Origin of the sequence: Paracoccus sp. PAR01 (genome assembly GCF_014851995.1) — a bacterium.
GTDB lineage: Bacteria > Pseudomonadota > Alphaproteobacteria > Rhodobacterales > Rhodobacteraceae > Paracoccus > Paracoccus litorisediminis.
Window position 1 is genome coordinate 56,907 of record NZ_JACVAW010000015.1, and the last position, 45,157, is coordinate 102,063.

General features: G+C 64.5%; 42 protein-coding genes (1 of these 42 running past the window's edge). 15 read left to right on the forward strand and 27 right to left on the reverse strand.

What is annotated here, in order from left to right; genetic code table 11:
- A protein-coding gene (locus IB235_RS18500; protein WP_192337951.1) for a thiamine pyrophosphate-dependent enzyme crosses the window boundary here: on the forward strand, positions 1 to 286 show its 3' portion. The gene continues 1,379 nt to the left of window position 1, outside the view; 286 of the gene's 1,665 nt are visible here — the last part of the coding sequence; its start codon lies beyond the left edge, outside the window; its stop codon occupies positions 284 to 286.
- Between the two features lie 39 nt (positions 287 to 325).
- Here IB235_RS18500 and IB235_RS18505 read toward each other — a convergent pair whose 3' ends face one another.
- Positions 326 to 2,383, reverse strand: coding sequence for a TonB-dependent receptor domain-containing protein (locus IB235_RS18505; RefSeq protein WP_192337952.1), 2,058 nt, complete (start codon positions 2,381 to 2,383; stop codon positions 326 to 328).
- Positions 2,384 to 2,531: 148 nt separating this feature from the next.
- Here IB235_RS18505 and IB235_RS18510 point away from each other — a divergent pair, with 148 nt between their 5' ends.
- From IB235_RS18510 to IB235_RS18525, 4 genes are read left to right on the forward strand one after another with little or no spacing between them, the layout of a single operon-like run.
- Entirely contained in the window at positions 2,532 to 3,572 is a 1,041-nt protein-coding gene (locus IB235_RS18510; RefSeq protein ID WP_192337953.1) for a hemin-degrading factor, read from the forward strand.
- Positions 3,569 to 4,441 (forward strand): hemin ABC transporter substrate-binding protein, encoded by an 873-nt coding sequence (locus tag IB235_RS18515; RefSeq protein ID WP_192337954.1) that lies wholly within the window; start codon positions 3,569 to 3,571, stop codon positions 4,439 to 4,441. The genes IB235_RS18510 and IB235_RS18515 overlap by 4 nt, the downstream gene beginning before the upstream one ends.
- A complete protein-coding gene (locus IB235_RS18520) occupies positions 4,441 to 5,511 on the forward strand; it encodes an iron ABC transporter permease (RefSeq protein ID WP_192337955.1) in 1,071 nt (356 codons plus the stop codon). The genes IB235_RS18515 and IB235_RS18520 overlap by 1 nt, the downstream gene beginning before the upstream one ends.
- Entirely contained in the window at positions 5,508 to 6,284 is a 777-nt protein-coding gene (locus tag IB235_RS18525) for a heme ABC transporter ATP-binding protein (RefSeq protein WP_192337956.1), read from the forward strand. The genes IB235_RS18520 and IB235_RS18525 overlap by 4 nt, the downstream gene beginning before the upstream one ends.
- A 93-nt stretch (positions 6,285 to 6,377) precedes the next feature.
- On the opposite strand, the gene katG is transcribed toward IB235_RS18525, so the two are convergent.
- Positions 6,378 to 8,597, reverse strand: a complete 2,220-nt coding sequence (gene katG / locus IB235_RS18530; protein ID WP_192337957.1) for a catalase/peroxidase HPI — start codon at positions 8,595 to 8,597, stop codon at positions 6,378 to 6,380.
- A gap of 221 nt (positions 8,598 to 8,818) precedes the next feature.
- On the opposite strand from katG, the gene IB235_RS18535 reads away from it, so the two are divergent.
- The 4 genes from IB235_RS18535 (at position 8,819) to IB235_RS18550 (ending at position 13,289) form a co-directional block, all read left to right on the forward strand.
- Positions 8,819 to 9,820, forward strand: a complete 1,002-nt coding sequence (locus tag IB235_RS18535) for a TAXI family TRAP transporter solute-binding subunit (RefSeq protein WP_370576939.1) — start codon at positions 8,819 to 8,821, stop codon at positions 9,818 to 9,820.
- Positions 9,821 to 10,160: 340 nt separating this feature from the next.
- Positions 10,161 to 11,663 (forward strand): inorganic phosphate transporter, encoded by a 1,503-nt coding sequence (locus IB235_RS18540; protein WP_192337958.1) that lies wholly within the window; start codon positions 10,161 to 10,163, stop codon positions 11,661 to 11,663.
- A 36-nt stretch (positions 11,664 to 11,699) separates the two neighbouring features.
- The gene (locus tag IB235_RS18545) at positions 11,700 to 11,855 is read left to right on the forward strand and encodes a hypothetical protein (protein ID WP_192337959.1); all 156 of its coding nucleotides are present in this window, start codon (positions 11,700 to 11,702) and stop codon (positions 11,853 to 11,855) included.
- 15 nt (positions 11,856 to 11,870) lie between these two features.
- Positions 11,871 to 13,289: a hypothetical protein gene (locus IB235_RS18550; protein ID WP_225612469.1), complete on the forward strand. Its 1,419-nt coding sequence runs from the start codon at positions 11,871 to 11,873 to the stop codon at positions 13,287 to 13,289.
- Here IB235_RS18550 and IB235_RS18555 read toward each other — a convergent pair.
- Together IB235_RS18555 and IB235_RS18560 are read right to left on the reverse strand one after the other, a co-directional pair.
- Complete coding sequence (locus IB235_RS18555) at positions 13,286 to 13,459, reverse strand: hypothetical protein (RefSeq protein WP_155040036.1); 174 nt, start codon at positions 13,457 to 13,459, stop codon at positions 13,286 to 13,288. The genes IB235_RS18550 and IB235_RS18555 overlap by 4 nt on opposite strands.
- A 112-nt stretch (positions 13,460 to 13,571) precedes the next feature.
- Positions 13,572 to 13,928, reverse strand: coding sequence for a hypothetical protein (locus IB235_RS18560; RefSeq protein ID WP_155040035.1), 357 nt, complete (start codon positions 13,926 to 13,928; stop codon positions 13,572 to 13,574).
- Positions 13,929 to 14,069: 141 nt separating this feature from the next.
- Between IB235_RS18560 and IB235_RS18565 the strand changes: the two genes are divergently transcribed.
- Positions 14,070 to 15,065 (forward strand): siderophore-interacting protein, encoded by a 996-nt coding sequence (locus IB235_RS18565; RefSeq protein ID WP_192337960.1) that lies wholly within the window; start codon positions 14,070 to 14,072, stop codon positions 15,063 to 15,065.
- Here IB235_RS18565 and IB235_RS18570 read toward each other — a convergent pair.
- The 11 genes from IB235_RS18570 to ssuD form a co-directional block, all read right to left on the reverse strand.
- On the reverse strand, positions 15,044 to 16,744 hold the full coding sequence (locus IB235_RS18570; RefSeq protein ID WP_192337961.1) for an ABC transporter ATP-binding protein: 1,701 nt from the start codon (positions 16,742 to 16,744) through the stop codon (positions 15,044 to 15,046). The genes IB235_RS18565 and IB235_RS18570 overlap by 22 nt on opposite strands.
- A gap of 37 nt (positions 16,745 to 16,781) precedes the next feature.
- Complete coding sequence (locus tag IB235_RS18575; RefSeq protein WP_192337962.1) at positions 16,782 to 17,558, reverse strand: ABC transporter ATP-binding protein; 777 nt, start codon at positions 17,556 to 17,558, stop codon at positions 16,782 to 16,784.
- Positions 17,555 to 19,522, reverse strand: a complete 1,968-nt coding sequence (fhuB, locus tag IB235_RS18580; RefSeq protein WP_192337990.1) for a Fe(3+)-hydroxamate ABC transporter permease FhuB — start codon at positions 19,520 to 19,522, stop codon at positions 17,555 to 17,557. Before fhuB ends, IB235_RS18575 begins: the two co-directional genes overlap by 4 nt.
- A gap of 2 nt (positions 19,523 to 19,524) precedes the next feature.
- Entirely contained in the window at positions 19,525 to 20,421 is an 897-nt protein-coding gene (locus tag IB235_RS18585; protein ID WP_370576940.1) for an iron-siderophore ABC transporter substrate-binding protein, read from the reverse strand.
- Positions 20,415 to 22,496, reverse strand: coding sequence for a TonB-dependent siderophore receptor (locus IB235_RS18590; RefSeq protein ID WP_192337963.1), 2,082 nt, complete (start codon positions 22,494 to 22,496; stop codon positions 20,415 to 20,417). The genes IB235_RS18585 and IB235_RS18590 overlap by 7 nt, the downstream gene beginning before the upstream one ends.
- A gap of 219 nt (positions 22,497 to 22,715) precedes the next feature.
- The gene (locus IB235_RS18595; protein ID WP_192337964.1) at positions 22,716 to 23,492 is read right to left on the reverse strand and encodes an ABC transporter ATP-binding protein; all 777 of its coding nucleotides are present in this window, start codon (positions 23,490 to 23,492) and stop codon (positions 22,716 to 22,718) included.
- A complete protein-coding gene (locus tag IB235_RS18600) occupies positions 23,479 to 24,306 on the reverse strand; it encodes an ABC transporter permease subunit (RefSeq protein ID WP_192337965.1) in 828 nt (275 codons plus the stop codon). The genes IB235_RS18595 and IB235_RS18600 overlap by 14 nt, the downstream gene beginning before the upstream one ends.
- Before the next feature lie 12 nt (positions 24,307 to 24,318).
- Entirely contained in the window at positions 24,319 to 25,284 is a 966-nt protein-coding gene (locus IB235_RS18605) for an aliphatic sulfonate ABC transporter substrate-binding protein (RefSeq protein ID WP_192337966.1), read from the reverse strand.
- A 12-nt stretch (positions 25,285 to 25,296) separates the two neighbouring features.
- Positions 25,297 to 25,881, reverse strand: a complete 585-nt coding sequence (locus IB235_RS18610; RefSeq protein WP_192337967.1) for an NAD(P)H-dependent oxidoreductase — start codon at positions 25,879 to 25,881, stop codon at positions 25,297 to 25,299.
- A gap of 34 nt (positions 25,882 to 25,915) precedes the next feature.
- The gene (locus IB235_RS18615; protein ID WP_192337968.1) at positions 25,916 to 27,376 is read right to left on the reverse strand and encodes an FAD/NAD(P)-binding protein; all 1,461 of its coding nucleotides are present in this window, start codon (positions 27,374 to 27,376) and stop codon (positions 25,916 to 25,918) included.
- Between the two features lie 4 nt (positions 27,377 to 27,380).
- Entirely contained in the window at positions 27,381 to 28,544 is a 1,164-nt protein-coding gene (gene ssuD, locus IB235_RS18620) for an FMNH2-dependent alkanesulfonate monooxygenase (protein ID WP_370576941.1), read from the reverse strand.
- Positions 28,545 to 28,946: 402 nt separating this feature from the next.
- Between ssuD and IB235_RS18625 the strand changes: the two genes are divergently transcribed.
- Positions 28,947 to 29,771, forward strand: coding sequence for a DUF6635 family protein (locus IB235_RS18625; RefSeq protein WP_192337970.1), 825 nt, complete (start codon positions 28,947 to 28,949; stop codon positions 29,769 to 29,771).
- On the opposite strand, the gene IB235_RS18630 is transcribed toward IB235_RS18625, so the two are convergent.
- From IB235_RS18630 to pcaD, 5 genes are all read right to left on the reverse strand, one after another.
- Entirely contained in the window at positions 29,768 to 31,081 is a 1,314-nt protein-coding gene (locus IB235_RS18630) for a lyase family protein (protein WP_192337971.1), read from the reverse strand. The genes IB235_RS18625 and IB235_RS18630 overlap by 4 nt on opposite strands.
- Before the next feature lie 109 nt (positions 31,082 to 31,190).
- Positions 31,191 to 31,796, reverse strand: a complete 606-nt coding sequence (gene pcaG, locus IB235_RS18635; RefSeq protein WP_192337972.1) for a protocatechuate 3,4-dioxygenase subunit alpha — start codon at positions 31,794 to 31,796, stop codon at positions 31,191 to 31,193.
- The gene (gene pcaH / locus IB235_RS18640) at positions 31,796 to 32,533 is read right to left on the reverse strand and encodes a protocatechuate 3,4-dioxygenase subunit beta (protein ID WP_192337973.1); all 738 of its coding nucleotides are present in this window, start codon (positions 32,531 to 32,533) and stop codon (positions 31,796 to 31,798) included. Before pcaH ends, pcaG begins: the two co-directional genes overlap by 1 nt.
- Positions 32,530 to 32,910, reverse strand: a complete 381-nt coding sequence (gene pcaC / locus IB235_RS18645) for a 4-carboxymuconolactone decarboxylase (RefSeq protein ID WP_192337974.1) — start codon at positions 32,908 to 32,910, stop codon at positions 32,530 to 32,532. The genes pcaH and pcaC overlap by 4 nt, the downstream gene beginning before the upstream one ends.
- Entirely contained in the window at positions 32,907 to 33,686 is a 780-nt protein-coding gene (gene pcaD / locus IB235_RS18650; RefSeq protein ID WP_192337975.1) for a 3-oxoadipate enol-lactonase, read from the reverse strand. Before pcaD ends, pcaC begins: the two co-directional genes overlap by 4 nt.
- 65 nt (positions 33,687 to 33,751) lie before the next feature.
- Here pcaD and IB235_RS18655 point away from each other — a divergent pair, with 65 nt between their 5' ends.
- From IB235_RS18655 to pobA, 3 genes are all read left to right on the forward strand, one after another.
- Positions 33,752 to 34,675, forward strand: a complete 924-nt coding sequence (locus IB235_RS18655) for a LysR substrate-binding domain-containing protein (RefSeq protein WP_192337976.1) — start codon at positions 33,752 to 33,754, stop codon at positions 34,673 to 34,675.
- 7 nt (positions 34,676 to 34,682) lie between these two features.
- Positions 34,683 to 35,576, forward strand: coding sequence for a helix-turn-helix domain-containing protein (locus IB235_RS18660; RefSeq protein ID WP_192337977.1), 894 nt, complete (start codon positions 34,683 to 34,685; stop codon positions 35,574 to 35,576).
- A 109-nt stretch (positions 35,577 to 35,685) separates the two neighbouring features.
- Entirely contained in the window at positions 35,686 to 36,852 is a 1,167-nt protein-coding gene (pobA, locus tag IB235_RS18665) for a 4-hydroxybenzoate 3-monooxygenase (RefSeq protein ID WP_192337978.1), read from the forward strand.
- Positions 36,853 to 36,858: 6 nt separating this feature from the next.
- On the opposite strand, the gene IB235_RS18670 is transcribed toward pobA, so the two are convergent.
- Genes IB235_RS18670 through IB235_RS18695 form a run of 6 tightly spaced genes read right to left on the reverse strand, consistent with a single transcriptional unit; the run spans position 36,859 to position 43,732 of the window.
- The gene (locus tag IB235_RS18670; RefSeq protein ID WP_192337979.1) at positions 36,859 to 38,004 is read right to left on the reverse strand and encodes an iron-containing alcohol dehydrogenase; all 1,146 of its coding nucleotides are present in this window, start codon (positions 38,002 to 38,004) and stop codon (positions 36,859 to 36,861) included.
- Positions 38,001 to 39,389: an aldehyde dehydrogenase family protein gene (locus IB235_RS18675; protein ID WP_192337980.1), complete on the reverse strand. Its 1,389-nt coding sequence runs from the start codon at positions 39,387 to 39,389 to the stop codon at positions 38,001 to 38,003. Before IB235_RS18675 ends, IB235_RS18670 begins: the two co-directional genes overlap by 4 nt.
- A gap of 12 nt (positions 39,390 to 39,401) precedes the next feature.
- Complete coding sequence (locus IB235_RS18680; protein ID WP_192337981.1) at positions 39,402 to 40,763, reverse strand: glutamine synthetase family protein; 1,362 nt, start codon at positions 40,761 to 40,763, stop codon at positions 39,402 to 39,404.
- Positions 40,764 to 40,816: 53 nt separating this feature from the next.
- On the reverse strand, positions 40,817 to 41,854 hold the full coding sequence (locus IB235_RS18685) for a TRAP transporter substrate-binding protein (RefSeq protein ID WP_192337982.1): 1,038 nt from the start codon (positions 41,852 to 41,854) through the stop codon (positions 40,817 to 40,819).
- Between the two features lie 19 nt (positions 41,855 to 41,873).
- A complete protein-coding gene (locus IB235_RS18690; protein ID WP_155040010.1) occupies positions 41,874 to 43,199 on the reverse strand; it encodes a TRAP transporter large permease subunit in 1,326 nt (441 codons plus the stop codon).
- Positions 43,196 to 43,732 (reverse strand): TRAP transporter small permease subunit, encoded by a 537-nt coding sequence (locus tag IB235_RS18695; RefSeq protein WP_192337983.1) that lies wholly within the window; start codon positions 43,730 to 43,732, stop codon positions 43,196 to 43,198. The genes IB235_RS18690 and IB235_RS18695 overlap by 4 nt, the downstream gene beginning before the upstream one ends.
- Positions 43,733 to 43,949: 217 nt before the next feature.
- On the opposite strand from IB235_RS18695, the gene IB235_RS18700 reads away from it, so the two are divergent.
- The gene (locus IB235_RS18700) at positions 43,950 to 44,861 is read left to right on the forward strand and encodes a MurR/RpiR family transcriptional regulator (RefSeq protein ID WP_192337984.1); all 912 of its coding nucleotides are present in this window, start codon (positions 43,950 to 43,952) and stop codon (positions 44,859 to 44,861) included.
- Here the strand turns inward: IB235_RS18700 and minE are convergent.
- The gene (gene minE / locus IB235_RS18705; protein ID WP_192337992.1) at positions 44,858 to 45,127 is read right to left on the reverse strand and encodes a cell division topological specificity factor MinE; all 270 of its coding nucleotides are present in this window, start codon (positions 45,125 to 45,127) and stop codon (positions 44,858 to 44,860) included. The two genes, IB235_RS18700 and minE, sit on opposite strands and share 4 nt — an antisense overlap.
- Positions 45,128 to 45,157: the final 30 nt, after the last annotated feature.

Genomic DNA, 45,157 nt, shown 5'->3' on the forward strand with positions numbered 1-45,157 from the left:
ACGCCCGATCGTGCTGGTCTTCAACAACGGCACCTATGGCACGATCCGCATGCATCAGGAACGCGAGCATCCGGGGCGTGTTTCCGGCACTGATATCGTCACCACCGATTTCGGGGCGCTGGCGCGGGGCTTGGGGGCGGAATTCGCCCGTGTCACCCAGACCGCTGAATTCCTGCCCGCGATCAAGGCCGCCTTCGCCTCGGCCCGGCCCACGGTGATCGAACTGATGACCGATCCAGAACAGATCTCGACCCGGACCACCATCGCGAAACTGCGCGGCCAATAAGCGAAAGGCCCGGAGATTTCCGGGCCTTTCCTGATTTTCTTAGAATTTGCGCGACAGCGACAGCTTGAAGTTGCGTCCCGGTGCCGGGCCGCCCAGCCAGCTGGCCGGGGTGTAATCGGTGTTGGTGACGTTATCGACGCCCATCTGCACCTCGATCCCCTCGGCGACGCCAGCTTGCGGCGACCACGAGGCAAAGATGTCATGCACGCCGTAACCCGCGCGATGGGTCCCATCGGGCTTGTCGCGGCCAGCGGCCAGCGTGCTGCGCGCGCCGATGCGCCATGCCTCGTTCGCGTTCCAGGTGGCCTGCAGCATCAGGCGGTTGTTCTGCAGCGTGTCCAGATCGACATCATCCTGATCGACGCCCTCGGTCACGGTGATCGCCGCGCCCAGTTCCCAGTCGTTCAGCAGGTAGCTGGCCTCAAGCTCGCCACCCTTCAGATAGGCGCGCTCGATATTGGTGTAATAGGCCATCGGACCCGCACCGGCGCGGATGATCATGTCGTCGATATGGTTGCGATACAGCGTCACCTTCATCACCGCCTGATCGCCCTCGGCAAGGATCGAGCTGCCGGTATAGGAGGTGCCGATCTCGATATTCTTGCCCTTCTCGTCCTTCAGGTTCGGGTTGGGCGCGGTGATCATCGAGCCGTCGTAAAGCTCATCCACGGTCGGGATGCGGTTCACGAAGGCGACCGAGCCAAAGACCGACCATTGATCGTTCAGGCGATAGATCGCGGCGATCTGCGGTTCGACCGCCTCAAAGCTGCGCTCATCGGCGTCGAAGCTGACGCTGTCCTTGGGTTCGGTGCGCTGTTTTTCGTAGCGCAGGCCGGAATTGACCGTCAGCCGGTCCCAGGTGACTTCGGACAGGGCATAGACCGACCATCCGCGGGTGTAACCCTCGGGGTGGGACGAGGACGGCACGCTGGACGAACGGTCCTGCTTCCAGATTTCCGCCCCGGTGGTCAGGAAATGCTCATAGCTGTCGCCTGAGAGGTCGGCCACGTTGTTCAGCTTGAACTTCCACAACCGGTAGTCGCGCTTGCCCAGCAGCGAATCCATGATCGGCTCGGCCGGGTCGTCGCCCTGCTGCACGTCCTTCATCGTGTTCGTGTAGGACAGGGCTGCGGTCAGGTCGATGTAGCGGTTATCGGCCGGGTTCCAGCCCCATTCCGCCTTGGCGGTCTGGTCGCGCGTGGTGATGTCGCCCACCCCCCACGAGAAGCCGGGATAGAACAGATCCTTCTGCGCCCCGTGCATCTGGTCGAAGTCCTGATTGTCGCCCTTGGCTTCCAGATGCTGATACGAGAACGCGACATACTGGTCGCCAAAGGTCTTCTTGGCCTTCAGCAGGACGTTCGGCGTGCTCGAATCCGAACGGATGGTGGTGTTGCCATCGGAATCCTTGGTGTCGCCCAGCTTGCGCCATGCGAATGCCGCGACGGCCTCGAAATCCTCGGCCGGACGCCAGCCAAGCGCGACGCTGCCCAGAATGCTGTCCGGGTTCGAGGCAAAGCCGATCTTGGCCTTGCCGCCAAAGGTCTTGCCCTCTTCGATCAGGTCTGATGCCTCGATCGTCTCCATCGCGATCACACCGCCAAGCGCGCCCGCACCGTAAAGCGTGGATGAGCCGGGGCCGCGCAGAACCTCGACCTGACGCAGGAAGTCGGGTTCGACGAACAGCGAGCCCTGACGATAGGATTCGTAGTACTTCTCCTCGCCGTCGATCAGCTGGACGATGCCCGCCTCGCCCCCGGCCAGACCGTTCGCGCCAAAGCCGCGGATGTTGAAGCCCTGACCAAAGAAGCTGCCCGAACCGGTGCCCGCGACGCCCGGAACCGTGTCCAGCACCTCGCCGATATGGATCGGCGCGATATCGTCAAGCTGCTGCTGCCCGACGACCGAAACCGACTGCGGCACTTCGGAGGCCACTTTCGGCTGCCCGGCGCGCAGGACCAGCGGGTCCAGCAGGAATTTTTCCTCGGTCGCGGCGGTGGCAGCAGCGTCCTGTGCCCAGACCGGAGCGGTGATCGCCAGAGCCGTCAGGCAGGTCGTGCTGGCAAGCAGCGCGATGCGGAGCGGGAGTCGTGACATTATGTCCCCTTGCGTTTCTTAAGTTTTTTGCTGGCGAACGGCTGGCATCTTGCGCTGCGTTAAGTTTTCCGAGTAAAACTGTCAATGATACATTCGCCCCGATAATTCGGGCACAACCATAAGATTAACAACGATAAAGGCTGCCACCATGACCACCCATAGCCCCGCCGACCTGCGCCGCCTTCAGGCCGAGGATACCGGCCGCCCGGTCGATCTGGCCGCCAAACTTGGTCTGCCCGAGGCCGCTCTGGTTCTGGCCCATGTCGGACATGGCGTGCAGCGCATCGACCCGACGCTGGGCCGCCTGATCCCCGCGATCCAGTCGCTGGGCGAGGTCATGGCGCTGACCCGCAACCGCTCCTGCGTGATCGAGAAAGTCGGGACCTATAACGAGTTCCACGACGGCGAGCATGCCGCGATGACGCTGGATGCGGAAATCGACATGCGCTTCTTTCCGCGCCACTGGGTCCATGCCTTTGCGGTCGAGAAGGAAACCGAGGCGGGCGTGAAGCGCTCGGTTCAGGTTTTCGACGCGGCGGGCGATGCGGTCCACAAGGTCCACCTGCGCGAGACCTCGGACCTGACCGCATGGGAGGCACTGAAGCGCGATCTGGTCGTGGCCGACCAGTCCGACAGCGCCGAATTCGGGGCACGCGCACCGGTCGAGCCCGCCAAGGCCGCGCCCGAGCGTATCGACGCCCTGCGCCGTGAATGGTCCGAAATGACCGACACCCACCAGTTCAACACCCTGATCCATCGTCTCAAGATGAACCGTCTGGGCGCGTACCGCGTCGCGGGTGCGCCCTATGTCCGCCCGCTGGCGGTGGATGCGGTTCCCGCCCTGCTCGAACGCGTCCATGCGGGCAATGTCGGGATCATGTTCTTTGTCGGCAACATGGGCTGCATCGAGATCCATTCCGGCCGCATCGAGTCGCTGAAACCGATGGGTCCGTGGCTGAACGTGCTGGACCCGCGCTTCAACCTGCATCTGCGCGGCGACCACATCGCCGAGGTCTGGGCGGTCGAAAAGCCGACCAAGCGCGGTCCGGCGATCTCTGTCGAGGCGTTTGACGCCGAAGGCGCGCTGATCTTCCAATGCTTCGGCCTGCGCCCGGAAAAGGGCGGCGATGCGGCTGAATGGGCGGCGCTGGTTCAGGGGCTGCCGGTGCTGGCCGAGGCCGCCGAATGAAACGGCTGACTCTCGCGCTGCTGCTGGCGGCGCCTGCCCATGCCGAAACCTATCCCGAGGCCAGCCGCGTGCTGGCCATCGGTGGCGCGGTGACGGAACTGGTTTATGCGCTTGGCGAACAGGACCGGCTGGTCGGGCGCGACACCACCTCGAACTGGCCGCCCGAGGCCAATGCCCTGACCGATGTCGGCTATATGCGCGCGCTTTCCCCCGAAGGCGTGCTGTCGGTGTCGCCCGATCTGATCCTTGCCGAAGAAGGCGCGGGTCCGCCCGAGGCGGTCTCGGTGCTGAAATCCGCCAACCTGCCCTATGTGACTGTGGCCGAGGGCTATGATGCTGCGGGCGTGCTGGCCAAGGTGGATGCCGTGGCCGAGGCGCTTGGCGTGCCCGAAAAGGGCCACGCGCTGCATGAAAAGCTGGCGGCGCAATTGGCTGATGCGGAAAGCAAGGCCAAGGCCGTGGGTCAGCCGAAAAAGGTGCTGTTCGTCCTGTCGCTGCAAGGCGGGCGGGTCATGGCGGGGGGCACGGGCACATCCGCAGATGGCATCATCCGGCTGGCCGGGGCGCAGAACGCGCTGGCGGATATTCAAGGCTACAAGCCCCTGACCGATGAGGCGGTGATCAAGGCCGCCCCCGATGTGATCCTGATGATGCAACGCGGCGACGCCAAGGCCGATGCGACCGCGAATGGCGGCGACGGCCTTGAGGCGGCCAAGCAGTCTGCCCAAACGATGCCCGCCATCGCGCAGACCCCGGCGGGCCGGGACGGCCGCATCGTCATCATGGACGGGCTGAAACTGCTGGGCTTCGGCCCCCGGACCGGCGAAGCGGCGATCGAGCTGCACGGTCTGGTTTACGGAGGCTCGTGATGGTGGCGATCAGCCCCGACATGCCACGGATCGACGGCGATCGCAGCCATCGCGCTCGCCTGACCTGCCGGGTGCTTGTCGTCCTGCTGCTGGCCAGCGCCGTGCTGTCGCTGGGCTGGGGCGCGTCGGGAACCTCGCTGACCCGCGCTATCTCGGACCTGCTGGCCGGGCGAGAGCTGGCGGTTCAGGATCGGGTGGTGCTTCTGGACATCCGCCTGCCCCGGGTGCTGATGGGGATCTGTGTCGGCGCGGCTCTGGCCGTCTCCGGCGCGCTGATGCAGGGACTGTTTCGCAATCCGCTGGCCGATCCGGGGCTGGTCGGTGTCAGTTCTGGCGCGTCACTGGGCGCCATTCTGGCGATCGTCTGGGGCGCGGCGCTGCCTGCCTCGGTCGCGGGGGTGTTCGGCTGGTATCTGGTGCCGGTCGTAGCTTTTGTCGGCAGTTGGGTCACCACGCTGACCCTGTATCGAATTGCCACGCGGCGGGGTCGGACCTCGGTCGCGACCATGCTGCTGGCGGGCATCGCGCTTGGTGCGATCCTCAGCGCGGTGGCGGGCCTTGTCATCCTGCGCGCCAATGACAGCCAGCTGCGGGATCTGACCTTCTGGGGTCTGGGCTCGCTGGCTGGATCGAACTGGCCGAAGCTTCTGGCCGCCGCTCCGATCATGGTGCTGGCGGTATTGTCCGCACCAGCACTGGCGCGCGGCCTGAACGCCCTTGCCTTGGGCGAGGCTGCCGCGGGCCATGTCGGCATCCGCGTCCAACGGGTCAAGAACCGCGCCATCCTGACCGTCGCTGCGGCCACTGGGGCTGCGGTCGCGGTCTCGGGCGGGATCGGTTTTGTCGGCATCGTCGTGCCGCATCTGCTGCGGCTGGCCAGCGGGCCGGATCATCGTTGGCTGCTGGTCAATTCCGGCCTTCTGGGCGCGGTCATGCTGCTTTGGGCCGATATGGCCAGCCGCACGCTGATTGCCCCGGCAGAACTTCCCATCGGCATCGTCACCGCGATGATCGGCGGGCCGTTCTTCCTGTGGATCCTGTTGCGCAATCGCGGAGTGCTGGACCTGTGAGCCTGATCGCCCAAGACATCGCGGTCAGCATTGGCCGCAAGCGCATCCTGAACGGCGTCTCGCTACAGGCCGAGGCTGGTCAGTTCACCGCCATCGTCGGGCCGAACGGCTCGGGCAAGACCACCCTGATGCGGGCCTTGACCGGAGAGCTTCCGCATCGTGGTGCGATCCGGCTGGGCGGGCGCGATCTGGACGCTTTCGCGCCCGAGGATCTGGCCCGCCGCCGGGGCGTGCTGCCGCAGGCCGCCGCGCTCTCATTCCCATTCACCGTGGCCGAGGTTGTGCGCATCGGCCTTGAGGCGCGGGGCGAACGTGCCGATGCGCTGGTCCCGGCAGCATTGGCTGCCGTTGACCTGCCCGGCTTTTCGGGGCGGCTTTACCAGCAGCTTTCCGGGGGCGAACAGCAGCGCGTCCAATTGGCCCGCGTCCTGGCGCAGGTCTGGCAGCCTGTCGATGACCAAGGTCCGCGGTGGCTGTTTCTGGATGAACCAGTCAGCAGCCTCGACATCGCGCATCAGCTGACGGTCATGCGGCTGGCCGCCGATTATGCGCGGCGTGGTGGCGGCGTGATCGCCGTCATGCATGACCTGAACCTGACCGCGCTTTTCGCGCAGAAGGTGATCCTGATGGGCAAGGGCGAGGTGCTGGCCCAAGGTACCCCTGCCGAAGTCCTGACGGATGCCACCCTGTCCCACGCCTATGGCTGCGACCTGCGGGTGAACACGGTTCCAGCCGAAGGCATCTGGATCTTGCCACAAGTCGCCGCTGGCTGACCAAACAGAAACGCGCGCCAATCCGGCGCGCGTTTTATTTTCAGTATGTTGCAGCGAGGATTTGAAGTGTTTTCAAACCTCGCGGCCTTTGCATCACTTCAGATCGAAGCGGTCGGCGTTCATCACCTTGCTCCAGGCCTTGGCGAAGTCGGCCACGAACTTGGCCTTGGCATCGTTCTGGGCATAGACCTCGGCGATGGCGCGCAGTTGCGAGTTCGAGCCAAAGACCAGATCGACGCGGGTCGCGGTCCATTTCGGCGCGCCGGTCTTGCGATCGGTGCCGTCGAACACGTCCTGCGCATCCGATTGAGCCTTCCAGACCGTGTCCATGCTGAGCAGGTTGACGAAGAAGTCGTTCGTCAGCTGGCCCGGACGGTTGGTCAGGACGCCATGCGCGGTGCCGCCGTAATTGGCGTTCAACGCACGCAAGCCGCCGACCAGCACGGTCATTTCCGGCGCGGTCAGTTGCAGCAACTGGGCGCGGTCGATCAGCAGTTCCTCGGCCGCGTTCTTGAATTGCTTGCGCTGGTAGTTGCGGAAGCCATCGGCCATCGGCTCCATCCAGTCGAAGCTTTCGACATCGGTCTGGTCCTGCGTCGCGTCACCACGCCCGGCGGCGAAGGGCAGCGACAGGTCGTGACCGGCAGCCTTGGCCGCAGCTTCCACCGCCGCGTCGCCTGCCAGAACGATCAGATCCGCGATCGAGACCTTCTTCGCGCCCTTGGCGTCGAATTCGGCCTTGATCCCTTCCAGCACCGACAGGACGCGGGCCAGTTGCTCGGGCTGGTTGGCTTCCCAATCCTTCTGCGGGGCCAGACGGATGCGCGCACCATTGGCGCCGCCGCGATAGTCCGAGCCACGGAAGGTCGAGGCCGAGGCCCATGCGGTTTCGATCAGTTCAGCCGAGGTCAGGCCCGAGGCGAGAGCCCGCGCCTTCAGATCGGTCACGTCCGCTGCATCGATCAGCGGGTAGTCGGGGGCCGGAATCGGGTCCTGCCAGATCAGGTCTTCGGCGGGAACTTCCGGACCCAAATACAGGTTCTTCGGCCCCATGTCGCGGTGGGTCAGTTTGAACCATGCGCGGGCAAAGGCATCCGCGAACTGGTCGGGATTTTCATAGAAGCGACGCGAAATCGCCTCATAGATCGGGTCGAAGCGCAGCGACAGGTCGGTGGTCAGCATCGACGGCGCGATGCGTTTCGACGGATCATGCGCGTCCGGAACCGAGCCTGCACCGGCATCGCCCTTGGGCTTCCACTGATGCGCTCCGGCGGGCGATTTGGTCAGTTCCCATTCAAATTCGAACAGGTTCTTGAAGAAATTCTGGCTCCATTCGGTCGGCGTCTGGGTCCAGACGACTTCCAGCCCCGACGAGATCGTGTCGCCGCCAATGCCGGTGCCATGGGTGCTGGCCCAGCCAAATCCCTGCAGCTCAATCGCCGAGCCTTCCGGGTCCGAGCCGACATGGGCCGCATCGCCAGCACCGTGGGTCTTGCCAAAAGTATGGCCGCCGGCGATCAGCGCGACGGTTTCCTCGTCATTCATGGCCATGCGGCCAAAGGTGACGCGGATGTCCTTTGCTGCGGCAACCGGGTCGGGATTGCCATCCGGGCCTTCCGGGTTGACGTAGATCAGGCCCATCTGCACGGCGGCCAGCGGGCTTTCCAGCTCACGCTCGCCTGAATAGCGGCTGCCTTGCGAGCCGGTCAGCGCCAGCCATTCGATTTCCGAACCCCAGTAGATGTCTTCCAGCGGTTCCCAGACATCGGGACGACCGCCGCCAAAGCCGAAGGTCTTGAAGCCCATCGATTCCAGCGCGACGTTGCCGGTCAGGATCAGCAGGTCGGCCCAGCTCAGACTGTTGCCGTATTTCTGCTTGATCGGCCAGATCAGGCGGCGGGCCTTGTCCAGGTTGACGTTATCCGGCCACGAGTTCAGCGGCGCAAAACGCTGGGCGCCAGCGCGGGCGCCGCCACGACCGTCGGCGGTGCGATAGGTCCCGGCGCTGTGCCACGCCATGCGGATGAACAGGGGGCCATAATGACCCCAATCGGCCGGCCACCAGTCCTGGCTGTCGGTCATCACCTGCCGCAGGTCGGCTTTGACCGCTTCCAGGTCGAGCTTCTTGAACTCTTCGGCATAGTTGAACGACTGGCCCAGCGGGTTCAGCTGGGCATTGTCCTGATGCAGGATCTTCAGGTTCAGCTGGTTCGGCCACCATTCGCGGTTCGACCGCGCGCTGACCCGCGTGTTGCGGTTTGCCCCATGCATGACCGGGCAGCCGCCGCCGGATTTTACCGTCTTGTCGTCCATGTTCATCTTCCTTCCGCTGACTTGCGACCGGGCCGCCTTGATGGGTCGGCTTTCGGTGACTCGCGCTTCTGTGGAAAGTATTAGGCCAATGTATCGATCAGATAAATTTCTAATGGGTAATGGCCTTGATAATGCGCGGTTATGCCACGCCCGCCAAGGGGCAGCTTCGACCCGGCCGCGCGCTCATGCTAGGCTGGTGCGAAAGTAACCGGAGACATGTCGTGAACAGACGCATCATTCTTGGGATCGCGGTCGCGGTCGGGCTTCTGACCCATGGCGCGGCGGCACAGGAACCGAGCTTTTTCCGCATCGGCACGGGCAGTACCGCGGGCACATATTACCCGATGGGCGGTTTGATCGCGAATGCGATCTCGAACCCGCCCGGATCGCGCCCCTGCGAAAATGGCGGCCCCTGCGGTCTGCCGGGACTGGTCGCGACCGCGCTGGCCTCGAATGGCTCGGTCGACAATATCGAGGCGATCGCTGCGGGTCGGATCGACGCCGGTTTCACCCAGTCCGACGTGGCTTATTGGGCGCAGACGGGCACCGGCCTGTGGGAAGGCCGACCTGCCGTCGAAAAGCTGCGCCTGATCGCCAATCTATATCCAGAAAGCATCCATCTGGTGGCCCGCGCCGATGCCGGGATCGAAACCGTCGCCGATCTCAGGGGCAAGAAGGTGTCTTTGGATGAGCCGGGTTCCGGCACGCTGGTCGATGCCCGCATCATTCTTGAAGCCTATGGCCTGTCCGAGGCCGATATCAGCGCCGAGTTCCTGAAGCCCGATCAGGCCGCCGATCGCATGCGGGACGGGGCGATGGACGCGTTCTTCTTTGTCGGTGGCTATCCCGCGGGCGCGATTGCGGAACTGGCCAGCCAACATGACGTCAAGCTGATCCCGATCGACGGCGAGGCTGCCGACAAGCTGCGCGAGAAATATCGCTTCTTTTCTGCCGACAGCTTTCCTGCCGGGACCTATAACGGGCAGACCGCTGCCGTTCCTACGATCTCGGTAGGTGCTCAGCTGGTGACCAGCGCCGATCAGCCCGCGCAGCTGATCCATGACATCACCAAGACGATCTACAGCGAGACCACCCAGAAGCTGTTCGCTGCGGGTCACGCCAAGGGCAACCAGATCACGCTGGAAAATGCCACCAAGGGCGCGGGCATCCCGCTGCATCCGGGCGCCGAGAAATTCTACAAGGAAGTCGGAAAGCTTCAGTAAGACACGACGCATCGGCTCAAGGTTGACCATTCTGGATCTGCCGATTCAGGCCCGGTTGCTGGCTATCAGCACAACGCTTCTAGGTGCCGTGGATCGATGATCAGCTGCTGATCGCGCAGGAGCTGTTTCGACCACAGTCGGCGCGGTGATGCTTGAGGGCATGGCTTTGCGCCGCGAGGTTGCGCTCTAAACAATGGTGGGACGACGGCCAGTGGGCGCATGCCCCGCCCATGCGACAAATCGGCTTCCGCTGCGTGAGATTGCCAATCTGGTTGTGCCACGGGGGAACGCACTGTATGTGCCCCCCGAATTTCGGCCAAATATGACAGGCATGTAACGAGTGACCAACGCGGATGAACAACTCCGGCAGGGCGACGGCCCCCGGAACCAGTGGAAGACCTTGGACAAAGATCTGGGTCGGATCAGCGTGCTGGAGCAGGCGACGGCCACGATCTCGCGCCCGCTTGTCGCGCCCGGTCTGGCATTGCTTTTCGTGATCGGCGTGGCGCTGGTGGCGCTGGCACTGATCGGAGCCAGCCCCTCGGGGTTGGTGATCGTCGGCGCGGCGGTGGTTGCGGCCTATATGGCGCTGAACATCGGTGCGAATGACGTGGCCAATAACATGGGCCCGGCGGTCGGCGCGAAGGCGCTGACCATGGGTTCGGCCCTTGTCATCGCCGCCATCTGCGAAACCGCCGGTGCGTTGATTGCGGGCGGGGACGTGGTCAGCACGATTTCCTCGGGCATCGTCTCACCCGAGGTGGTGGCGGACAGCGCGACCTTTGTCTGGCTGATGCTGTCGGCGCTGATCGCGGCGGCCTTGTGGATCAACCTGGCCACGGTGCTTGGCGCGCCGGTCTCGACCACCCATTCCGTTGTCGGCGGTGTGGTTGGCGCGGGCGTGGTCGCGGCAGGCTTTGATGCGGTCAACTGGAGCCAGATGACCAGCATCGCGGCAAGCTGGGTGATCTCTCCGGTGATGGGGGGTGTCATTGCGGCGGCCCTGCTGGCCTTCATCAAGGCCAAGATCGCCTATGTCGACGACAAGCTGGCGGCGGCGCGCAAATGGGTGCCGATCCTGACCGGGCTGATGGCTGGCGTCTTTGCCACCTATCTGGCGCTCAAGGGTCTGCGCCGGATCATCGAGGTCGACTCGCCCACCGCAGTCGCCATCGGCATCGCCATCGGCGTCGCCTGCTGGCTGGCCTCGCGCCCGCTGATCGAACGGCAATCGCGCGGGCTGGAAAACCGAAAGAAGTCGCTGCGCGTGCTGTTCTCGCTGCCGCTGATCGTCTCGGCCGCGCTGCTGTCCTTTGCCCATGGCGCGAATGACGTAGCCAATGCGGTCGGCCCGCTGGCCGCCGTCGTCCATACGGTGCAGGCCGGTTCGGTCGAGGCCAGCGTCAGCATCCCCAGCTGGGTCATGATCATCGGCGCGATCGGCATTTCGCTGGGGCTGATGCTGTTTGGGCCCAAGCTGATCATGCTGGTCGGCGACCAGATCACCAAGCTGAACCCGATGCGCGCCTATTGCGTGGCGCTGTCGGCCGCCGTCACGGTGATCGTCGCCAGCTGGCTGGGCCTGCCGGTCAGCTCGACCCATATTGCGGTCGGCGGGATCTTTGGCGTGGGCTTTTTCCGCGAATGGCATGCCGAGCGTCGCGCCCGCATGCTGGGCCTACAAAAGGGCAAGGTCGTCCCGCCCGAGGAGCGCCGCCGCCGCAAGCTGGTGCGCCGCTCGCATGCGGTGACGGTGGCAATGGCCTGGGTCATTACCGTGCCCTTCTCGGCCTTGCTTTCGGCCGGGCTCTATCTGGTGCTGTCGCATTTCTCGCTGGGTTAAGATGCCCGGACCCGAAACCCGAAGCGGCGGCCTGTGATGGCCGCCCTTTTCATTTGCGGGCGTGGCTGGCTTGCGGCTAGGTTGATGGTCAATATCTGTCACGCAGGGGTCGCGGTTCTGTTCCGGATGTCGTCCATCAATCATGTCAACCCGCGCGAGGCCCCGGTCACCGGGACCAAGCGGCTGGCCTGACAGAAAAGCGCCCCGATGCTGCCGCCGGTCGCCCTGCTGACTTTCCCTGTCGTGGTCGGAATCCTGTTTTCGCGTCTGGACTGGCAGCGCGCGGCGATCTGGTCAATCCTTGGCGGTTACCTGTATCTTGCACCGGGCTTTGCCATCATGCTGCCCGGCTTGCCTATCCTGAGCAAACCCGCTCTGCCGGCGCTGATGGTCGCGCTGATGATCTTTTTGCAAAAGGACAGCGACAAGGCCATCCCCGCGCCGCCACCGAAAGGTGCCTTCATGACGGTGCTGGTGGTGCTGGCGCTGATGTCCCCGCTGCTGACCGCCGCGACCAATTCCGACCCGATCCAGGAGGGGATCACCTACCGCCCCGGCATCTCGGCCACGTTCGCCATTGGCGATCTGATGCGCGCTTATATCGAGATTCTGCCCTTTCTGCTGGCCTACAGGCTGCTGTGGAATGCCGAGGGTGCGCGGTTATTCCTGCAGATCCTGCTGGCGGCGATGCTGGTCTATTCCTTCTTCATGTGGGTCGAGGTCCGATTCAGCCCACAGGTGAACGTCTGGGTCTATGGCTATTTTCAGCATGATTTCAGCCAGACCATGCGATATGGCGGGTTCCGTCCCATCGTGTTCCTTGAACATCCGCTATGGGTTGCCTCGCTGACCCTGATGACGTTTCTGGCTGCGATCGGGCTGGCCCGACTTGAGCCCAGTCGGCGCAATATCCTACGCGCCGGATATCTGGCGCTGCTGGTGGTGATCTGCAAATCGGCCGGGGCGTTGATGCTGTCGATTCTGTCGATGCCGCTGGTGCTGCTGGGCCGCCCGCAGCTGATCATCCGCGTCGCACTGATCGCGGGAACCGCGGCCTTTGCCTATCCGATCCTGCGCACGACCTCGCTTGTGCCGCTGGAGGCTATCGTCGAGACGGCGAAATCCATCTCGCTCGATCGTGGTGCCTCGCTGGAATTCCGCCTCATGAACGAGGAAAAGCTACTGGAACGCGCCATGGAGCGGCCCTTGTTCGGCTGGGGCGGCGGCGGGCGGTCACTGTACTTCGATTCCTGGAGCGGCAGGATCTCGGCCATCCCCGATGGCTTGTGGGTGATCTGGCTGGGCAGTCTGGGCATCCTTGGCTACATGTGCCATTTCCTGATGCTGCTTGGCCCGATCTGGGCCTTGGCGCGTGTCGCCCATCGTCATCGGGCCGACCGCAGCATGGATCGCGAATTGCTTCCGCTGGCCTGTCTGTCGATGATGCTGGCAACCAATCTGGTCGATATCCTGCCCAACGCCACGGCAACGCCGATCACATGGCTGATTGCGGGGGTGATCTTTGGCAATGCGCAGCGTCTGGCCAAGGGCATTTACGACACCGAACCGCAGTCCGGGATGCCAATGCCTCAGCCCGTCCAGCAGGGACTGAAGACTGTTCTTTAGCCCCGGTTTTCGGTCGGCAAGATCAAATTGCGCAAAAGTGCCTGGGCGAAAACTGCCAGAACCCCACTGCCGATATAGATGGCCATAACCTTGGGCAGAGAGCATCCCAAGGCAAAGGCCACCACCGCGCTGGTCATGGCAAGCGCTACGGAACTGATCAGGATCGGCATGAGCACAAGTCTCCGATACATCCGCAAGGAAGGGCCTTGCCCATGCCGGAATGCGCACGGAACACCGCCAGATCAGAAACTGCCTTGCCGCAATCCGGTTCCCTGATCGCGATCAATTAGGTGGGGTATCGTCTCCGAATTCCTGGGCTGTCCCGACGCAATGTCCCAGCGCATGGGCGACGGCGCTGTTCAGATGCAGGTCCAGCAGCACGCCTTCGGCGTCGACAAAGCGCACGGTCAACCCAGAGCGGTCGATCGCCAGCAGGCTGAAGGACACCGGCGTGATCATCGGGGCCGTCTCATCGTCCGTCGCGGCGGGAACCCGTGTCATCATCATGCTGCGTGCGAGCGCGAGTTGCTCATCCGTCATGATCGATTTCGCCCCATTTGCATGGCGGCCCACCGCAATATCGCGACGGATTGCCCTGTTCCGGTCCTGATTGGCCGCAGCCAATCGCCCATAATCCATTCCACTCCACCCCGGGACCAATTCCCTGCCGCGCAAACGGTTCCCGACGAAATCCGCAGAATCCGATTTTTGTTCCGCCCCTAATTGCTGATTGTTTCAGTTGGTTATAAGGTCCTGGGTGACACAGCAGGAAGGTCCGCCATGTTCCCGATCCGTCCGCATCGCAGCACAGGGATGCTGTCCACTGCCTCTGGCGCGGCTTCGGCCCTGTTGCGGGCGCGGGCTGCGGAATGGGAAATCGACCTGATCGAGACACCTACTTCGCTGACCATGCATGTCTGGGGCAGTGAACTTTGCCTGATCCCCGAGGACGGCGCAGTGCGGATCGAACTCCGCGCCCCCGAGCAGCGCCTGATCGGCGTGTTACAGGACAGCGCCACCGAGCTTTTCGAAAGCCACGGCATGGCGATCATCTGGGACAATGTGGATGAAGGTGCCTTGGCGCCGGGTCTGGCGCTGATGCGAGTCGAACGCGTCGTGCAGCAGACGCGGGGATTTGTCCGTGTCCGCGTGTCGGGTCCGGATGCCGGGCGGTTTGGCCAGAGCAACTTGCATTTCCGTCTGCTGATCGCCCCGCAGGGCCGCCAATCGGTCTGGCCGCGCATCGCCGCGAATGGCCGCACCCGCTGGCCCGAGGGCGAGGATGCATTGCACCGTCCGGTCTATACCGTCGCCGACCAGCGCGACAATTGGGTCGAATTCGACATTTTCGCCCATGAGGGCAGCCCGACCTGCGACTGGGCGGCACGGGTCCAGCCCGGCGAGGCCGTCGGCCTGATGGGTCCGGGCGGCGGTTGGTGTCCCGATGCGGCCTCGATCTGGCTGTTCGGCGATGAGACCGCCCTGCCTGCGATCCGTCGGATGCTGGCCATTGCCAAGGGTGAGGTCCGCGCCTTTGTCCGCGCGGCGGTCGAGGACATGGCCGAGCTGGCCGATGACCTGCGCGTCACCCGTTGCGACGATCTGCTGACGGCGCTGGCGGATTGCAACATTGCCCCCGAGGGCGATCTGCATGTCTGGTTCGCGGGCCATGCCACCCAAGCCCGCGAGGCGCGCCGCCATCTGGCAACGCGCGGGTTGAACAAGCGGCAGTTCACGGCTGCCGCCTATTGGGGTCAGCCTGACAGCCGGGCGTAAACGCCGCCCTGCGCGATCAGCGGCCCATGCTGGCCGCTTTCGACAATCCTGCCGTCCTGCATGACAACGATGCGATCCGCATGGCGGATCGTGCCCAGCCGGTGTGCGATCACCAGCGTGGTGCGCCCCACCGCCAGCGCGTCCAGCGCCGACTGGATCTCACGCTCGGTCTGGCTGTCCAAGGCCGAGGTCGCCTCATCCAGAATCAGGATCGGCGGGTTTTTCAGAAAGGCGCGCGCGATCGCCACGCGCTGCTTCTGCCCGCCCGACAGCATCACGCCGCGCTCTCCGACGACTGTATCCAGCCCATCCGGCAGGGTCGCAATCATCGGACCAAGCTGGGCCTGCTCAGCGGCGCGCAGCACCTCGGCATCTGTCGCGCCCAGACGGCCATAGGCGATGTTTTCGCGCAAGGTCCCGCCGAACAGGAACACGTCCTGACTGACCAGACCGATTTGGCGGCGCAGGCTGTTCAGCTTCATCTGGTCCAGCGCAAGACCATCCACGGTGATCCGGCCCGAAGTCGGCTCATAGAAGCGCGGCAGCAGGGCCAGCAAAGTGGTCTTGCCTGCCCCCGAAGGGCCGACAAAGGCCACGGTCTCGCCCGCGCGGATGGTCAGGTCGATGCCGTCCAGGATCTGGCGGCCGCCCTCATAGGCGAAATTGACATTCTCAAAGCGGATGTCGCCTTTCAGCGCCGGTGCGTCCACTGCATCGGGCGCGTCGGCGATCTCGGGCTCGGTCGCCAACAATTCCTGATAGCGGCGGAAACCGGCGATGCCGCGGGGATAGGTCTCGATCACGGCAGCGATCTTTTCCAGCGGACGATAGAAGACGCCGACCAGCAGCAGGAAGCCAACAAAGCCGCCGGTGGTCAGATCCCCGGATAGCACGTAGCCCGCGCCGACCACCATGACGATGACCTGCACCAGCCGCAGCCCCATGTATTGCAGCGCCGAGGACACGGCCATGACCTTGTAGGCCTGCAGCTTGGTCTTGCGGTAGCTTTGGTTATCGGCGGCGAAAAGCTCGGATTCATGGGCCTCATTGCCAAAGGCCTGCACGACGCGGACACCGCCAAGGGCCTCTTCCAGCCTGACGTTGAAATCGCCGACGCGGGCATAGATCGCGCGCCATGTCTGGGTCATGCGCCCGCCATAGACGATGACCAGCCCCAGCATCGCCGGCACGATCAGGGCGACGATCAGCGCAAGGTTTGGATGGATCCAGAACATCAGCAGGAACGCACCGACAAAGGTCATCAGCGCGATAAAGGCGTCCTCGGGGCCATGATGGGCGACTTCGCCGATCTCCTCCAGATCGCGGGTGACGCGGGCGACCAGCTTGCCGGTGCGGGCGCGGTCAAACCAGCGCCATGACAGCCGCGTCAGATGGTCAAAGGCACGGGCGCGCATCTCGGTTTCGATATTGATGCCCAGCATGTGGCCCCAATAGATCACGATGGACATCAGCCCGGTATTGATCGCGTAAAGCGCCATCAGACCCACGGCGGCGGCGACGGTCAGGCCCCAGTTGCCCTGCGGCAAGAGGTGGTCGATGAAAGCGGTGATCGCTACCGGAAAGGCCAGCTCCAGCAAGCCGGCCAGAACGGCGCAGCCGAAATCCAGCCAGAACAGACCCATCCAAGGGCGGTAATATGCGAAGAAATCGCGCAGCATTCTCAGTCCTATCTTCCAGTCAGGCCCGGTCGTTCATTCAGGCGGGAACGGCGACGCGGCCGCCATCCTCGCGCAGCAGGACCTGCATTGGCAGGCCATAGATACGCTGCAGCGCCTCGGGGGTCATCAATTCGCGGGGCGTGCCCTGCATGGCAATTCGCCCGGCCTTCAGCGCGACCACATGGTCGCAGAAACGCGCAGCCATGTTCACCTCGTGCAGCACGACGACCGCGCTGCGATCCTGCTCATGGCACATGCGGCGGACCAGTGAAAGCACCTCGACCTGATGGGCGATATCAAGGGCCGAGATCGGCTCATCCAGCAGCAGGGCACCGGCCTCTTGCGCGACCATCATCGCCAGCCACGCCCGCTGCCGCTCACCCCCGGACAGCGTATCGACCAGCCGATCGGCCAAGGGGGTGATCGCGCATTCCTCAAGCGCCGCCGCGACGGCGGCATGGTCAGCCGCGCCAAAGCGACCCAAAGCGCCATGCCACGGGTAACGACCAAGGGCGACCAACTCGCGCACGGTCATGCCCTCGGCCGGGGGCGTGGTCTGGGGCATGAAGGCCAGCGCACGGGCATAGTCGCGCGGTAGCCAGTCGGTCAGCGCCCGACCAAGGAAACCCACCTGCCCGCCCGAGGCCTGCACCTGCCGCGCCAGCACCTTGAGCAGCGTGGATTTGCCCGAGCCGTTATGCCCGATCAACGCCACGACCTGCCCGCGCGGCAGGTTCAGGTCCAGACGGTCCAGCAACCTGCGCCCCGGCACATCGACGCAAAGTCCGGATATGGTGAACAGCGGATCGGTCATCGCCTCATCCTCATCATCAGCCACAAAAGCCATGGCGCACCCAGAAGCGACGCGAACAGCCCCAGCGGCAATTCATAGGGGAAACCGGCCATGCGCGCGCCGAAATCGGCGGCGATCATCAGGATCGCGCCGATCAGCGCCGATCCGGCGATATGGTCCTGTGCCCGCGCAAAGCCGATGCGCCGCGACAGATGTGGGGCCATCAACCCGACAAAGCTGACCGGTCCGACCAGAACGGTCGCGGCCCCCGTGGCCACCCCCGCCAGCGCGATCAGCCCAACCCGCGCACGGTCCAGCGGCAGGCCAAGCCCCAGCGAGACCTCGGGTCCCAGCGGCAGGATCTGCAACCAGCGCCCCGCCATCCGGGCCAGCACCAGTACCAGAACCGCCAGTCCGCCCAGCGAAGCCGCCTGCCACCAGCCCACCGTGCTGGAGGAACCGCTCAGCCATGCCAGCACCTGCCATGATTGCGCGCTGCCGGTCGCCATGATCGCCGACAGCACCGCCGCCGCCATGGCCGAGACCGAGATCCCCGCCAGCAGCACGCGTTCGGCAGGCATATCCCGCCTGCGCGAATAGGCCGCGACCAGCGCCAGCGCCATCGCGCCGCCCAGCATTGTGCCCAGCATCTGCAGCGCCGGGATTGGCGTGCCGGTGGCGAAAAGCGTCAGCGCATAGCCGATCGCCGCACCGCCCGAGACGCCCAGCACCTCGGGTGAGGCCAAAGGGTTGGCGGTCAGCCGCTGCAGGATCGCCCCGGCCATGGCCAACAGCGCGCCCACCGCCGCCGCCGCGACGATGCGCGGCAGGCGCAACGGCAGGAAGGCGTTGAAGCTTTCCCAGTCCAGCACCGCCCAGCCATGCGGAACCCGCCCGATCCATGCCAGCAACCCGGCCAAAGCCAACCCGGCAAGGCCGAACACGATCAGAAAGGTGACCGGATGGGCAAGGCGCGGCGCAATGCCCTCGGCGGTTTCGGTCCCCGGCGGGGTCGAGCCGCGCAGTCGCGGCAGCAGCCAGATCAACAGCGGACCGCCAATCAGGCCGGTCAGGGCACCGGTCGGGAACATCTCTCCGGTCGCACCAGCCAGCGTCAGGACCACGCCGTCGCAGACCGACAGGATCAGCGCCCCGATCAGCGGGGCCAGCGCCAATACCTGCCCCATGCTGCGCGCGCCCATGCTGCGCGCCAGCGCCGGTGCGGCAAGGCCGACAAAGCCGATCAGCCCCAGCTCGGCCGAGACCGCGCCGGCCAGCAGCACCGCCAGCAGGATCACCGCCAGCCGCACGCCGGCGACGTTCAGGCCAAGCGCGCTCGCCCCCGCCGCGCCCAGGGAAAGCACCCGCAAGGGCCGGGCCAGCAACGCCGCCCCGATTGCGCCGACGATCAGAACGGCGGTCAGCGACAGCACCCCGCTCCAATCCTGCTGGACCAGCGAGCCGCCGTTCCAGATCACCAGCGACAGCAGATATTCCCCGCGCGACAGCGTGATTGCGGTGGCGATGGCGGATGTCGTCAGCCCGACCAGCATCCCGGCAATGACCATGGTGACAGGGGCAAAGGCGCGCCTTGCCCCGATCGCCATGACCAGCCCGGCGGCCAGACCAGCACCGACCAGCGCCACCGGCCAACGCCCGGCCTCAAGCAGTCCGGGCGCAAAGATCGTCGCCATCACCAGCGCCAGTTGCGCCCCCGACGATATCCCCAGCGTCGTCGGATCGGCCACCGGATTGCGCAGGACCGCTTGCAACAGCGCCCCCGACAGTCCCAAAGCCGCCCCGGCGACCAGCGCGATCACACCGCGCGGCATCATACCAAAGGCGATCAGGATCTGCTGCAGGCTCATCGCGGACGCATCGAAAGGCAGGCTCGGCCAGCCCGAGGGTAGCATCTGCCGCGCCGCAAGCCCCCACAGGATGGCAGCCAGTCCAGCCGCCAAAGCCAATATCGCAGCCTTCCTCATGATCATGCCGCGCGCGGTCCCGCCTCGAAGGCTTCGGTCAGCAGGCTGGCAAAGCGCAGGGCCGAGGGCATGCCACCAAAGGCGTTGACATCGGGCAAATGCAATACCCGCCCCTCGGCCACGGCGGGCAGGTGACGCCACAGCACGCTGCGGGCAAGCCCCGAGCGGGCCTCAACCGGGATGGTGCCGACGATGACCAGATGCGCGTCGGGCATCTCGGCCAGACGCTCGACCGGCAGCGGCGCGCGGAAGCTGAATTGGGTGCGATCGGTCCAGGCGTTCTGCAGGCCCAGCAGCCCCAGCATGTCGCCAAACAGGCTGTCATAGCCAAAGGCACGTAGATGGCGGGCATCGCCGATATTGACCAGACAGACCGGACGGTCGGTGAAAGGGGCGATCCGCTTTGACAGGCCGCGGATCTGCACACCATAGCGCGTCCGGGCGGCCAGCGCGCTGTCGGGCTGACCGGTGGCAATCGCCAGCGCCGTCAGCGCCGCCAGCGCCTTGTCGACGGGTGGCTCGCCCGGAACATAGAAGGGCAGCGAGATTACCGGGGCAATGCTGCGCAGCCGGGCCTCGTGCTGGGCATAAAAGGGCGAGCTGAGGATGAAATCCGGCCGCGTCAGCTGCAGCAGTTCGTAGTTCGGTGCGCCGCGCAGCCCCAGATCGGTGACGCTGTCAGGGATGACGGGCGTTTCGGTATCGGCGCGATAGCGGATCAATTCACAGGCGGCGACGGGCATCTGGCCAAGCGCGATCGCGGTTTCCAGCATGGCCCAGTCGATGGCCGCCAGCCGAGGCGTCGGACGCTCGGCCGCAAAGGAAGACCCCGCCGCCGCGATTGCGGCGACGGAGATCAGAAAGGCACGGCGCCCAAGCTGGGCCCCGGCAGTTACCACTTGTAGGTCAGCTTGGCCAAGACTTCGCGACCGTCGCCATAGAAGCAGCCAAAGCCGCTGCAGCTGGAGATATAGGCCTCATCGGTGATGTTGAAGACGTTGATCGAGGCCACGATATTGTCGCGGGTATAGCTGGCCGCCACGTCGCCGACCGTGAAGCCATCGACCTTGGTCGGCAGCCAATCCGCGCCGACGCCATCGCGTTCGCCGACATAGCGGATACCGCCGCCAAGACGGAACCCATTGCCGAAATCGCGGTCAAGCCACAGGCTGGCGCTGTTGTAAGGGGTGTCGGGCATGCGGCGACCGTCCTCGGCACCGCCTTTCTGGCGGGCATCGGTATAGGCATAGGATGCCCGGATGTCCCAGCCCTCGGCCAGTTCGGCAGTCCCTTCCAGTTCGACGCCGCGCGAATGCACTTCGCCGATCTGAATGTTGCCGATGTCGCCGCCCATGTTGCGCGTCACATTGGTCTGCTTCAGGTCATAGACCGCCAGCGTCACCAACGCGTCAATGGCTTCCGGCTGATACTTGACCCCGGCTTCCCATTGCTTGCCTTCGGTCGGCTTCAGCGTGTCGCCCTTATTGTCCGGGCCGATTTCGGGCTCGAACGAGGTCGCGTAGCTGACATAGGGGGCCACGCCGTTATCGAACAGATAGGTCAGGCCGACGCGACCGGTCGTGGCCTCGTCCTTTTGCGAAACGTCGGTTTCGCCGCCGAAATTGTTCCAGGCCGTACCGGATTGCTGAGCCCAGTCATGGCGCAGCGCCAGCGAGGCGCGCCAGTTGTTCCAGGAAATCTCGTCCTGCGCATAGACGCCGATCTGCTCAAGGCTGATGTCATTGACCAGATTGTACCAGGTCGAGCGGGGCGCGGGCACGCTGTAATCCGGGTTGCGCCAGTTCAGCGAGGGCGCAGTGCCGAAATCGGTGGCGTTGCGGCCGCTCCAGCGGCTGACATCCAGACCGAAAAGCAGCCGGTGGGTGGCGGCTCCGGTCACGGCCTCGCCGATCAGGCGGGTGTCGACCTGAACGGTGTCGCTGGTCTCGTCCTGATAGGTCGAGCCGACGCCGATCATGTCGCCGGTCAGGCCGGTGACGTAGAAGCCGGTGTAATCCCAGTCGAATTTCTGGTAGCGGAAGCCCTGCTCAAGCCGCCAGCCATTGTCCGACTCGCGCTTGTATTCGACGCCAAGGTTGAGCATGCGACGGTCGCTGTCATCTTCGTCCGGATAACCCGCGTAAAGCTCGCGCAGGTCATCGGCGTCGCCAATGTCGGTCAGGGCATGCGGCACGCCGGTCGGCGAAAGCGGCTTGTCCTTCTGGTAAGACAGCATCACATCCAGCGTCGAGACGTCGTCCAGTTCCCAACGCAGCGCGCCCGCCAGATAGCCGCGCTGGTTTTCCAGCTCTTCGACCTGCTCCTGTTCATTCGCCAGATTGCCGGTCAGGCGCCAGGCCAGCGTGTCGCTGGGCGCGCGGTTCATGTCAAAGAAGACGCTGGCATTGCCATGCGTGCCATAGCTGACACCGGCTTCCGAGAAATCCTCGGGTTGGGCGTGCTTCTGGACCATGTTGATGATGCCGCCCGGCGAACCCGAACCATACAGCGCCGAGGACGGCCCGCGCAGCACCTCGACCCGCTCAAGTCCGTAAAGGTCCAGCGACATGGCCCCGAAATCGCGGATCAGGTGCAGCCCGTTCAGATATTGCGAGTTGCTCACGTCAAAGCCACGCATCCGCGGCTGGTCGAAGCGCGGATCGGCGCCAAAGGGCTCGGCCGTGACCCCGGCGGTATAGCGCAGGGCCTGCGTCATGTTCTGCGCGCCCTGATCCTCGATCTGCTGCCGGGTGATGACCGAAACGGATTGCTGGGTTTCCAGAACCGGGGTGTTCGTCTTGGTGGCGATCTGGGTGGTGGGAACCACATAGCCCTGCGTGGGTGCAGTCGCGTCCAGAACCACCTCGTCCAGAACCACCGTTTCGGCAGTTGGGGCGTCCTGCGCCAATGCCGGCAGGGCGAGCGCAAGCAGGCTGGTTCCGGCCAGCAAGGCAAAACGATATGAAAGCAACATGGTCAGCGCCCTTCGACTGAAATCACGCGTCCCGGCAGGCTGGGACTGGTGAGTATTCCGATTGTTTTGGTTGCTTTCGCCTTGAGACATAAACCAGACAAATGCAAGCAAATCCGTCAGGATTAGGGGCGGTTCATCGCAGGTCCGGTTTTCTGGCCACAGCTGCAAAAAAACCGGGGCCAGCAATATGCCAGCCCCGGTTCCGATCGGATGTCCTGCTTAGGCTGCGAAGATGGCGTCGAGGATCTCGGCCTCGATCGCGGCCAGTTCGGCGCTGCCGCGCTGGGTGGGGCCGACGCGCAGGATCTCGACATGGTGCAGGATGCCGCCCTGCCCCAGCACGATGACCCGGTCCGACAGCGCCACCGCCTCGGCCACGTCATGGGTGACAAGGATCGCGGTGAAGCCGGCTTTCGCATGCATGTCGCGGATCAGGTTCTGCATGGTCAGCCGCGTCAGCGCGTCCAGCGCGCCAAGCGGCTCATCCAGCACCAGCAGGCTGGGATGGCTGACCAAGGCCCGCGCCAGCGCCGCGCGCTGACGTTGACCGCCAGACAGCAGCGCGGGCCAGACCCCAGCCTTATCCGCCAGTTGCACCGAGGCAAGCGCCTCGGTCACTGCCTGCGGGTCGGGGCCTTGCCGCAGACCCACCGCGACATTGTCGGCGACATTGGCCCAAGGCAGCAGCCGCGGTTCCTGAAACATGATCCGCAGCTTGTCCCCGGCCTGTGTCGCGGAGCGGTCATCGATGCGAACCTCGCCCGAGCTGGGCTGGTCCAGCCCGGCGATCAGGCGCAGCAGCGTCGACTTGCCACAGCCGCTTTTGCCGACGATGGACAGGAACTCGCCCGGCCGCACATCCAGATCCAGATTGGACAACACGCGGTTGCCTTCGAAGCTGCGCGTCACGTTGCGGATCGACACAGCGGCGCCGCGATTGTCGCGCAGCATCGGCGGCACGGTGATGTCGCGGGGCAGTAGCTCAACGGCCTGCATAGGCGGGGCTCCATTTCAGGGCGCGGCGTTCCAGCGCACGGGTCAGGCTATCGGCCAATTTGCCAAGTGCCGCGTAAAGCAGGATCGACAGCACCACCACGTCCAGCACCATGAATTCACGCGCCTTCATCGCCATGTAGCCCAGCCCGGACGAAGCCGAGAGCGTTTCCGCCACGATCAGCGTCAGCCACATGATCCCCAGACCGTAGCGCAGGCCGACAAAGATCGAGGGCAGCGCGCCCGGCAACACGATCCGACGGAACAGCTGGCGCGAGGTCATGCCATAAGCCCGGCCCATTTCAATCAGTTGCGGGTCGATGTTGCGAATGCCGTGCAACGTGTTGAGGTAGATCGGAAAGAACACCCCCAACGCCACCAGGAACAGCTTCGCCCCTTCGCCGATGCCGAACCACAGGATGACCAGCGGGATCAGCGCCAGATGCGGGATGTTGCGCACCATTTGCAGGGTGGAATCGGTCAGCGTCTCGGACAGGCGAGAAACCCCGTTCGACACGCCAAGGATGAAGCCGATGCCGCCGCCGACCACCAGCCCGGCCAGCGCCCGCAGCGCCGAAACGCCCAGATGGGTGAACAATTCGCCCGACAGCGTCATCTGCACTGCAGTCGCCAGAATGGTCGAGGGACGCGGCATCACCGTGTCCGATATGACGCCGCTGGCCCCGGCAATCTCCCACAGGATCAGGATGGCGGCGGGGACGGCATAGGGCAGCAGCGCATCAGGCCGGGGCAGCAGGCCGCGCAAGCCGGGGCTGCGACGGCTGCGGGCGGCGATCAGGGTTTCCGTCAGGCTCATGTCATGGCTCCGTCAGGTCGCGGTTTGCGGGGTCCAGACCACCGAGGCGATTTCCAGCTGCCGGGGGATGATCCCCAGCTTGTAGAACTCGTCCGCGACGCCCTGTTCGTAGGTGATGTGCTGGGGCTCGACGAAACCAAGATGTCCCAGATCGGCCCCCTTGCGGGTCAGCGCGCGTTCCATCACCGTCTCGCTGAGGCCGGTTTCCTTCGAGAAGGTCTGGATGGTCTGGGGCAGGTTCGCCTGGCCCTCGCGACCTGCGGTCTGGATCGTTTCGATGATCTGCTTGACCAGCGCCGGGTTTTCCTTGGCGTAATCGCCATTGGCCGAATAGAAGTTGTAATCCGGATCGACGATGGCGGTGGTCTCCAGAACGCGGGTATTGGGGCGTTCCTGCGCCATGGCGAAATAGGGGTCCCAGATCGTCCATGCCCCGATCGCGCCCGCATCAAAGGCAGCGATCGCATCCGGCGGGGCCAGATCCTGCGGCTGGATATCGTCCAGCGTCAGGCCCGCGGTCTCAAGCAGCTTGATCGTCGCGTAATGCGCCGAGCTGCCGCGCTTGAAGGCGATCTTCTGGCCCTTCAGGTCGGCAAGGGTCTGGATCGGCGAATCCTTGGGCACAAGGATCGCATGCCCTTCGCGCGAACCCTGCCCGGCCCCGACAAAGACCAGATTGCCGCGCGCGGCATGGGCAAAGATCGGCGGCACGTTGCCGGTATAGCCGAAGTCCAGCGCATTGGCCGACAGCGCCTCAAGCAGCGGCGGACCCGAGGTGAACTCGGACCAGCTGACCTTGATGCCCTTGTCGGCAAAGGTCTGCTCGAACACGCCCGCGCCCTTCACCAGCCCCAGAAGGCCGCCCTTTTGCCAACCAACCCGCAGGGTGGTTGCCGGAGCCGCGCGCAGGATGGCGGGCGTGGCAAGCGCCGCCAGCCCCAGCCCCAGCGCCGCGCGGCGCGAGAAATTCATCGTCATGGCGGTCATCCTTCAGTGGGTTTTCAGCAGTTGGGCCGGTTCCGTGGCCCGTTGCGGAATGGCGAATTCGGCGAAGAAGGGGGCGAACTGTCCGACAGCGCGGCTCAGGCGGGCGCGGGCGGCCTCATCGACCAGCTTGCCGCCGACGAAATCGCGGTCCGAGACATAGACACCGGTGGACAGGGTCTGTGCCTCAAAGAAGCCCATCAGCGGGCGAAGCTGGTGTTCAATGATCAGGGCATGGCGGTCGCCGCCGCCGGTCGCGGCCAGCAGCACCGGCTTGCCATGCAGCATGCCGGGATCGAGCAGGTCGAAGACATGCTTGAACAGCCCGCTGTAGCTGCCCTTATGGACCGGGCTTGCGATCACCAGCGCATCGGCACGCACCAGCGAGGTCACCAGCTCCAGCGCCGCCGGTTCCAGATCGCCCAATTGGCGGGCCGAACCCAGCGAGGGGCCAAGGTCGGACAGGTCAAAGACATGACCCACAGCGTTGAAACGCTCGGCGGCCTGATCGACGGTCTGCTGGACCAGCGAACGGGTGCGAGAGGGTACAGAAAGGCTTCCGGCAAAACCGGCGATGGTCAGGGTCGTCATGTGAATCTCCTGTTTTCGGGGGCTTCCCGAAGGATCAATAAGGATTGGCAGCCGGGCCATGCGCGACGGCGGCCGGGCGTAGGATGGGGGCAAGCAGGGCCTGCCGGGCGATCTCGCGGGCGATGGAACTGACCTGGATCGCGCATTCCGGCGCACCGACCAGTTCCCCGATATGGCCGCGGGCCAAGGGGCCAGCGATCAGGATGCGCTGGCTGGCCGCGCCACCGGCATCGACGGCATGGCAGGTCTGGGTCGTGGCCAGTCCCAGACCCAACGGGTCGGGGGTGATCAGGCCCAGTCGCGCCAGCGCGCCAAGCGCCGGGTTCCAGTCGATACATCGCCCCTGCGCCGGCCCCGTGGTCACGATCACCGCATCAAAGCGTTCGCGCCGCTCGTGCAGGCTACCGCGCGGCCGCCAGACGATATCAAGGGCATCCTCCTGCTTTTCGGCAGAAAGCAGATGGCCCGCGACGTATTCAAGCCGCTCTTCGGCGATCAACCGGTTCAGCACCGCCTCGACCTGCGGGGCCAGACGGTAGCGGTGAACGTCCCATAGCGTGCGCAGGTGGCGCAGCAGCCGGGCGCGGTTTTCGGCGTCGAGCGTCGCCCAGATCTGCGGACCCTGCGCGCGAAGGCGAAAGAAGGTCGCGTGCCAGCTTTGCCCCTGCGCCTGATCATCGACCACGGCATGACGGACGCGGCGCAGCAGCTCAGAGGCGCTGTGGATCGGCGGATCGGTGAAATCCACCTGTGAGTCCTTGGTGATCTGCCCATGCCCGCGCGACCGCAAGCCGTGGCGCGAGATGCAGGTGATCCGCCCGCGATGGCCCAGCCGATCCAGCGTTGCCACGACATCGGCCGAGGTCAGCGCCGCCCCCATCACCAAAATACGGGCGTCGCGGTCCAGTTCGGCCAGCCGAACCGGATCATAGGGATCGGCGATCAGCCGGGGCGATCCGGTCAGCCCGGCCACCGGGCGCGGCACGGCGGGGGCCGGATGGCCCGTCGCCAGCACAAGGATATCGGCCCGGATGCGGCTTTCGTCCGACAGCATCAGCACCAGCGATCCGTCGGGCGTCCGCTCGATATCCGAAACGCGCGCCCGCACATGCCGGATGCGGCCAGTGGCCAGATGCGGGGCCAGCCGTTCGCCCACATAGCGGCCAAAAACCTCGCGCCGGGGAAAACGCTCACCAAGGGCGGTCACCGATTCCGGGTCGGGGGTCAGACTACCATCCGTCTCGGCCTCAAGCAGCCATTCAAGGAAATCCTCGCGCCGCTCGGGGTCCATGGTCATGCGATGCGCCGGGACGTTGATCCGATGCACCGCCTCGGCCGAAGAATAGGCCAGACCCCGGCCCAGCTGAGACCGCGGCTCGACCACGGTGACATTGGCATGAACCTGCAGCTCGGCAAGCTGCCAGGCCAACGAAGCACCAGAGAAACCGCCCCCGATGATCACGACGCGCAGGCGCGAGGTTTGCTGCAGGGTCATCGGATCATCCTCCGGTAACCAGAACGGGGCGCGGCTTGGCGGCGGGGCGATAGTCATTGCCGACCGTCTCGCCGAAGGGACCCATATTCGCCGATTGGCTGGCCTGCGGCAGCGGATGGTCCAGCGGCAGCAGCGGCAGGACACGTTCGCCGAAGCTGTAGGCTTCCTCCAGATGCGGGTAGCCCGACAGGATGAAGGTATCGATGCCGACGCGGCGATATTCGTCGATGCGCTCCGCCACGGTGGCGGCATCGCCGACCAGCGCGGTCCCGGCCCCACCACGGACAAGGCCGACGCCCGCCCACAGGTTCGGGCTGATTTCCAGCTTGTCGCGGCGACCGCCATGCAGTTCCGCCATCCGGCGCTGCCCGACCGAGTCCATCCGGGCGAAAGTTTCCTGCGCCTTGGCGATGGTCGCGTCATCCAGCTTGCTGATCAGGCGCTCGGCGGCCTCCCAAGCCTCGGATTGGGTTTCGCGGACGATGACATGCAGGCGGATGCCAAAGCTGACATCGCGGCCCTCGGCCTCGGCCAGACGGCGCACGCCCTCTATCTTTTCGCGAACCTGCTCCGGCGGCTCGCCCCAGGTCAGGTATTTGTCGACCTGCTTGGCCGCGACGGCATTCGCCGCCTCCGACGAGCCGCCAAAGAACAGCTGCGGGCCATTGGGTTGCAAGGGTGCAAACAGCAGCTTGCCGTCGACGATATTGAAATGCTTGCTTTCGTAATTGACCGTCTCACCAGCCAGCAGCGCTTTGTAGATGTCCAGGAATTCCTGCGTCACCTCGTAGCGCTCGGCATGGGTCAGATGGATGCCGTCGCCAGCATTCTCGGTCGGATCGCCGCCCGTGACCACGTTGATCAGCAGCCGCCCATTGGACAACCGGTCCAGCGTCGCCGTCATTCGCGCAGCCAAGGTCGGCGATTGCAGGCCAGGACGCACCGCCACAAGGAAGCGCAGCTTTTCCGTCTGCGAGGCCAGCGCCGCCGCCACGATCCAGCTATCCTCGCAGCTGCGGCCGGTGGGCAGCAGCACCCCGTAATAGCCCAGCGAATCCGCCGCCTGCGCGATCTGGCGCAGATAGGGCAGGTTCACGGCGCGGCCGCCTTCGGCAGTCCCCAGATATCTGCTGTCGCCATGGGTCGGAAGGAACCAGAGCACCTTGATCTTGTCGGGCGCGGGAATGGTCATGTCGCGATCCTTTGCTTTGCCGTGCCCTGTCTTAATGCTGTGGGTCACGGCGTTCATTCGGTTCGAGGGCAGAATACACTTAATCACTACTGAGTATATAGAGATTTAGTGTTTTTCCGAAATGAGGGAGGTGTTCCCGCCCATCCCGCAGGCCGCAGAGCATGTTTTTCCGGCAAGCCCGCGGTGCGGACCGGAGTTCGGAAATTTCACGCTTTCGCGGCACAACGTCCTGACATGGCGTCGCAATCCGTCGTTTTGGCTTCTTTTGCATGCCAAAGACTGCCCAGCTCACGGGCAGAGCCAGCGCTTGCTGGCCCGGGCGCATTGCGGCGGGGTCCGGGCTGCCCTAAATTCCACTCATGCTTTTTCGGAATCCCCATGTCCGCCCCTGCTGACACCCGCCCGTTGACCCAGCGCGAGAACGAGGTCCGTCGCTTCGTGCGCACGCGCTTCGGAGTCCGGGGCAGTCTGCGCCTGCATCGCGCGGCATTGGGGGCGGACCTGTTGCGGGCACCGGTGAATGTGATGCTGTCGCCGGTTTTCCTGCTGATCAGACTGCTGGCATGGGCCTTGCGAAGCTTTGGGGCCACGCGACCTGCGGCTTGGCTGGCATCGCGGCGGATCTTTCTGGCCTCGGATCTGGGCCGTCAGGTCGAGGCGGATCTGGACGGGCTGATGGTGCGGCTGACCGAGCGCGGTCTTGCCCCGAAAGCGCACCCCGAAACCATCCGGCGGGCGATCTCTGCCTATGTCGAGACACGCAATGCGGTGGCCGAGATCACCACCTCATTGCTTGTGTTGTCAGGCGGGCTGCTGCTGTTCTATCGCGCGACACCCGGCGTGATGTCGCTGGCCGAACCGGTGGCGCAGATGCGCGCCCAATCCCGCGCGATTGAGGAATTCGCGCTGGGGAACTGGGCCGGGCGCATGTGGTATGGGGTGTTCCCGCGCGAGATCGCGATGGGCGAGTTGATCCTGACCGGGATCGTGCTGACCGTGATTGCCTCGGTGGTAACGACATTTGCCGGGGTGATTGCGGACCCGGTGCAAAGCTGGACCGGGCTGCATCGCCGCCGCTTGATGCGCATGCTGGCGCGGCTGGACCGCCAGCAAGAGGCCGCGCCCATGGCGGGCGAACATCTGCTGGCCCGGCTGGGCGATCTGGGGGATATCGCCTCGTCGATCTGGCGGGGGCTGCGCTAGACCCCGACAGTCTGGGCAAAGGCCCGGGCCTCGGCCGGGGCCGTGCCAAGGCCACCTGCCGCGCTCAGATCAAGTTCGGGGAAATCCCGCGCGACCAGTTCCGGCAAAGACAGTTTCCCTGCCTGAGCCTCAACGCAAAGCGCCTTGATCCGCGATTGCGCTTCGGGGCGAGGCATGTGGCGGGCCAGCGCGAATGTATAAGCCTCAGCATGGATCAGGCCGGTCCTGTCATCAAGGCCACGCGCCATTGCCCGCGCGTCCGGCGCGATCCTTCCGGCCAGCTCGAGAGCCAACGCCAAGGCCCGACCGGTCGAGATGCAAAGCTGCGGCAGCGTCAGCCATTCGACAAACCACGCGGCGCCGTCGCGTTGCTGGCGGTGGATGCCCGCGCCCTGAAGTGCCGCAGCCAGAGTGACCGATTGCCGTGCCAGCGCCACCAGCACCGAAGGGCCGACCGGGTTCTGCTTTTGCGGCATGGTGGACGATCCGCCCGCCCCTTCCAGCGTGACTTCATTGATCCCGGATTGGGTCATCAGGATCAGATCCTCGCCCATCTTGGCAAGGCTGGTGGCAAGCCCCGACATCCACGCGGCAAAGGTGCCGATCCGATCGCGTTCGGCATGCCAGGAATGGCCGGGATCGGTCAGCCCAAGCGCCTGTGCCAAAGCAGCGCGGACGGCAGGACCGTCGGAACCCATGGCCGAAAGCGTTCCCGCCGCCCCGCCCAGCGAAACCGTGGCAAGGTCGCTGGCAATAGGGGTCAGGCGTTCATGGTGGCGCTGCAGCGGATGGCCCCAGCCCGCCACCGCCGCGCCGAAACTGGTCGGCGTCGCCGCCTGACCATAGGTCCGCGCAGCCATCGGCAGGTCGGCATGGGTGCGGGCAAGGGTGCCAAGCGCGGTAATGAGCTGCCCCAAGCTTTCATCCCAACTCGCTGTCACCCGGCGCAGGCGTAGGGCAAGGGCTGTCTCCATGATATCCTGACTGGTCGCGCCCCAATGCAGGTATTGCGCATATTCGGGCGCCTGCATCGCCTTGCGGAAGGCCGCGACAAGGCCGGGGATAGGGACGCCGTTGATCGCGGTTTCCGCGGCCAGCGCCGCCGGGTCGATCTGCACCTCACGCGAGGAGCGGTCGATATAGGCGGCGGCGGTTTCGGGGATCAGCCCCAGTTCCCCCTGCACGCGGGCCAGCACGCCTTCGACCAGCAGCATCGCGCGGATCTCGGCGCTGTCTGTGAACAGGGCGGCGGTCGCGTCATCGCTGAAAAGGTTGCGATAGATGGCGCTGTCGGCGGCGGATGCGGGCATGTCTGGGCTTTCTTGTGGGCAAAGACCGGAGGGCTGTCTGCCCCCCGGACCCCCCGAGGATATTTCCGCAAGAAAGAAGATGCGAGGGGGCAGGCGGGCAGCGGGAACGTCACATGTCGAAGAAGACGGTTTCGTTGTCGCCCTGAAGGATGATGTCAAAGCGATAGCTGCCGTCGCCGGTTTTCCTGGCGATCAGCGTATCCAGCCGTGCCCGATGTTCGATCCGCGCAAGGACGGGGCAGGAGGAATTGTCCTCATCCTCGAAATAGATGCGGGTCTGAAGGCCCAGATTGACGCCTCGCGCCACGATCCACAGCGCGATATGGGGCGCCATCAACCGCCTGTCCGGGAAGGGCACGCGACCGGGCTTGATGGTTTTCAGGGTCCATTCGCCGCTGTCGAAATCGGCGATGATCCGCGCCCAGCCGGTGACATTCGGGTCCGCCGCGCCACGCGGATCGTTGCCCGGATAGATGCCGTTCGCATCCGCCTGCCAGCTTTCGATCAGCGCATCGCGCAGGATCATGCCCGCGCCGTCCTGCACGGTTCCGGTGATGGTGATTTCCTGGCCCTGCGCACCGGGTCGGATTGGGCTGCTGCCCAGATCGGTCGGATAGATGCCTTCAATCCCCAGCTGGTTCGGGGTCAGGCCGATATGGACATAGGGACCAGCCGTCTGCGAGGGGGTTTCCTTGAGGTAGTCGAGCTTTTGCATCACAGCCCCTCCTTGCGGTTCTCGAAGAACGACTGGCGGCGGCCGCGCAGCACGATGTCGAACTTGTAGGCAAGGCAATCCATCGGAATCGCCCAGTTCATGTCCAGGGGCGCGACCAGTGCCTGAATGGCCCGGTCTTGACCGATGGTATTGACGATGGGGCAGCGGGCGATCAGGGGGTCGCCCTCGAAATACATCTGGGTGATCAGGCGCTGACCAAAGCCCGAGCCGAAGACCGAGATATGGATATGCATTGGCCGCCAGTCATTGACGCGGTTCGGCCAGGGATAGGCACCGGGGCGGATGGTCAGGAACTCATAGGCTCCGTCCGGCCCGCTGATCGTGCGTCCGCAGCCGCCGAAATTCGGATCGAGCGGGGCGGCATAGCTGTCCTTTTTATGGCGGTAGCGGCCTCCGGCATTGGCCTGCCAGATCTCGACCAGCACATTGGGGACGCCACGACCGGTTTCGTCCAGCACGCGGCCATGCATGATGATGCGTTCGCCAATCGCGGGCTGACCGGTGAAGTTCAGGATCAGGTTGTTGTCACGTTCGCCGATCATGGAGTGGCCAAATGCCGGGCCGGTTTCCTCGGACAGGGTTGAGCCCATCGCGACCAGCGGACGGTGCGGGGCGCGGGTCATCGAGGTCTTGTAGCCCGGCGTATAGGCGGCGGGGTGCCAGTCGCGGTCGCGGAAGAACAGCGGCCCGCGATCAAGGTCGTTCCTGAGGGTCATCGCGCATGCTCCATTTCAGCGAGAGTGTCCTTGGCGATCTTGATCGCGTGATTGGCCCGGGGCACGCCGGCATAGATCGCGACATGCAGCAGCGCTTCCAGCACGTCATCCTTGCTGGCCCCGGTATTGGCGGTGGCGCGGATATGCATGGCCAGTTCATGATCATTGCCCAGCCCCGCCAGCAGCGCGATCGTCAGCATCGAACGCTCGCGCGGGCTGATCGTGTCTCGCGACCAGACCGAGCCCCATGCGGATTCCGTGATCAGCGTCTGAAAAGGCTCATCAAAGGCGGTCTTGTTCGCCTCGGCCCGGTCGACATGGGCGTCGCCCAGCACGCGGCGGCGTGTTCTCATGCCCTGATCATAGCGTGCATTCATCTGGAATGGTCCTGCAGGAAGTTGCGAAGGATCGCGGCAAAGGCCGCGGGCTGCTCGACACATGGCAGATGGCCGGCATCGGGAATGACGTGGAAGGTGGCGCCGGGGATCAGATCGGCCGTGGCCTTGACCAGTTCTGCCGGGGACGATCCATCCTGATCCCCCGCGATCACCGTGACCGGCAGGGCCAGTTTGCTGGTCGTCGCGGTCAGGTCGGCATTTGCCAGCGCGTGGCAGGCGGCGATGTAGCCATCGGCCGAGGTCCGCACGACCATGTTCCGCCACGCGGCCAGCTCGGGTCGGGCACGGAAGGTCGGCGCGAACCAGCGCTGCATGATCACATCGGCGATGCTGTCCAGCCCGGCGTCACGGACCGCGGCAATGCGCTCGGACCAGCTTTGCTGGGTGCCCATCTTGACGGCTGTATTCGACAGCACCGCAGCACGGATCAGGTCGGGGCGACGGGCCGAGATGTTCTGGGCGATCATGCCGCCGATGGACAGGCCGACAAAGGTCACGCGGCCCAGGCCCAAATGCTCGATCAAGGCAGCCGCGTCATCGGCCAGATCGTCGATGCCGTAGTCGCCGCCCTCATCCGACAGGCCATGTCCGCGCTTGTCGAAACGGACGGCGCGAATCTGGGGAAGTTCGTCCAGAAGCTGGTCCCAAAGCCGCAGGTCAGTCCCCAGCGAATTGGCGAAAACCACGACGGGACCGTCCGCCGGGCCATCAATCCGGTAATGCATCGCGCCCCAGGGGCGGGTCAGAACTTGCATGCTAATCTCCCTTATCCATAATCTGGCATGACTACTCAGGCTTGCATAATGCAAAATCGGCCAAGATGAATAACCATTCTGCTATGCATCCCGGCGTCAAGCTGCGCCACATCCGGGCATTCCTGGACATTGCCGCCGAAGGGGGGCTGTCGGCGGTTGCCCGTGCACAAGGCATCACCCAGCCCGCCTTGTCACGCACCCTGGCCGAGCTGGAAAGCCTGCTGGGCCAGCCGATGTTCCTGCGTCAGGGCCGCAGGCTGCTGCTGACCGAGGCCGGCGCGGTGTTTCGCCGCCACGCCATCGCGGCCATCCAGTCGCTTGAGGCAGGGGCAGCCGCCCTGCGTCCGGGCGGCAGCGGCACCTTGCGGATTGGCGTTTTGCCCAGCGTCGCCACACGCTTTCTGCCGCAAGTCATGCTGCGCTTTCGCGAATTGCATCCGCAGATCCTGCTGGCCGCCGAAACAGGCCCGCATTTCCACCTGATGCGGCTTTTGCGCGACGGGCATGTCGATGTGATGGTGGGCCGCCTGCCCGGCGCCTCGGAAATGGCGGGGCTGAGTTTCGACCACCTATATGAGGACGAGGTGATCCTTGTCGCCCGCGCGGATCATCCCCTGCGTGAGCATCCCGCCCCTCAGGCGCTGGCGGTTTGTCCGGTGATCCTGCCGCCAGCAACCGCCCTGATCCGCCCGGCGGTCAATGATTATCTGGCGGCGAATGGGCTGGCGGGCATGCGCCCGGCATTCGAGACCGTCTCGCTGGCGCTGGGGCGTGGGATCTGTCTTGGCTCGGACGCGCTGTGGTTCATCTCGCGCGGGGTGATCCTGCATGAACTTGAACGGGCCGAGATGACCCAATTGCCGACCGGCGCCCGCTTCCTGTCCGGCGCAGTCGGGATGACGCGCAGACAGGCGGTAACCGCGCCGGGGCTGTCGGAATTCGAGGACATTGCCCGCGAAGTTGCCCGCAATCTTGGCGGAGCCAAATGAACATCCGATGACCCGCAAACCCCCTACCGGAATCCCGCTTTACTACCTTTACGGAGATCGGGATTCCGACGTTGAGCTGGACTTCCTGCATGCCGAGCCGATCCTTGACCGGAGCGGCCCGAATGGCTGGCGCATCAAGGCCCATGCCCATCCCGACCACATGCAGGTCATGCTGATCCATAGCGGTGGTGGCACGATCCGCATCGAGGAAAAGACCCATCCGATCTCGGCGCCCTGCATCTTTGTCCTGCCCGCGGGCTGCGTCCATCAATTCGACTTCGATCCCGGCACGGACGGTCATGTCGTGACTGCGGCGCTGGGTTTTCTGGGCGCGGTGACGGCAGGCGACCCCAGACTGGCGCAGGCGGTGGCACGGCCCGCGGTGCTAGGGATCGCTGGATCTGGCGTCGATCTGCCTGCGGTGATCGATACGTTCAATTGGCTCCTGCGCGAATTCGTCTGGTCCGCACCGGGCCGCCGCTCGGCCATCACCGCGCTGTTTCTGCGCATCCTTGTCATCGTGCTGCGTCTGGGCATCACCCATGCCCGTCCCGAGCCCGCGCAGCCGGACCGCGATCTGGACCTGCTGATGCGCTACCGCGCGCTGATCGAGCGGGACTTCCGGGTGCAACGCGCACCTTCGGCCTATGCCGCGGCCTTGGCAGTAACGACCGCGCGGCTGAACGCGGCCTGCAAAGTCCGTGCAGGCCACACCGCCAGCGAGGTTCTGCATGACCGCATCCTGCTCGAAGCCAAGCGCTGCCTGCTTTACACCGAAAACAGCGTGGCGCGGATCGCCCATATGACCGGCTTCGACGACCCGGCCTATTTCAACCGCTTCTTCGCCCGCAGGGTCGGGATGTCACCGGGGGCCTATCGCCAGCGGGGTGGAACGGACTGACGATCTGTCCAAGTTTTCCGACGCCCCGTCCATTTCGGTCCATGCGCCCTTGCGCCATTTTGCCGCAGATCGGGGACGGCGCGGATCTGCCGTCCGAGGAGGTAAGATCATGCGCCATCAGGTCTCCATCATTGGCGGCGGTCCGTCGGGACTATTGCTTTCACTGCTTTTGCACCGGGCCGGCATCGACTCCGTCGTGCTTGAGCGCCGTTCGCGCGAACATGTTCTGTCGCGCATCCGGGCCGGAGTGCTGGAGCAGGGCCTGTGCGACATGCTGCGTGCGGCGGGGGTCGGCGCGCGCATGGACCGCGAAGGATTCGTCCATGACGGCACCATCATCGCCGCCCATGGCACGACGGTCCATATCGACTTCAAGAAGCTCACCGGCAAGTCGGTGATGATCTATGGCCAGACCGAGGTCACGCATGATCTGTATGACGAACTGGACCGGATCGGCGCGCCCGTCCTTCACGGGACCGAGGACGTCACCATCCACGGCGCCGATACCGACGCACCCTATGTGACCTTCACCCATGACGGGCGCAGCCAGCGCGTGGATTGCGATCAGATCGCGGGTTGCGACGGTTTTCACGGCGTCAGCCGCCGCTCGATCCCCGCATCGGTGCGCCGCGAATTCGAACATGTCTATCCCTTCGGCTGGCTTGGCATTCTGGCCCATACCCCGCCGGTCGCGCCTGAACTGGTCTATTCCGGCCACGAACGCGGCTTTGCCCTGTGCTCGATGCGCAATGCCAATCTGAGCCGCCACTATCTGCAAGTGCCGCTGACCGACCGCCCCGAGGATTGGAGCGACGCCGCCTTCTGGGCCGAGCTGCGGCGTCGCCTGCCCCCACATCTGGCGGAAACGCTGGTCGAAGGCCCCTCGATCGAGAAAAGCATCGCGCCGCTGCGCAGCTTCATCTCGGAACCGATGAGCTGGGGACGCATCCATTTGGCGGGCGACGCCGCCCATATCGTGCCGCCAACCGGTGCCAAGGGGCTGAATTTGGCAGCCTCGGATGTGCATTACCTGTCGCGCGCACTGATCGCGCATTTCGCGGGCGATGATCAGCCCCTGCGCGACTACTCGGTCACGGCGCTGGCGCGGGTCTGGAAGGCCTCGCGTTTTTCATGGTCGATGACGCGGATGCTGCATGAATTCCCGACCGAGGGCGAATTCCTAGCGCGGATGCAGGCGACCGAATTGGACTATCTGGCCCATTCGACCGCCGCTCAGACCGCGCTGGCAGAGAATTATGTCGGTCTGCCTTACTAGCGCACCCTACATGCAGGCATCGAACAGCGCGCGGGTATTTTCGCGCGTCATCTCAATGGGGTTGCCGCCGCAGGACGGATCCTCCAGCGCCATTTCGGTCAACTCGTCCAGACGCGAGGGCTCGACGCCCATGGCTGTCAGGTTGGCCGGAATGCCCAGAGTGCTGCGCAGTTCCATCACCCGGGCGCGGAAACCGTCAAAGCCGCCCTTGATGCCAAGGTAATCGGCGGCGCGAACCAGCCGGTCCTCGACCGCCGGACGGTTGAAATCCAGCACCATCGGCATGACCACAGCATTGGTGGTGCCGTGATGGGTGCCGTAGACCGCGCCGATCGGGTGGCTGAGGCTGTGGATCGCGCCCAAGCCCTTCTGGAAGGCGACCGCACCCATGGCGGCGGCGGCCATCATCTGTGGCCGCGCCTCCAGATCGTCGGGGGTAGCATAGGCCCGCGGCAGGTATTCGTTGACCAGCCGCAGCCCCTCCAGCGCGATGCCTTGGCTCATCGGGTGGAAGAACGGGCTGCAATAGGCCTCAAGGCAATGGGCAAAGGCATCCATGCCGGTGCCTGCGGTGATGAATTTCGGCATCCCCACCGTCAGTTCCGGGTCGCAGATGGTGACTGCGGGCATCAGCTTGGGATGGAAGATGATCTTTTTCTTATGCGTCTCCGAATTGGTCAGCACGCCTGCGCGCCCGACCTCGGAGCCCGTGCCCGCCGTGGTCGGCACGGCGATGATCGGCGCGATCACCGAGGCATCGGCGCGGGTCCACCAGTCGCCGATATCCTCAAGATCCCAGACCGACACCGTCTGCCCGGCCATCAGCGCGATCATCTTGCCCAGATCCAGCGCCGAGCCGCCGCCGAAACAGATCACCCCGTCATGGCCGCCCGCCTTATAGACGGCGATCCCGGCCTGCATGTTATGTTCATTGGGGTTTGGATCGACATCCGAGAACACCGCGCGGCCAAGGCCCGCAGCCTCCAGAATGTCCAGCGCAGCCGCCGTGATCGGCAGGCTGGCCAGCGCTTTATCGGTGACCAGCAGCGGGCGCTGAATGTCCACGGCCTTGCACTGCTCGGCCAGTTCCGCGATGCGTCCAGCACCGAACTTGATCGCGGTCGGATAGGACCAATTGGCGCGCAGGGTCATTTCGTCACCTTCTTCAGATGGTAGGATTTGGGCCGGGTCACGGCCAGATAGCCAAGGTTGGACAACGCCGCGCCGCGGCCGGTATCCTTGCAGCCGGTCCAGCACAAAGCCGGGTCCAGATAGTCGCAGCGGTTCATGAAGACCGTGCCGGTTTCCAACCGCGCACCGATTTCCGACGCCGCCTCGGCATCCGCCGTCCAGATCGATGCGGTCAGCCCGTAATCGCAGTCATTCATCAACGCGACCGCCTGATCGTCGCCGCTGACCGGCATGATGCCGACAACGGGGCCAAAGCTTTCCTCGCGCATGACCCGCATGTCGTGGGTCACATCGACCAGAATCTGCGGCGCTAGATAGGCGCCGCCATCGTCGGCGGGGAAGTCAGCGGGATCGATCAGCGCCTTGGCCCCCTGCGCCACGGCCTCTGCGATCTGGCCACGCACCAGCTCGGCAAAGCGGCGATGGGCCATCGGGCCCATGGTGGTTTCCGCGTCATAGGGATTGCCCAGCTTCTGCGCCTTTACCCAGGCCACCGCCTTTTCGACAAATGCGTTATAAAGGCTTTCATGGACATAGATGCGCTCGATCCCGCAGCAGCATTGGCCACTGTTGAACATCGCGCCGTCCATCAGGCTGTCCACGGCGGCATCCAGATCGGCATCGGCACGGACATAGCCCGGGTCCTTGCCGCCCAGTTCCAACCCCGTCGCGGTGAAGGTCCCCGAGGCCGCGCGCTCAATCGCCTGCCCGCCTTTGACCGAGCCGGTGAAGTTCACAAAGCCAAAGCTGCGTTCGGCAATCAACTCCTCGGTGGTCTGGTGGTCAAGAACGACGTTCTGGAACACATCCTCGGGCACACCGCCCTGATGCAGCGCCTGCGCCAGCCGATCCCCCGCCAGCAAGGTCTGGCTGGCATGTTTCAGCACCACGGCATTCCCGGCGATCAGCGCGGGAACGATGGTATTGACCGCCGTCAGGAAGGGATAGTTCCAGGGCGCGATGACAAAGACCACGCCGACCGGTTCGCGCCGGATTTCGCGGCGGAAGCGGTCGCTATCCTCGGCAACCATGGGGGCCAGCGCGGTTTCGGCGATGCTGGCCATATAGGCACTGCGTTCGTTCACACCACCAAACTCGCCGCCATAGCGGGTCGGGCGACCCATTTGCCCGGCAAGTTCCAGAACAATGTCATCCTTCATCGCATTCAGCGCGGCGATCCCGGCCTGCACCTTGGCGATACGCTCGGCCAGCGGCAGCGCGGCCCATGCGGGCTGGGCCGTCCGGGCGCGGGCGACGGCGACGCGGGCCTCGGGTCCGGTCAGAACCGGACGCTCGGCATAGACCGCGCCATCGACGGGGGAAATCAGTTTGATCGTCTTGGTCATCTTGTCCTCAAATCAGGCGCGTTCGAAGCCGCGGGACAGTTCCCAGTCGGTGACGACGCGGTTCTGTTCCTCAAGCTCCCATTCGGCGGCGCGCAGGTAGTGGTCCACCACCTCGTCGCCAAAAGCCGCGCGCAGCATGGTCGAGCCGTTCAGCGCCATCGCCGCCGTGCCAAGGGTTTTCGGGATCTGCCGGGCCTGTTCGGCGGCATAGGCATCGCCGCTGAATGCAGGCTCCAGTTCCAGCTTCTGCTCGATCCCGGCCAGTCCTGCCGCAAGCAGCGCCGCGCAGGCCAGATAGGGGTTCAGGTCGGCACCGCCGATGCGGCATTCGACGCGGACGCCACGGGTATTGTCGCCGCAGACGCGGAAACCGGCGGTGCGGTTGTCGATGGACCAGATCGCCTTGGTCGGCGCGAACAGCCCGGTCACGAAACGCTTGTAGCTGTTGACATAGGGCGCAAGGAAATAGGTCAGCTCGGCCGCATGGGCCAATTGCCCGGCCATGTAATGCCGCATCAGGTCGGACATGCCATGTTCCGCCCCCGCGTCATGAAAGACGTTCACGCCATCCCGGAACAGCGACTGATGGACGTGGCTGGAGGACCCGGCCTTGCCATGCGCATATTTCGCCATGAAGGTCGCGGACAGGCCTTGGTTCTGCGCGATTTCCTTGGTCGCGGATTTGACGATGACATGCATGTCCGCCGTATCCATCGCGTCAGAGTATTTGACGTTGACCTCGTGCTGGCCTGCCTCGGCCTCGCCCTTGGTGTTTTCGACAGGGATTCCAGCGCCATAAAGGCCATTCCTGAGAGCGCGCATGAAGGGCTCTTCGGCAAAGGTCCCGGTCAGGCCGTAATCGACGTTGAAACGTGCGGTCGGCACAAGGCCGCGATAATCCGCGTCGAAGAGTTCCTTGTAACCCTTGGTGAACAGGAAGAATTCCAGTTCGGTTGCCATCATCGGCTCAAAGCCCATTGCGCGCGCGCGCTCGATCTGGCTGCGCAGGATGTTGCGCGGCGCATGGGGCACCGGTTCATGCGTGCGGTGATCGTAAAGATCGGCCATGCACAAGACGGTTGCGGGGGCCCAAGGAATGCGCCGCAGGGTCGTCAGGTCGGGCTTCATCACATAGTCGCCATAGCCCGAAGCCCAGCTGGTCGCCCGGTAGCCTTGCACGGTCTCCATCTCAAGGTCGGTGGCCAGCAGGTAGTTGCAGCAATGCGTCTCGTCGGGGTTTTCGATGAAATGCGCGGCATGGAAGCGCTTGCCCATCAGGCGCCCCTGCATGTCGACCAGTGCGACCATCACGGTATCGATCTCACCACTGGCAACAGCGGCTTTCAACGTCTCAAAGTCCAGATTGGCAGGCATGTCTCACCTATTAGAGGGGGCGCGCCGGAAGTGGCGCACCCCGATTGTGCGGGTCAGGCGTCGCGGTAGGGCGGACCGGCCTTGGTCATGGCCTGATTGTATTCCTTGATCTTGGCGACGACCTTGGCCTTGACCTCGGATTCGGCGGCAATCTCGTCCCAGAATTCGCGGGCTGCTTCCTCTACCGTAGCCCATTCGGCGGCTGGAATGGTAGTCAGCTTCATCTTGTCGCCGGTGACGCGCAAATTGGCCTCGCCCGCCCAATACCAATGCTGACGGTAGTAGTGGGATTGGTCGAAGACGGTCTTCATCAGCTCCTTGAGGTGATCGGGCACTTCGTCCCAGCGCTTCTGATTGGCAAAGAAATGCCCGATCCACGCGCCCGAGATGCTGTTGGTCAGGAAGTGCCCGGTCGCCTCGGCCCAGCCGACTGTGTAATCCTCGGTGATGCCCGACCATGCAACGCCGTCCAGCTCACCGGTCTGCAACGCGACTTCGATATCCTCCCATGGCAGTGTCACCGGAACGACGCCGAATTTCGACAGGAAGCGGCCTGCGGTCGGGAAGGTGAAAACGCGCTTGCCCTGAAGGTCGGCAAGGCTGTTGATCGGCTGCTTGGTGGCGAAGTTGCAGGGGTCCCATGATCCGGCCGAAATATGCTGGATGCCCTGCTTGGCATATTCTTCCTTCCAGATCTCATCCAGACCATGGTGCAAAAACAGCGCGGGCACATCCAGCGAGTAGCGCAGCGCAAAGGGGAAATACCCACCAAAGACCGTGACCTCGGTCGGGCTGGCCATGCTGTCATCGTCGGATTGCACCGCATCGATGGTGCCGTTCTGCATGGCGCGGAACAGCTCTGCGGTGGGGACAAGCTGGTCGGCATAGTACAGCTCGATCTCCATCTGGCCATTGGCGATCTTGTTGAAGGAATCGATCGCGGGCTTGGCGACATGCGCGCCAAGCGTCGCCCCGGCATAGGTCTGCATCCGCCATTTCAGCGGCGCGCCTTGCGCAATGGCGGGCGCGAACAACGCGCTTGCGCCCGCAGCCAATGCCCCGGAAGTCAGGAAAGTGCGTCTGGTGGTCATTCGTCATTCTCCCTGTTGGTTATTGTCCGTAGATCGAATGGGGCAGCCACATCGCGATGCCGGGGAAGGCGATGACCAGCGCCAGAGTCAGGATCATGATCAAGACGAAGGGCAGGACCGAGCGATAGATCACGCCCAAGGTGAAATCCCGCGGCGCCATCGCCCGCATCAGGAACAGGTTGTAGCCGAAAGGCGGCGTCAGATAGGCGATCTGGCAGGTGATCGTGTAAAGGATGCCGTACCAGACCAGATCGAAGCCAAGGCTGCGCGCCATGGTCACATAGATCGGGGCGACGATGACCAGCATGGCGGTGTCGTCCAGAAACATCCCCATGATCAGGAAAGATGCCTGCATGATCAGCAGCACCTGCAGCGGCGTCAGCTCCATTTCCTGCAGGAACAGGTTCTCAATGGCCTTGCCCGCGCCCAAGCCGTCAAAAACCGCGCCAAAGGACAAAGCCGCCATGATGATCAGCATGAACATGCAGGTGATGGCCAGGGTCTGGCGAGTTGCGACCTCGAACACGTGGCGGGTAAAACGGCCCTTGATGATGGCGGCAAAGACCGCAGCCAGCGCACCGACGACGCTGCTTTCGGTCAGCGAGGTCCATCCCTTGATGAAGGGGATCATCATCGCGGCAAAGATCACCAGTGGCAGGATGCCAGCGCGCAGCAGACGGAACCGCTCGGCCCAGGTGATCCGGGCGCGTTCTTCGGGCGGCATGGGGGGCGCAAGCGCCGGATTGAGCCATGTCCGGATCAGGATATAGATGATGAACAGCGCCGCCATCAGCAGCCCCGGCCCGATCCCCGCCAGCCACAGCTGGCTGACCGGCTGGCGCGCGATCAGCGAATACAGCACCAGCACGACCGAGGGCGGGATCAAAATACCAAGGCTGGACCCGGCCTGAATCACGCCCGAAATCATCGGCTTGTCATAGCGGTGCTTGACCAGTTCCGGCAGCGCGATAGTCGCGCCGATCGCCATGCCCGCGACCGACAGTCCGTTCATCGCGGAAATCAGCACCATCAGCAGCACCGTTCCGATGGCAAGGCCGCCCGGCAGCGGGCCGAACCAGACATGGAACATCCGGTACAGATCTTCGGCCAGCCGGGATTCCGACATGACATAGCCCATGAAGACGAACATCGGCAGCGTCAGCAGCGCGTTCCATTTCATCAGCTTCATCACGGCGGAAAAGCCCATATCGGAGCCACCCGGCCCCCACAGCGCCAAGGCCGCGACCACGGCGACAAAGCCAATCGCGCCAAAGACCCGCTGCCCCGTGACCATCATCAACAGCATGGTCGAGAACATCAGGATCGCGATCCATTCATAGCTCATCGGTCGACCTCACCCCGGAACGGCATGGGGATCTCGACGCCCCGAAGAATGGCAATGTCGCGGATCAGATGCGCGAGCGCTTGCAGGATCATCAGCCCGAAGCTGACGGTGATGATGATCTTGATCGGCCATAGCGGCGGACGCCACGCGCTAGGGGCGCGCTCTCCGACACTGAGGCTGTAGACGGTGGAATCGACCGCGCCCCACAGCATCACGCCAAGATAGAAGATCAGGCAGAAGACGGTGAACATGTCCCAAAGCGCCTGCCGCCGCAGCGGCATCCGGGCATACATCAGGTCCATCCGCACATTCGCGCCCAGCTGCATCGAATAGGGCGCGCCCAGCAGGTAATAGGCGACCAGCGTGAACTGCGCCATTTCCAGCGTCCACAGCGAGGGCAGCTTGATGATCTTGGTCACCGAGGACCACAAAAGGATGCCCATGATCACGAACAGCAGATACATGGCAAAGCGCCCGATGCGGTAATTCACCGCCTCGATCCTTTGCACATAGGCAATGGCCCAGCCTGGCATCATGCCCCCCTGCCTTGGAAGCCGCAGCCCGGCCGCGCCATGTCGGGCGATCGGGGGAAATCATTGGCGTAAAACGACTCTTGATCAGACATTTTGGCGCTCCCTGCCCGGTCAGGCTGGCGCAGCCGCCTTGATCCTGTCAATAATATTTCAGGACAGGTACCATCTGTTATGATCTTTACGACCATCAGCAGGGCAATTGCCCACCGGCAGGCAGATGCATCCAGAGGACGGTTTTCCCGGCAGGATTGAGGAACGGCTCGCCGCCGGTTTCGATGCGCTGACCCCGGCCGAACGCCAGTTGGCCAGCCATTTCATGCGCCATTACCCGGTAGCGGGCCTGTCCTCGATGCCGCAACTGGCGCGCGAGGCCGGGGTGTCGACGCCGACCGTACTGCGGCTGGTCCAGAAGCTGGGCTTTCGCGGCTATCCTGAATTTCAGGCCCGGTTGCGGGCCGAGATCGAGGCGCGGCTGGAATCCCCTCTGTCCCGCCATGCCCGCTGGACCGAGGGCGTGCCGCAGAGCCATATCCTGAACCGCTTCGCCGATGCCGTGCTGAGCAACCTGACCGCGACGCTGGGGCGGATCGACCATTCCGAGTTTGACGCCTGCGCCGCGATGCTGGCCGATCCGGCGCGTCGCGTCCTTGTGTCAGGTGGCCGGATCACCCATGCGCTGGCCGATTATCTGGTGACCCAGCTTAGCATCGTCCGTCCCGGTGTCACCGCGCTACGAGCGCTGTCGAACAGCTGGCCTCCAGCGCTACTAGACCTGCAAAAGGGCGACGTGCTGATCGTCTTCGACATCCGCCGCTACGAGGGCACAATTCTGCAACTGGCGGAACTTGCTGCCGAACAGGGTGCGGAAATCGTGCTGATCACCGATCCATGGATCAGCCCGGTCGCCGCACATGCCCGTTTCCGCTTCTCGGCCCAGATCGAGGTGCCCTCGGCCTGGGACAGTTCGGTCGCGCTGCTGGTGCTGGTCGAGACCCTGCTGGCCGCCGTGCAGGAACGCACCTGGCCACAGACCCAAAGCCGGATGGAGCGGCTTGAGGAGCTTTACGACCGCGCCAATCTGTTTCGCCGCGGCCGCCCCGGAGACGGCCGCAGGGGCGGGCCTGATTAGGCCCGTTTCTTCAGCTTTGTCGCGCCTGGCAGTTCGATGTTGATTTCGAGGCTGGAGAGTTCCTCGCCGCGTTCGAGTTTGACCTCGACCTGCTCGCCGTCGATCTCCATGTGGCGGCGGACGACCTCGAGGATGTCGCGTTGCAGAGCCGGCAGGAAATCCGGGCTGCTGCCGCCGGCGCGTTCATGGGCCAGCAGGATCTGCAGCCGTTCCTTGGCGGTCTGGGCGGGGTTCGGCTTGCGGGGGCGGAAGCTGATGCCGAACATGGTCATGCCGTCCGCTTCAGCAGCCGCTGC

Excerpts from the sequence above, each read along its gene's own strand:
- IB235_RS18505 (WP_192337952.1), bottom strand. The coding sequence starts at position 2,383 with ATGTCACGACTCCCGCTCCGCATCGCGCTGCTTGCCAGCACGACCTGC.
- IB235_RS18510 (WP_192337953.1), top strand. The coding sequence starts at position 2,532 with ATGACCACCCATAGCCCCGCCGACCTGCGCCGCCTTCAGGCCGAGGAT.
- IB235_RS18515 (WP_192337954.1), top strand. The coding sequence starts at position 3,569 with ATGAAACGGCTGACTCTCGCGCTGCTGCTGGCGGCGCCTGCCCATGCC.
- IB235_RS18520 (WP_192337955.1), top strand. The coding sequence starts at position 4,441 with ATGGTGGCGATCAGCCCCGACATGCCACGGATCGACGGCGATCGCAGC.
- katG (WP_192337957.1), bottom strand. The coding sequence starts at position 8,597 with ATGGACGACAAGACGGTAAAATCCGGCGGCGGCTGCCCGGTCATGCAT.
- IB235_RS18545 (WP_192337959.1), top strand. The coding sequence starts at position 11,700 with ATGGCCGCCCTTTTCATTTGCGGGCGTGGCTGGCTTGCGGCTAGGTTG.
- IB235_RS18550 (WP_225612469.1), top strand. The coding sequence starts at position 11,871 with ATGCTGCCGCCGGTCGCCCTGCTGACTTTCCCTGTCGTGGTCGGAATC.
- IB235_RS18555 (WP_155040036.1), bottom strand. The coding sequence starts at position 13,459 with ATGCCGATCCTGATCAGTTCCGTAGCGCTTGCCATGACCAGCGCGGTG.
- IB235_RS18560 (WP_155040035.1), bottom strand. The coding sequence starts at position 13,928 with ATGGATTATGGGCGATTGGCTGCGGCCAATCAGGACCGGAACAGGGCA.
- IB235_RS18565 (WP_192337960.1), top strand. The coding sequence starts at position 14,070 with ATGTTCCCGATCCGTCCGCATCGCAGCACAGGGATGCTGTCCACTGCC.
- IB235_RS18570 (WP_192337961.1), bottom strand. The coding sequence starts at position 16,744 with ATGCTGCGCGATTTCTTCGCATATTACCGCCCTTGGATGGGTCTGTTC.
- IB235_RS18575 (WP_192337962.1), bottom strand. The coding sequence starts at position 17,558 with ATGACCGATCCGCTGTTCACCATATCCGGACTTTGCGTCGATGTGCCG.
- fhuB (WP_192337990.1), bottom strand. The coding sequence starts at position 19,522 with ATGAGGAAGGCTGCGATATTGGCTTTGGCGGCTGGACTGGCTGCCATC.
- IB235_RS18590 (WP_192337963.1), bottom strand. The coding sequence starts at position 22,496 with ATGTTGCTTTCATATCGTTTTGCCTTGCTGGCCGGAACCAGCCTGCTT.
- IB235_RS18595 (WP_192337964.1), bottom strand. The coding sequence starts at position 23,492 with ATGCAGGCCGTTGAGCTACTGCCCCGCGACATCACCGTGCCGCCGATG.
- IB235_RS18600 (WP_192337965.1), bottom strand. The coding sequence starts at position 24,306 with ATGAGCCTGACGGAAACCCTGATCGCCGCCCGCAGCCGTCGCAGCCCC.
- IB235_RS18605 (WP_192337966.1), bottom strand. The coding sequence starts at position 25,284 with ATGACGATGAATTTCTCGCGCCGCGCGGCGCTGGGGCTGGGGCTGGCG.
- IB235_RS18610 (WP_192337967.1), bottom strand. The coding sequence starts at position 25,881 with ATGACGACCCTGACCATCGCCGGTTTTGCCGGAAGCCTTTCTGTACCC.
- IB235_RS18615 (WP_192337968.1), bottom strand. The coding sequence starts at position 27,376 with ATGACCCTGCAGCAAACCTCGCGCCTGCGCGTCGTGATCATCGGGGGC.
- IB235_RS18625 (WP_192337970.1), top strand. The coding sequence starts at position 28,947 with ATGTCCGCCCCTGCTGACACCCGCCCGTTGACCCAGCGCGAGAACGAG.
- IB235_RS18630 (WP_192337971.1), bottom strand. The coding sequence starts at position 31,081 with ATGCCCGCATCCGCCGCCGACAGCGCCATCTATCGCAACCTTTTCAGC.
- pcaG (WP_192337972.1), bottom strand. The coding sequence starts at position 31,796 with ATGCAAAAGCTCGACTACCTCAAGGAAACCCCCTCGCAGACGGCTGGT.
- pcaH (WP_192337973.1), bottom strand. The coding sequence starts at position 32,533 with ATGACCCTCAGGAACGACCTTGATCGCGGGCCGCTGTTCTTCCGCGAC.
- pcaC (WP_192337974.1), bottom strand. The coding sequence starts at position 32,910 with ATGAATGCACGCTATGATCAGGGCATGAGAACACGCCGCCGCGTGCTG.
- pcaD (WP_192337975.1), bottom strand. The coding sequence starts at position 33,686 with ATGCAAGTTCTGACCCGCCCCTGGGGCGCGATGCATTACCGGATTGAT.
- IB235_RS18655 (WP_192337976.1), top strand. The coding sequence starts at position 33,752 with ATGAATAACCATTCTGCTATGCATCCCGGCGTCAAGCTGCGCCACATC.
- IB235_RS18660 (WP_192337977.1), top strand. The coding sequence starts at position 34,683 with ATGACCCGCAAACCCCCTACCGGAATCCCGCTTTACTACCTTTACGGA.
- pobA (WP_192337978.1), top strand. The coding sequence starts at position 35,686 with ATGCGCCATCAGGTCTCCATCATTGGCGGCGGTCCGTCGGGACTATTG.
- IB235_RS18670 (WP_192337979.1), bottom strand. The coding sequence starts at position 38,004 with ATGACCCTGCGCGCCAATTGGTCCTATCCGACCGCGATCAAGTTCGGT.
- IB235_RS18675 (WP_192337980.1), bottom strand. The coding sequence starts at position 39,389 with ATGACCAAGACGATCAAACTGATTTCCCCCGTCGATGGCGCGGTCTAT.
- IB235_RS18680 (WP_192337981.1), bottom strand. The coding sequence starts at position 40,763 with ATGCCTGCCAATCTGGACTTTGAGACGTTGAAAGCCGCTGTTGCCAGT.
- IB235_RS18685 (WP_192337982.1), bottom strand. The coding sequence starts at position 41,854 with ATGACCACCAGACGCACTTTCCTGACTTCCGGGGCATTGGCTGCGGGC.
- IB235_RS18690 (WP_155040010.1), bottom strand. The coding sequence starts at position 43,199 with ATGAGCTATGAATGGATCGCGATCCTGATGTTCTCGACCATGCTGTTG.
- IB235_RS18695 (WP_192337983.1), bottom strand. The coding sequence starts at position 43,732 with ATGCCAGGCTGGGCCATTGCCTATGTGCAAAGGATCGAGGCGGTGAAT.
- IB235_RS18700 (WP_192337984.1), top strand. The coding sequence starts at position 43,950 with ATGCATCCAGAGGACGGTTTTCCCGGCAGGATTGAGGAACGGCTCGCC.
- minE (WP_192337992.1), bottom strand. The coding sequence starts at position 45,127 with ATGTTCGGCATCAGCTTCCGCCCCCGCAAGCCGAACCCCGCCCAGACC.